Raw genomic sequence first — 42370 nt, 5'->3', positions numbered from 1 at the left:
ATCACGGATGCGGCGCATAACCGGCCCGTTCTCTACGGCATGGGCTGCGTGCTGATGGCCCTGTTCACCGGCTGGGGCGCCAGCCTGATGTTCCGCAAGGACTGAGCGGCACCCTGGACCTCGCTTCGGAGAGGAAGGCCGGTTGCGACCGGCCCGGCCTTGCCGGTCGCGTTACATCGCCGGAAGAACGGCGATGTCGCGGATGTCGCCGTCGGCGCCGGTGATGTCCGCGGTCTTCGTTGCCTTACCGCTTTCGAGATCGACAGTATGAAGCGCACCGTCTGCTACCAGCCACGTGGTATTCTCGCCATCGGCCGTGGTCTGCATGTCGAAGGCGTAGGTCGCCGGCATGCCCTCGCCACCGAGCTTGCCGAGTACCGTCAACGTGCCGTCGTTCGGCTTGGTCTGCTGGATGAGACCGCCGATGGTGGCGTCGATATTGTATATCGCCGTCTTTTCAGGCCTTCCATGGGAATTGATGTAGGCGGCGGCGACGATGTTCGGCTCGTCGCCCTTGTGCATGTCGCTCTCCTCGAATGCGAGGCTGCCGTCGACCGTCACCTCGCCGGTATCGGGATGAACGGGTGGTTGGTGGTGCCGGTCATGTAACGCAGCCGGTCGGCCATCGGATTGAAGTCGACGACGACGGGCGCATCGCCGGTGGTCAGCGGCTTGTCCATCTTGGCGACCTCGGTTGCGGCGCCAGTCTCCATGCCGATCGTGACCATGGTGCTGTCCGGCGTCACGCCGACGAGCGTGTTGTTGGACGGGCGAAGGTCGATGCCGACGATGCGGTCGACGCCGGAGACGTCCATGGTTTCAGAGACGGGCGGATTGTCAGTGTCGAACATCACCAGCGTCTTGTCGCCGACCAGACCAACCACCGGCGCGGCGGATGCAGCAACCGAAGTGGCGGCGAGAACGCTGGGGGCGATCGGAACTGTGCACAATTTCATCAATGTCTTTTCTCCCGTTGATCGAGCGTTGAGAGGCAATCGACGCTTGATACTGCCCTGCCTCACAGGGAAGACTCGCCAGCGGATGCGTTTGGATGCAGTTCAGAAAAAATAATTCTGCGGCGCATCCGGAAGACGTCACGATGTGTATTAGTGGCATGACGAAAACGTGGATGCGTGAGACGTGACTAGAGCTTGGCAGAACTGCCCACCGACGATCTGGCCGTGCTGCTTGTTGCCTGCGGCCGCGGCGAGCGCAGCGCGTTGGAGCAGATTTTCGATAAGAAGCAGGGCGGTTGATTGCCTTGGCAGAGCGGATCCTGCGTCGGCGCGATCTGGCCGAAGAAGTCGTGCAGGAAGCGTTCCTTCGCATCTGGACCAGCGCCCAGCAGTTTGACGCCAGCCGCGGATCGACGCGCGGCTGGATTTACGCGATCGTGCGCAACCGCGCGCTTAAACGTTCTAAGAGACGGGCGGCGGGAGGATACGGTGGAGGAGGATCGGCTCGAGGCGCTGCGCGAGGACGAGCAGATGAAGCATATCCTGTCCGCCTGGCAGGCGCTCGACCGCAACAGCCGACTTCACGAGCGCCTTGGCGCGCTCGACGAGAGGAAGCGCCGCGGGATCCTGCTCGCCTATGTGGGCGGCTATACGCATGGCGAGATCGCCGGACGGCTGAAGCTGCCGCTCGGCACGACGAAATCGTGGATCCGCCGCGGCCTGTCGGCACTGCGGGAGTGCATGGCATGAGGTTCGACAACGCCACCATCCCAGAGATTGCTGATGAATACGTGCTGGGCCTACTCGACCGGGCGGAGCAGCAGGCGCTGGAACAAGAGAGCGAGCGGAATCCGGCATTGCGTACAGCGATCGCCGCAAGCCAAGAGCGTTACCTGCCGCTCGACCTGACGGTGGAACTGGTCGACGTGCCGGTGGGGCTCTGGGCAAGGATTGAAGCTGGCTTATCAGATGGCGATGCCGCCGTGCCGCTTGGAGGCGCGACACTTGCACCGGAAGCTGCGCTCACCGCCGCTGCCAACGACAATCGCCGCGCCGGCTGGCGGGCAGCCGCCCTCTCGTCAATGGCCGCCTCACTGGTGCTAGCCGTCGCCTTGACCTGGAGCCTCGGGCGCCACGCGGACCCCGTCGTGATCGCCGTGCTTCTGAACGAGGCGGGCGAGGTGCAGGCGGTGGTAGAGGATTTCGGCAACGACACAGCTCAGATCCGCCTTCTCGCCGACATCCGCGTGCCGGCGGACAAGGCGGTGGAGGTTTGGACGCTACCTTCGCAGGAGACGGGGCCTGTTTCGCTCGGCCTTCTGGAGGATGGGAGGCATCACGCCTGGAAGGGCCGCCACTTCCCCTGCCGCAGGCTTCGCAGCTCTACGAGATCACGCTGTAGGATGCCAGAGGTTCGCCGACCGGTCGTCCGACCGGACCGGTTCTCGCCAAGGGATTTGCGCAACCGCCCGATAGTTCAGCCGAGAAGATTGGCGTAGCGGACGGAATAGATGCGGTCGCGGCCGAGCAGATGGGCGACGAGTGCCTGGCGGTCGAAGAGGCCGTGCATGGCCTTGTGGTTGAGGTCGAGCCCGCCGGCCAGCACGCCGAAGGCTGGCATCAGCAGCCGCAGGCCGTCGGTGGCGAAACAGGGGCGGCGAACATATTTCTCCCGGCGGCGGACCGTCGCGGACGGGTGCAGGTGACCGGCAACCTCGCCCTTGCCGAACGTGAGGCTCGGTTCGTGGCGGAAGACGAGGCCGCCATAAAGCAGCTCATCGACGGAGGTGCCCGGAAGATCGGTCGTGCCGTCCGGATCATGATTGCCGTTGATCCAAATCCAGTCGCGGCCTCGGCCCATCGCGCCAACCAGCGCCCTGAGGTCGTCCGGCAGGTGGGCTGATCCCTTGCGGTCGTGGAAATTGTCGCCGAGCGATATGACGGTTCTCGGATCATAGCGTGCGATTACTGCGGCCAGGATGTTGAGCGTCGCGATCGTGTCGTAGGGCGGCAGCATCATGCCGCGGCGTGCGAAGGCCGCGCCCTTCTCGAGGTGGAGGTCCGAAACAACCAGCGCACCGGCGTCCGGCAGGTAAAGTGCGCCCAGCGGATCGCAGACCGCTGCCACGCCGTGGACAACGGCTTCTTCCGATCCAGCCTCGCGGCCCGTCAAAGCTGCTGTACGGGCGGCAAGCCCGAGGCGGTGCATCAAGCGTCTGTCTTTCCATGGCGCGAAGGGCATCAGGAGAGCGCCTCCGCAATCAGTTCCTCGGCGGCTTCCTGCAGCACCGCGTCCTGCGCCTCTCCCGGAACCGATTCCCGGCCGATCTCCAACATGATGGGAACGGCGAGCGGCGAAACGTGGTTGAGATCGCGGTGGGTGATGTGCCCCTTGATTCGCGCCAACATATCGCCAAGCCGCCCGATATCCAAAAGACCGGTTGCCGCATCCCGCCGCGTCGCTTCCAGCAGGATATGATCCGGTTCATGGCTGCGGAGAACGTCGTAGATGAGGTCGGTCGATACCGTCACCTGGCGACCCGTCTTTTCCTTCCCCGGGTGACGCCGTTCGATCAAGCCGGAAATCACGGCGCAATTGCGGAAGGTGCGCTTCAACATGTAGCTTTCGTCGAGCCAGGCCTCAAGATCGTCGCCCAATATGTCCTCGTCGAAGAGGTCCGTGAGGCTGATGCGGCCGCCGTCGAGCATTCCGCCGATGTCATTTAGCGCCCATACGGCGAGCGAATAGTCAGTCGCGACAAACCCGAGGGGACGGGCGCCGAGACGCTCCAGCCGGCGGGTGAGCAACATTCCGAGCGTCTGGTGGGCAAGCCTGCCCTCGAAGCAGTAGGCGATCATGAAGAAGCGCTTGCCGCGCGGAAAGGTCTCGATCAGCAGTTCGTCCTTGCTCGGCAGCATCGAGCGGTCCTGCTGAATCTCCAGCCACTCGCGGACCTGGTCGGGAAGTGCCTGCCACCGCTTCGGATCAGCCAACATCCCGCGGACCTGATCCGCCAGATAGGTGGTGAGCGGAAACTTGCCTCCAGCATAGGCCGGGATCTTCGGGTCCATGGAGAAGGCATTGGAGACGAGGCACTCGTTTTCGCGGATGCCTTCAAAGCGGAGAACCTTACCGGCGAAGAGGAAGGTATCGCCCTGCACCAGCTGTTCGAGGAAATATTCCTCTACCTTTCCGAGAGAAAGCCCGCCGCGCCCGAGAGTTCCCTTGGCGTTGCGCTTCACCAGACGGACGTTGAGTTCGGTCGCTTCCACAATGGTGCCGAGGTTCAGACGGTACTGCTGCGCGACCTGTGGGTTGGAGACGCGCCAGCGGCCCTCCTGCGTCTTGCGGATCTTGGCATAGCGTTCGTAGGAGCGGAGCGCATAGCCGCCGGTCGCGACGAAATCGACGGCGCGTTCGAACATTTCCCAGGATAGTTCGGCGTAGGGCGAGGCGCTGGTAATTTCCTCATAGAGCTCCAGCGGATCGAATGGCTTGGCGCAGGCCATGCCGAGGATGTGCTGGGCGAGCACGTCGAGCGCCCCCTCCCCCACTGGCGGCGTATCCTGGGCGCCGAGATAATTGGCATCGAGCGCCGCCTGGCATTCCATGACCTCGAAGCGGTTTGCCGGCACGAGAATTGCCTTGGACGGCTCGTCCATCCGATGGTTGGAGCGGCCGATGCGCTGGGCAAGGCGCGAGGCTCCCTTCGGCGCACCGACATGGACGACAAGATCGACGTCACCCCAGTCCAGGCCGAGATCGAGGGTGGAGGTCGCCACCACAGCGCGCAGCTTGTTGGCCGCCATGGCCGCTTCCACACGCCGCCGCTGGCCCGCATCGAGCGAGCCGTGGTGGAGCGCGATCGGCAGGTTGTCCTCGTTGATCGTCCAGAGCTCCTGAAACAGGAGTTCGGCCTGGAAGCGGGTGTTGACGAAGATCAGCGTCGTCTTGTGGCGCTTGATCTCCTCGTAGACCTCCGGGATCGCATAGGTGGAGACATGGCCCGACCAGGGGATGCGCTTGTCGGTATCCAAGATCGTGATGTCGGGGGCGGCGCCGCCCTGCACATGGACAAGGCCGGCTGGGGGCGAAGTGTCCTCCCCTTGAGGCACCAGCCAGCGCTGCAGGTCCATCGGATCCGCGACGGTGGCAGACAGACCGATCGTCTGCATCTGCGGCGCATGCCGGCGGATGCGGGCAAGGCCGAGCGACAGCAGGTGTCCTCGCTTCGACGCCACCAGCGAATGCAGCTCGTCGAGGACCACGTATTTCAGGTCCTTGAAGAAGCGCTCCGCCTCCTTGTTGGCGAGCAGCAGCGCGACCTGTTCGGGCGTGGTCAACAAGATGTCGGGCGGGGTCAGCTTCTGGCGCTGTCGTTTCGCCTGTGGCGTGTCGCCGGTGCGATTCTCGATGGTCACCGGCAGGCCCATCTCCGAGACGGGCTTCATCAGGTTGCGCTCGATATCGACCGCCAGCGCCTTCAACGGCGAGATGTAGAGCGTGTGGATGCCGGTAAAGGCGGAGCCCGGAGTGATCTTGCCCCGGTTCGTGAGATCGGTAAGCGACGGCAGAAAGCCCGCGAGCGTCTTCCCAGCGCCGGTGGGCGCGATCAGCAGCATGTTCTCGCCACCCTGCGCCCTCGCCAGCAGCTCGAGCTGATGGGCACGCGGCGCCCAGCCCTTCTCGGCGAACCATTTCAGGAACGGCCGGGGCAGAGTGGCGGCGTCACGGCCGGCGGATGAGGTTTCGACGAGATCCACGGCGAAAAGATAAGCAAGCCGCGTCTGAAAGGAAGAGGTTCAGCACCGCGTCAGTTGCGAGGGAGCGCCGGACCTGCAGGCACAACGGCCGGCGACTGGGCCTTCTGCCGGTCAGCCTCTGTCTGCCACTTGATCGCCTCGCGTGCCTCAATGCGAGCCTGCTTGCGGTACCGCCCTTGCGTCCACCAGGTACCGATCGAGCCGATCAGCATGCCAAGGATGAGCGCAAGGAGCAGGAAGAGGAAGAATGGGGCAGTAAGGGAAAGAACGCTGTCTGCCGGGCGGAACGGGTTGAGTGCGAGCGTCACGCTCTGCCGATTGGCGACTGAGAGGACGATGAGCAGCACGCCGAGCGGCACCAGGATCAGCAGGGTGAGGATCTTCTTGAGCTTTGTCATCTGTCTCCGCCTCGTCTAAGCCTGGGGCTCATTCTCGCCCTCCTGAGGCAGAATAGGCGCCTTGCGGCGCCTTTCAAGAGCATCTGCCGGGATGGTGTAAACGCACGTCAATCCGCCTCGTCGCCCATGCCGGGGTTGAGGCGTTCACGCAATTCCTTTCCCGTCTTGAAGAAGGGAACCCACTTTTCTTCGACGAAGACGGACTCGCCCGTGCGCGGGTTGCGGCCCGAGCGAGACGGACGGTTCTTGACGGAAAAGGCGCCGAAACCGCGCAGTTCGACGCGGTTTCCGGAAGCCAGCGCATCGGTGATCTCGTCGAGAACCGCATTGACGATGTTCTCGACATCGCGATGGTAGAGGTGCGGATTACGTGTTGCGACGATCTGCACCAGTTCGGACTTGATCACGTTTGCCCCCTGAAAAATTTAGGTTTTCACTCTTTTCCAACCTGCCAAACCGAAACCAGACCGTCAAGGAACAACTTATCGCCGCCCCAGGGGCGCAGCGCTCCCGGTCCGAAGACTTCGCTCAGCCCCGTGAGCCGGACGAAGTTGGCCATGGCACGGGCGAACCAGAGCGAGGAGGAGTCTTCGCTGTCCTTCCACTCCACTATCGGCAGATCTTGGCTGATCCCCCGGCTCTCCAGGTAGGCGCGAATTTCGGGCTCACCGCCCAGCGTATCGATGAGGCGCGCCCTCAGAGCCTGGCGACCGGTGAAGATCGAGCCGTCGGCAAGCCGCAGTGCTTCCTCGCGCGACAGTTGGCGGCGTTCGGCAACCAGATCGACGAACCAGTCGTAGCTATCCATGATCATGGAGCGGATCATCTGCTGGGCCGCCTCGCTCGGCGGGTGGAAGGGAGACGGCTCCGCCTTGAGCGGCGCGGATTTGATCTCCTCCAGCGAGATACCGAGCTTGTCCATCATCTCGGCGATCTGCGGATACTGGAAGATGACGCCGATCGAGCCGGTGATGGAATTGTCGCCGGCGACGATCGTGTCACCGGCAGCGGCGATCATGTAGCCGGCGGAGGCGGCAAGCGTGCGGATGTCGGAAACGACCGGCTTCTTCTCGGCGACCGCGCGGATCGCCTCGAAGATGCGCTCGCCGCCATAGGTGGTGCCGCCCGGCGAGGAGATGGAGACAACCAGCGCCTTGGCGCTATCGTTTTCGGCAATCTCCTCCAGCCGCTCGAGGAGCTCGGTATCGTCCTGGATCATGCCTGTGATCTTGACCTGCGCCACATGCGGCAGCACCACGCCGCCCTCGCCGCCGCCCAAGCGGTAGAGGGCAAAGCCGAGGCCGACGATTACGAGGAGCGCCAGAACGCGCCAGAAGGTGAGCTTGCGCCGCAACCGCCGGCGGTCGAGGATTGCCAATTGGTCCATGAGATTTCCCTTTTGTCCGATGGCGGCCGGAGCGGTTGCCCCTCCTGCGCGTCGGCTATCACGTTTTTATGTTGGCCGTTATTGTTTGTTGATGCATAAAAAACCATATTGCGCCGAAATACGGAAGCCACTCCGCTCGCCCTACGAGTGGGCGATAACATAGTGCGGAGAAAGAGGAAGCACATCCGGCCGATGCTGCAGAGAATGCTAAAATCTCCCGTGCCGGCCTTTGCCGGCCCTGCGGACGGCGACGCCTACGGCGCGGCGCTGCGGCATTCCGCACGCGTGCGCAAGCTGCGGATCTGGCTGCCGATCGCAGCCGTCGTGATCTCGCTGGTCTTCATCGGCGTCTCGGTGATCCGCGCCTACCTGCCGGAAAACCTCCGGGTGGAGAGCGCGCGCATCGAAGACGGCAAGATCGTCATGGAGCGCCCTGCGATCGCCGGCCGTAACGCCGACGGCATCAGCTATTCGATGACGGCGGTGCGGGCGCTGCAGGATATCGCCAACCCGAACATGATCACGCTCGAGGATGTGAAGGCCGCAGTCCCGGTGGACGAGAACACGATCGCGCGCGTTATCGCACAGTCTGGCATTTTCGATCGTGGCACGGACCGGATGCAATTGACGGCACCGTTCGACGTCAACCTGAGCAATGGAACGACCGCAAAGTTCCAGTCGGCCGACCTCGATGTGAAGGGCGGCACGCTGGCCACGAAGGACGCGGTCGCAATAACCACGGGGGAGGCTTCCATAGTTGCGCAGTCCCTCAATATAGCGGATAACGGGCATACCATCACATTTTCAGGGCAGGTTCGGGTAAACATCGACCCCGCCGCACTTCGCAACAAAGGCAACTAGAGCCGGGCCACCATGACCTTTACCCGAACGAAATCGATTTCTGCCGCCCTGATCACCGTCGCTGCCCTTTGTATCGGCGCGGCAGCCCCTGCTACCGCGCAGAACACGACGCGGCAGATGGACGGGATGAAGTTGTCGAACGACGAGCCCATCCAGATCGAAAGCGACCAGTTGGAGATCAAGGAGCAGGAAAAGAAGGCCTATTTCACCGGCAATGTGAAGGTCGTTCAGGGCGGCACCACCATGCGCGCCGGCAAGATGACGGTGCTCTATACCGGCGAAGGCGGGTCGATGACGTCCGGCAACACCGACATCGACAAGATCTTCATGGACGACAAGGTGTTCCTCAGCTCTGGCGAGCAGCAGGCGACGGCCGACAAGGGCCAGTTCGACATGGCGAGCCAAACCTTTGTTCTGACCGGCGAGCAGGTCGTCCTTTCCGAAGGGCCGAACGTTTTCAAGGGCTGCAAGCTAACCGTGCTGATGAACACCGGCGAAGCCAAGCTCGATTCCTGCGGCGGCCGGGTGGAAATCCTGCTCGACCCGAAGTCGCGCCAGCAGCAGCAGTAACGGCTTACTCGTGAAGTTTTCCCTGTCGAACATGCTGGCCAAGAAGCCCGGCACCCGAGTGCCTTTCACCGCCAAAGACCGGGCCCGCTACGAGGGCACGCTCGTTGCGCATGGCCTGTCGAAGACCTATGACACGCGCCGCGTCGTCAATGGCGTGTCTCTGGTCGTTCGTCGCGGAGAGGCTGTCGGACTGCTCGGTCCCAACGGTGCTGGCAAGACCACCTGCTTCTACATGATCACCGGACTTGTGCCGGTTGACGAAGGCATGATTGCCATCAACGGCAATGAAGTCACCACCATGCCAATGTATCGGCGCGCGCGCCTCGGCGTCGGCTACCTGCCGCAGGAAGCCTCGATATTCCGCGGGCTGAGCGTAGAGCAGAACATCCGGGCCGTTCTGGAGGTGCACGACAACGACCGTGACCGGCGGGAGCGCAAGCTCGACGAACTGCTTGCCGAATTCCACATCGGACACCTGCGCAAATCCGCGGCTGTTGCGCTCTCGGGCGGCGAGCGGCGGCGGCTGGAAATTGCCCGCGCGCTGGCGACCGATCCGGCCTTCATGCTGCTCGACGAGCCCTTTGCCGGCGTGGACCCGATCTCGGTGTCCGACATTCAGAACCTGGTTCGGCACCTGACCGCACGCGGCATCGGCGTGCTGATCACCGACCACAATGTGCGCGAGACGCTGGGCCTCATCGACCGCGCCTATATCATCCACGCAGGGGAAGTGCTCACTCACGGCCGCGCGGACGATATCGTCAACAATCCAGACGTGCGGCGCCTCTATTTGGGCGACAAGTTCACTCTTTGAGCAATAAAGTTAGCGTCCCCCCTACGGGCGCTTGACCAAATCTTTCAAAAAAGCAATTTTTGGGCCAAGTTGAAGTTTCGTCATGCGCGAAATCGACCGCGTAGGGAGTTTGCGTCCGCCCATGTCCTTGTCCGCCGGCCTTTTGCTACGCCAGAGCCAGACGCTGGTCATGACGCCGCAACTGATGCAGTCCATCCAGTTGCTGCAGATGACGCATCTTGAGCTGAGCCGGTTCATCGAGCAAGAGATCGAGAAGAACCCGCTGCTGGAGCTCGTCTCCAGTGACAACGGAGAACACGCAGACAAGGCATCCTCTGACGATCGTTCGGTTCCACAGGCTTCGGACCCTGGGGATCACGCCGAGAGTGACGACGCGTGGAGCCAATCGCAGCCGGAGGTCGGGCGCGCAGAACTCGGCGAGATCGATGCAGGCTTCGACAACGTGTTTCAGGATGACCGGGAGCCCGCCAAGGCGGATGCGCCTGAACTTCTCGGGCAATGGAAATCCATGCCGGGCGCCGAAGCGGGGGATGATTACGATCTGGAGGATTTCGTTGCGGGCCAGGTAACGCTGCGCGACCATCTCATGCAACAGGTGCCCTTCCTGCTGCCGGGTGCAGCAGATCGGGTCGTGGCGCAGCACCTGGTGGATTGTGTCGACGAGGCGGGCTATTTCTCCGGCGAAGTGGCCGACATTGCAGAGCGGCTGGGGCGAGAGCCGCAGCAGGTGGAGGACGTCCTTCAGCGGCTGCAGACGCTTGACCCGCCGGGCGTGATGGCACGATCCCTGAAGGAATGCCTCGCCATACAGCTCCGTCAGCGCAACCGCTTCGATCCTGCCATGGAGGCACTGGTCGACCGCCTAGAGCTTCTCGCTCGCCGTGATTTTGCAGCGCTTCGCCGGTATTGCGGGGTTGGCGACGAGGACCTTCTCGACATGCTCTCGGAAATCCGCAACCTCAACCCGAAGCCCGGCGGCAGCTTCGAGCGCAGCACCTGCGAGACGATCTCCCCGGACGTGCTGGTGCGACGAGCGCCGGATGGCCGATGGGTGATCGAGCTGAACGCCGAGACGCTGCCCCGCGTGCTGGTCGACCAGGACTATTTCCGCACCGTTTCGACCTCCTGCGGCAAGCAGAAGGACGACCAGGCGTTCCTTTCAGAATGCATGCAGAGCGCCAACTGGCTGGTCCGCAGCCTGGACCAGAGGGCCAAGACGATCCTGAAGGTTGCCACCGAAATCGTGCGCCAGCAGGACGCCTTCCTGACCCACGGCGTCGATCACCTGCGGCCACTCAATCTGAAGACGGTCGCCGATGCCATCAAGATGCATGAATCGACCGTCAGCCGGGTGACGTCGAACAAGTACATGCTGACGCCGCGCGGGTTGTTCGAGCTCAAGTACTTCTTCTCCGTTTCGATCGGCTCGGCCGACGAGGGCGGTGACAGCCATTCCGCAGAAGCCGTGCGCCACCGCATCCGCGCGCTGATTGCCCAGGAGAGTGCGGAGGCCGTGCTCTCCGACGACGACATCGTCGTCAGCCTGAAGCAAGGGGGCGTCGATCTGGCACGGCGGACGGTCGCCAAGTACCGGGAAGCGATGAAGATCCCCTCCTCCGTCCAGCGCCGACGTGAAAAGCGGGCGATGGCCAAGCTTACCACCGCCTGAGCCTCAGCGGACGATGTAGCGATCGGTGCGGTGATTGATGGCGAGCGTCAGGTTGAGCGTTGCTGCCGCCAGGATCGAGAAGAAAATCACCATCGGGCTGGCTACGACAAAAGAGAGCGCGAGGACGGAAAGGTCGAGGCCAAGCTGGACTAAGCCGGCCCGCCAGCCGAAGCGGTCCTGCAGGTAGAGCGCCAGAATGCCGAAGCCGCCGAGCGATGCCCGGTGACGGAAAAGCGCCAGCATGCCCATGCCGATCAGCAGGCCACCGAACAGAGCCGCGGCGATCGGATGAAGACGCTCAAAGCCGATCAACGTCGGAAGGACCTCCGTCAGCACCGAGGTCAGTGCCACTGCGGAGAAGGTCTTGACGGTGAACGCAAGGCCCATGCGGCGATAGGACAGCCAGTAGAACGGCAGGTTGAGCGCGAAAAAGACGAGGCCGAAGCTCAATCCCGTTGAATAGCGCACGAGAAAGCCGAGGCCGGCTGTGCCGCCGATCAGCAAATCGGCGGCCGCCAGCATGGTGACGCCGAGCGCCGCGAGCATGCTGCCCGCAGCGATGGCCTGAATATCTTCCACGACCGAATGGCGATCAGACGTGGAGGCCCAGAAGCCGACAGGTGTCTTTCCGTCCGCTTCCATCAGCGCACCACGATATATCGGTCGGAGCGATGGTTGATTGCGAGGAAGATGTTGAGCACCACCGCACCCAGCACCGACCAGATCACGATCTCCAGAGAGACGACGAAGAAGGCGCAGATCATGACGCAGATGTCGAAGGCGAGCTGGACGAGCCCCGCCTGGATGGCGAAGTGCTCCTGGATATAGATCGCGAGAATGCCGACGCCGCCGAGGCTGGCGCGGTGCCTGTAAAGTGCCAGCAGACCGTAGCCCAAGAGCAGCCCGCCAAGCAGTGCCCCCCAGGCGGGGTGCAGGTACTGGATCAGCAGGAACTTCTGCTCGATCTCCGTGATCACCGAGACTAGACCAATGGCAATGAAGGTCTTGAAGGAGAAGGCCAGGCCCAGCCGGCGAAACGACAGGTAGTAGAACGGCAGATTGACGATGAAGAAGAGGAAACCAAACGAGATGCCGAAGGCGTAGTGCAGGAGGAAGGCGACGCCCGCCGTTCCGCCCGTCAACAGGCCGACCTGGTTGAGGAAGTAGAAGCCGAGTGCCGCGACCAGGGCGCCGGTGGCCAGTCCCTGGGTATCCTCAAGCAGTGTATGCTGCGCCGGATCGGCACTGTAGAACCCCAGGCTGCGCTTCTGGGCCTGCTTCTGCTGTGTCAAGCGATGCCTCGATCGTGGGCTTTTTGTATATTTGCGTTTAAAACGTTCATTTGGTGCCTTCAACGGGCGGGGGAAGGCGCCAAAGAAAAAGCAAGAATAGGCATAGTCAAGGCAGCTTCCGCGACAGAAACAGCATGCCGAAGATCGGTTCGCCGCGGTCGAGACGGATATCCGTCCGCATCATAGCAAGCGTCTCGAAGCCGAAACGGGTGAGCAGACTGCGGATGTAGTCTTCCGTGTGGGCGTAACGCAGCGACTCCCGTAGTTCGAACCCCTCGTCGCCGGTTGCTTCCTCGACCGAGAAGGCGAAGTGGCCGCCGGGCAGGAGCAGATCGATCACCAGCGGCATGACGGTTTCCAGCGAGCCGAGATACATCAGCACATCTGCGGCAGTCACCAGATCTGCGCGATGTGCCGGAAGACCCTCGCCCAGCAACCCCGCCTCCTCCGTCGACAGGCTGAGATCGGCCTGTGCGAGGTGGTCGTAGATTTCCTTCTGCTCCGCCTTGGCGAGCATGTTGGCAGAGAGATCGAAGCCTTCCAGCCGCTCCGTCACGTCCCGGATTTCAGCGCCGAGGAGGCCGGTGCCGCAGCCGAGATCGACAGCAAGGCAGAAGGGCGCCTTGGCCGAAACGATGTCGGCCAATTTTCCCGGAACGCTGTAATCAAGTTTTTCGACCAGCGCCTTATCAAAGCGTTCCGCATAATCGTCGAAAAGGCTTTCGACATAGCGGCTGGGCGGCTGATCCGGGACTTCTGCCGCCCCCAGCAGGGCAAGCTTCAGCCTGGCGCCGAAGACATCTTCCGGATCGAAGCGCAAGGCCTGCCTATAGGCATCGACTGCACCTTCGACCACTGCGTTCTGCTCGCGGTAGTCGCCCAGGCTGAACCAGCCAGCGGCCCAGTAGGGAACCAGCTCCAGTGCCTGTTCGACGAGTTCTGTTGCGGCGAGAAGGTCGCCCGCATCAGCGAGCATGCGCGCGTATTCCACGCGACGGTCGGCAAGGGCATCGCCGGAAGAAAACTGGCTGGGCGGCATGGATTGTCTCGATAGGGTGCGGGTTATTGGCTGAAGCCACAAAAAAACTCAAGTTCTATTTGAGTGGACCTGCGCCATCCTCATGCGATGTCTTGCGGGACAGCCGCGTGCCGCTTATGTCTTCCCGCGCAACGGAGAACTTTCAGAATGTCGGAACGAGTCAATCGGCTCCTCGGCGACACGCCGGGACGCACGCTCGTCAAACTGATCGTGGTGTCGCTGGTGGTCGGGTTCGTCATGGCCGTCTTCGGCCTTGACCCCTGGGACATCGTCTACAGCATCCGCAACTTCGTGCTCGACCTGTGGTACCAGGGCTTCAATGCGCTGGGGCGGGTTGGCGACTATTTGATTCTGGGTGCGACCATCGTCATTCCGGTCTTCATCCTCCTCCGGCTGATCAGCTACAGGCGCTAAGGCATGAGCGAGCGATTTTTGATGCCGTCCCGCCGGGACGTGCTGCTTCTGTCCGGGCTCGGTCTGCTCCTGGCTTCCTGCTCGACCGTCGGGGTTCTCACAGCCGTCGACGGAGCCGAGGACGAGACGGCGGCGGCGGTGCCGCTGGTCAACAAGGTGCGCGCCGAACGCGGCCTTTCGCCCTTAAAGGCCAAGTCCGCCGCGCGGAGTGCCGCACAGGAGCAGGCCGTGCGGATGGCGAAGGCGGAGCAGATGAAGCATCTCATCGGCCGCGGCGACGACTTCAAGTCGCGCATGAAGCGCCGCGACGTGCCACTGCCGGCAGCGGAAAACATCGCAAGCGGCCAGGCGAGCGTAGAAGAGGCTGTAGAGGCCTGGGTGGTCTCTCCGCGCCACCTCACCAACATGCTTGGCAGCTATGACGGCGTGGGTGTTGCGATGGCCCGTTCCTCCGCCTCCCGCACATACTGGGCCATGGTGCTCTCCGCCTGATGGACGGGCGCGCCGAGCCAGTGTCCGGCAGCCGGCCCTTCGAGGTTACCCATAGGCTGGTTCTGTCGATCGCAGTGCCGATGACGCTCGGGCTCTTGACGACGCCGCTTCTCGGCTTGACGGATACGGCTGTTGTCGGACGCCTAGGCCAGGCGGAAGCGCTTGCGGGGCTGGCGATTGGGGCGATACTCTTCGACCTGATCTATGGCAGCCTCAGCTTCTTCCGCACCTCGACGACCGGGCTTGCTGCCCAGGCCTTCGGTCGTGACGACCTGCGCGAACAGCAGGCGGTCTTCCTGCGTGCCGCACTCAGTGCGCTCGGCCTCGGCCTGCTGATGCTGCTCCTGGGACCGCTCTTGCTGAGGGTCGCGCCCGAGCTGATGACGCAGGACCGGGCGGTTGCGGAGGTGGTGCGCAGCTACTTTGCCATCCGGGTGCTGTCCAGCCCCGCCACCTTCGTCAACTATGCCGTGCTCGGCTTCGTCTTCGGGCGGGGTCAGGCGATGCTGGGGCTGATCCTACAGATCCTCCTCAACGGCACCAACATCCTTCTCTCGATCTATCTCGGGCTCGGCCTTGGCTGGGGTATTGCAGGCGTTGCCTGGGGAACGGCCGCCGCAGAGTTGCTGGCGGCGATCGTCGGAACGGTCGTGGTGATGCGGCAGTTGTCTGCTGTGAGCCGCCCGTCTTGGGCAGAATTGGTCGATCCCGCCAAACTAAAGCAGCTGTTCCAGCTCAACGCCGACATTCTGATCCGCTCGCTGGTGCTGAACGCAGCCTTTGCGCTGATGACGCGGGTGGGCTCCAGCTTCGGGGCGGTGACGCTGGCGGCGAACGCCGTGCTGATGAACGTCTTCATGCTGTCGGCCTTCTTCCTCGACGGCCTGGCCGGCGCGGCAGAGCAGCTTTCCGGGCGAGCGGTCGGCGCCAACTACCGGCCGTCCTTCGAGCGGGCGCTGAAGCTGACGGCGGGATGGTCGTTCGCCATGGCTGGCCTGCTCGGGCTCTTCTTCATCGCGCTCGGTATTCCGGTGATCGAGCTGCTGACGACCTCGTCGGAGGTGCGGGAGGCGGCGGCCACCTACCTGCCCTGGGCGGCGATTACCGGCCTGACCGGGGCGCTCGCTTTCCAGATGGACGGCGTCTTCATCGGTGCTACATGGTCGCGCGAGATGCGCAACATGATGCTTTTGTCTTTTGCCGCTTATTGCGCGACACTTGCCGCGCTGGTGCCCACCCTTGGCAACCATGGCCTTTGGATAGGGCTCAACCTTTTCCTGCTGATGCGGGGGCTGTTGCTCCTGGCGCTGGTGCCGCGCAAGTCCGCTCAGAGCTTCGTGTCGGCCCACTGATCGGCGCGGCTGTCGCGCAGGTCGCGGAGGGAGGCGACGCCTTCACGGTCGAGAAGGCGGGACAGGCCTGTGACGATTCGGCCAGGGAGAGACGGACCCTCGTAAATCATGCAGGAATAGAGCTGCACGAGATCGGCGCCCGCACGGATCTTCTCCAACGCATCCTCTGCAGTGGCGACACCTCCGACGCCAATGATCGGCAGGGCTGGGCCGACGCGCTTGCGCATCTTGGCGAGCACTGCCGTCGACAGCCGGAACAGCGGTACACCGGACAAGCCGCCAGCTTCCCCTGCCTGCGCCGTTTCGGTGAGGCCGGCGCGAGAGAGCGTCGTGTTGGAGACGATGAGGCCATTGAGATCATGCGCGAGGGCTTCGGCCGCAATGTCATCCAACCCCTCCTCCGGCAAATCCGGGGCAATCTTCAGGAAGACCGGCAGCGGCCGCCCAAGCCGGCTCACCTCTAGCGCCCGCGCCGCAAGCACCGCATCGAGCAGGGCTTTCAGGTTTTCGCGCGCCTGCAGATCGCGAAGGCCCGGCGTATTGGGCGAGGAGATGTTGACGGTGAAATAGCTTGCGAGCGCCGCAAAGCGGCGGATGCCCGCGACGTAGTCCGCGATCCGGTCGTCGCTGTCCTTGTTGGCGCCAATGTTGACGCCGACGATGCCGCCCGCGTTCTTTCGTGCTGACAGCCGCGCATGCGCCGCTTCGTGGCCTTCATTGTTGAAGCCGAGCCGGTTGATGACGCCGCGGTCGGCGGTGAGCCGGAAGATGCGCGGCTTCGGGTTGCCCGACTGCGGGCGCGGCGTCAGCGTGCCCACTTCAGTGAAGCCGAAGCCGAGCCGCAGCAGCGCATCCGGCACCTCGGCATTCTTGTCATAACCAGCAGCCATGCCGAGCGGATTGGCGAAGGAGAGGCCGGCAACCGTCTGCGCAAGCCGCGGATCCGGCTTGAGGGAGCAAGCCGGCACGAAGCCGCTCTTCAGCGCGGCGATCGACATGCCGTGGGCGGTCTCAGGGTCGAAGAGGAAGAGGCTTTGGCGGACGAGATCTGAGAAACGGCCGATCACTGCATGTCCTCCGGAAAGAGGTGGAGGCCGTCAGACCCCAGCGGCAGCAGCCGCTCCCACACGACAGCGTCGAGCGGGAGGGCGGCGTAGAGATGCGGAAAGAGATCCCCATTGCGGGAAGGTTCGAACTTCAGCGCCGCCGGGCCAAGAACCTCGCCGTCGACCGCTACCAATGTGAGATCATCTGCACCGGCAAAGTGCAGGCGAGCCGTTTCCCTTGCCTGAGCTGCGGTGGAGAAGTGGATGTAACCATCGTTCAGATCGATGGGTGCACCTCCAAAGACGCCTTTCTTTCGAGCGTCCTGCCACAGACTTGTCGGAACGATCTTGTAGACAATATTGGACATGAGGCAGCTTTCGATCGGGCACGGTACGAGGTGGAGCCGTCTGCGTTTGCCGTAAAGACCGACGCTTGTCCACCGAAAGAGACGAAGGATGACAGGATGATGAGACCGCTTCTGCTTACGCTGACGCTTCTGCCGAGTCTGGCGCTCGCCCAGGAGGCGGAGACCCAGCGCTTCCAGCTCGAAAGGACCGAAAACGGCCTCGTGCGCCTGGATCGGCAGACCGGCGCCGTCTCGCTTTGCCAGGAAGCCAACGGCACGCTTTCCTGCCGCATGGCAGCCGACGAGCGAACGGCCTACGAACAGGAGCTCGATCTCCTGGAGAAACGGGTGAGCGCCCTTGAGGAACGGCTGGCTGAGGCGCAAACGGGTGATCTTCCGGGGGAAGCGGAGATCGAGCAGAGCCTCTCGATCATGGAGCGCTTCATGCGGCGGTTCATGGAGATCATCCAGGAGTTTACCAACGAGCGCGAGCAGCAGGAGCCGGCGCCGAACCGCACCTGACCTCAATCCCCTCCGATCCAAAACCACGCGGCTATTGTTTCGGGCGGTACGGAAGCGTAGAAGTATGCATGACCACATGCGTCTATGCTCTTGGGAGGGAGCGTTAGAATGCAGGCACTCACCATCATCATAGCAGACGACCACCCCCTTTTCCGCGGTGCACTGAAGCAGGCTGTGCAGGGGCTTTCCGCTAATCTGGCGATCCTCGAGGCTGGCGATTTTGAAGCGGCCCGAGCGGCTTCCCGCGAACATCCGGACGCCGACCTGATGCTCCTTGACCTCGCCATGCCCGGTGTCAGCGGCTTTTCGGGCTTGATGTCGCTGAGGGCGGAGTTTTCAGGGCTTCCAATCGTCGTCGTCTCCGCCAGCGACGACAGCGCGACCATACGCCGATCGCTGGAACTCGGCGCCTCCGGCTTCATCTCCAAGTCTTCCGGGCTTGATGATATTCGCCACGGCGTTCAGGCGGTGCTCGATGGCGATATCTGGGCGCCGGAGGGACAGGTGCCGGTGGTGGAAGAGGATCCGGGGGTCAGCGAACTTCTGGAGCGGCTACGGACACTGACACCGCAGCAGAGCCGTGTGCTGACCATGCTGGCCGAAGGATTGCTGAACAAGCAGATCGCTTATGAACTCGGGGTCTCCGAGGCAACGATCAAGGCGCATGTGTCCGCGATTCTGCTGAAGCTGAACGTCGACAGTCGAACCCAGGCGGTGATCAAGCTCAGCAAGATTAACATGCCTCTGGTAGCCTAGGATCCAACTGAGGATTTTATTCCTCTTTTCTCTTTACCAATGGTGCGCTGTTGGCTAAGTTCGGCGCGACTGGCCGGGCTCTGCGGCCAGGCCGCAGGCGTGCGCCTTTAAGGGAGTGCCGGCGGATCGGGATCAGGTGGCGCAAGGCCGGGATCGTGGTTCCGGACGTTGAGCCGGAGACGCAACGGCAGTGTTGTCACACGAGACGATCTGGCACGCCCTTGATGCCTTGGCGGAGCGTCACAAACTGACGCCATCCGGCCTGGCGCGCCGCGCCGGGCTCGACCCGACCGCGTTCAACAAATCCAAGCGACACGGCCCTGACGGGCGGTTGCGCTGGCCTTCCACGGAATCCATCGCCAAGGTGCTGGAGGCGACGGGCGCCAGCGTGGAACAGTTCCTGAGCTACATTCCCTCCTCCCGCTCCGGCCTGCCCGAGGGGTCGTTTCCTTCACAGACCGGAACCATCCCGCTGCTCCGCTTCGCACAAGCGAGCGCGGGCGGCTTCTTCGACGAAGGCGGATTTCCCGCCGGCCAGGGCTGGGATGTAGTGGAGTTTCCTGCCTCTCCCGCCCGCAAGGCAGGGGTCTATGCGCTGGAAGTGCAGGGGGACTCGATGATGCCGCTTTATCGCGACGGCGACGTGCTGATCGTAGAGCCGGGTGCGCAGGTCCGCCGTGGCGACCGTGTGGTGGTGAAGACGCGAGATGGCGAGGTGATGACAAAGATCCTGATGCGCCAGACGGCGCGCGCGATCGAACTGCATTCGCTAAACCCCGAGCACCCGCAGCGCAACCTGGAGCTAGCGGATGTGGAGTGGGTAGCCCACATCATCTGGGCCAGCCAGTAGGAATGTAAGCTCCAGCTCAGTAAAGGCCGTAGGGGAAGTAACGCAGGTAAATGTCCTGCAAGCGGCCGTTGCGGGAGAGCGCTGCAAGCGCATGATCAAAGGCCGCGGCCAGCGTGGTGTCATCACCCTGCAGCATGACGGCGAGCCCTTCGCCCAGAAATTCTTCCGAGAGATAGGGGCCGTCGAAGAGGGCGCAGCAATCCTGCGAGGTCTCGCTCGCAATCCAAAAGGGCAGCCTCAGACCATCGGAAAAAACAGCATCAACCTTGCCCGCCTTCAGCGCATCCAGCATCTCATCCCGATTGGCGAAGGTCACCGGGACGATCCTTGGGAAGAAGGCCCTCAGCATCGCGTAATGGGCTGTCTCATTGACGACGCCGACCGGGCGCCCGGCGAGCCCGTCCGCCCCGTCGCCCACGATCTGCTTCGATTTCAGGCGCGCGAATCGGGCCGGGATCGTCAGGTAGGGCCGTGAGAATCTAAACTTCTGCCGTCGTTCAGCGTTGACCGCGATACCGGTCATCACCGCCTCGCCAGAGCCGTTCGCCAAAGCGCTCTCCAGTTCCTCGAAGGGCAGCGCCTGGATCTGACACTTCGCCTGGATCTCGAGCTCGGCGCAGATCTCGCGCGCGAGATCCACATTGAAACCGGTAAGGCGCCCTGTTTGGTCGGCGAAGTTGAAGGGTGGGAAATCGACAGTGGTGAGTATCCGCAGCCGTACAAGGTTGGACAGGTCCGGACGCGGCAGTCGCTCGCGGGCATCGAAGAGCACGGGGAATTCATGCTGATCTGCTCGGGCGCGCCCCTGAACGAAGACCAGCGCGAGAATGCACGCGACGGCAACAAATAATAGACTCCCCCGGTTTTTCAGGGATGAAAGCGGAGGATGCATCCATATGATCCAAATTGGGACGGGCTAAGGTCTACGGTGTATCAGAGACATACGTCTGGGGGAATATCCGCATGTGGTGAGCCTCTCGGACGGGGGCTATGCCCTCGACACGTCCTCCAGCGAGAGGGATGGTGTCGCCGAAGCTTTCGTCGCGCCTGACCCGGGCGACGAGGCAAAGGTTCTTCAGTCGCTCGGCTTTTCTAGGCCGCTGATCCGGCTCCTGGCTGCCAAGGCGCGCGACAACGGCACCACCGTCGAGACCGAACTTCTCCACCATTCCGGGATAGACGAAAGTGCCTGTTATGGTGCGATGGCCCGCTTGCTGCGACTGCCGTTCCTGGAACGGGTTGCCGACAACGCGTTGATCGACAGTGCCAATCTCGATACGCAACCCTGCCGCCCCCTGACGGTGCGCGTCCATCATCGCCAAGCGGCGCCCCAGGTTGCGATCATGCCGGAAGCTGGCCGGGCTGGCGCAACCTGCTGCCGCGCTGATCAGCCGGCCGTTGCTGAGGCGCGACCTGGTGAATCGCCACCCCGACCGCTATTCGCCGCGCTGTATGGCGTTGCGGTGCCGGGGGTCGGGTGCGGCAAACGAGTGGCTTGCTGTTAGGTGATCGTCATCATCATTGGGATCATCTCGCTGCTCCGCAATCTGGCGGTTTTCTAAGAGCGGCGACGGCAGAGATTCAACAGCGGCTTCTCTTGCCCGACCTGAGAGATAGGTGACGAAACGTACCGGATACATGGGTAACACTTTCCGTTTTGCGGGAGGTGTTGATGCCGTGGAAAGAGATTTCGGTTATGGAGGAACGCCTTTGTCGCCCGCTTGCTTGAGGGCGAAGGCATGAGCGAGGTGTGCCGAGCGTTTGGCATCTCCCGCAAGACTGGCTACAAGATCTTCAACCGCTACAAGGACGACGGTCTGGAAGCGCTGACCGATCGATCTCGGCGGCCGGTGCGCTATGCCAATCAGTTGCCGGACCCGGTTGAGGCCATGATTGTTCGCCTTAAACGAGAGAAGCCACACTGGGGTGCCAGGAAAATCCGGGAGCTGCTCATCAAGCGTCTTGCCGGCGATGTTCGCATCCCAGCGAAGAGCACGGTGCATGCTGTGCTCGATCGCCACGGCCTTGTGAGCCAGGCCCGCAAGAGGAACCGGGCGAACAAGGCCGAGGGCACGCAGCTGTCGCAAGCGCTCGAACCCAATGACCTGTGGTGCGTAGACTTCAAGGGCGAGTTCAAGATCAGCAATGGCCGCTACTGTTACCCTCTGACGGTCACAGATCAGGTCTCACGATATCTTCTTGGCTGCGAAGCCTTTGAGTCGACACGCGAGCAAGGTGTCTTCGACGCATTCCGAAGGATCTTTTCTGAATTCGGTTTGCCTGCCGCCATTCGTTCAGACAATGGCCTGCCTTTCGCCAGTCCCAATGGCCTCTATAATCTGTCTAAGCTGTCGGTGTGGTGGCTGCGATTGGGGATCAGCCTTGAACGCATCCGTCCTGGCCATCCGCAACAGAACGGACGCCATGAACGCATGCATCTGACGCTGAAGAAGGAGGCGACCCGGCCGCCAGCCACGAACACGCTGCAGCAGCAGGCCCGCTTTGATGCATTTGTCAGCGAATTCAATCAGGAACGGCCGCACGAGGCGTTGGACATGAAAGTGCCCGCAGATCTCTACGTCGCATCCTCACGACCCTACGAGGGACTGCCAGAGATCGACTATCCTTTCCACGACCGCGACGTGCTCGTCACCCATTGCGGACGCGTCTGCATGTGCCGCAAGAAGATCAACATCTCAACTGTGCTGGCCGGACAGAAGCTTGGGAGAAAAGAGGTCGACGACGGCATTTGGCTCGTCAGCTTCATGCACTATGATCTGGGATATAATCGATCTCGAACAGAGAACTTTGCAAACCATCGACAACCCGTTCGGCACGAGGTTGTCACCCATGTCTTAGGTATAAACCGTTACCTATGTGTCCGGGTCGGACATCTTGCAGGCTGGAGCGGGTGAAGGGAATCGAACCCTCGTCGTCAGCTTGGGAAGCTGCTGCTCTACCATTGAGCTACACCCGCAACGGCGTTGAGAGTTCTCCTAGTTCGCGGCTTCTGTCAAGCACCATGCTGCCCGCAGCGCCAGTCGTCGTCACGTGATTCGGAAGTGCTTGGAGAGCTTCAGGCCCTGGGCCTGATAGTTGGAGCCGAGGCCCACTCCGTAGAGTGCCTGCGGCCGCTCGAGCATGTGCTCGTAGACGAGGCGGCCGACGATCTGCCCGTCCTCCAGGATGAAGGGCACCTCGTGGCTGCGAACCTCCAGAACGGCACGGCTCCCCCTGCCACCTGCGTCGGCATGACCGAAACCAGGATCGAAGAAGCCGGCATAGTGGACGCGGAACTCGCCGACCAGCGGGTCGAAGGGCGTCATCTCGGCGGCATAAAGCGGCGGCACGTGCACTGCTTCGCGCGAGACGAGGATGTAGAACTCGTCCGGATCGAGGATTAGCTCGTTGCGGCCGCGGCTGTAGAGCGGTTCCCAGAAGTCGAAGACGTCGTGCTGGGCCTTCTTGTCGACATCGACAACGGCCGTGTGATGCTTGCCGCGATAGCCGATCAAGCCGTCCTTATCGCCCGTCAGATCGATGGAGAGCGCGATGCCGCCGCCGCTGATGTTGGGCTCGCGCGCCGCCACCAGCGTTTCGTCGCCATGCAGCTGCAGGAGTTCAGGCTCCTTCAAGAGCGCATTGCCGACGCGGAAGCGGATCTGCGACAGCCGCGATCCGCGCCGCACCACGATCGGGAAGGTGCGCGGGCTGATCTCCAGGTAGAGCGGACCGCAATAGCCGGCAGGGATCTTGTCAAATTCTTGGGCGTAGTCCGTGATCACGCGGGTGAAGATGTCGAGGCGGCCGGTGGAGCTCTTCGGGTTGGCGGAGGCAGACATCTCAGCCGGGAGGTCGAGCGCCTCCATTAGCGGGACGATGTAGACGCATCCCGTTTCCAGGACCGCGCCCTCGGAAAGATCGACCACGTGCAGCTTCAGCCGGTCGAGCTTATCGGACACCCGGCTGTTCGGGCCTGGCATGAAGCTTGCCCTCACCCGGAAGGCCTTGGCGCCGAGCCGCAGATCGAGGCTCGCAGGCTGGATCTGGTCAGTGTCCAGCGCCCGCTCCGACGTCAGCCGGCCGTTTTCAAACAGGGCGGAGATCGCCCGATCCGCCAGGATGCCCGTGGTCCTTGTCATCGTCCTTCGCCCTCGCTTGGCGGGACAAAACCAAATGGCGGGCATTGACGCAAGCGAAGAGCGGAGGTATGGCAGCTTTATCCCGTGGTGATTTGGCCGGTCGGCTTGCAGCCACGTTAAACAAGTGGCTAAAGAGACCGGGGTGAGACCGGTCTGCTTTTCGCACGGCCGGTTTTTTTGTGTCTGAAAGGTGCATGCGCATGTCGAAGAATTGGCGCCCCGCAACACAGCTCGTCCACGGCGGCACCCTGCGGTCGCAATACGGCGAGACCTCAGAGGCGATCTACCTGACCCAGGGGTTCGTCTACGAGACGGCCGAGGCGGCGGAAGCCCGCTTCAAGGGCGAGAGCGACGGCTTCATCTATGCGCGCTACGGCAGCCCGACCAACGACATGTTCGAGAAACGCATGTGCATGCTGGAAGGCGCCGAAGATGCGCGCGCCACGGCGTCGGGCATGGCAGCCGTCGCTGCGGCGATCCTTTGCCAGCTGAAGGCGGGCGATCATATCGTTGCCGCCCGCGCCTTGTTCGGCTCCTGCCGGTGGGTGGTGGAAACGCTGGCGCCGAAATACGGCATCGAATGCACGCTGGTCGACGGGCGCTTCCTGGAGAACTGGGAAAAGGCGATCCAGAAGAACACCAAGGTCTTCTTCCTCGAAAGCCCGACAAATCCGACGCTGGAGGTCGTGGACATCGCCGGCGTGGCGAAGCTCGCCAACCAGATCGGCGCAAAGGTCGTGGTCGACAACGTCTTTGCGACGCCGCTCTTCCAGAAGCCGCTGGAGCTCGGCGCCCATATCGTCGTCTATTCGGCCACCAAGCACATCGACGGACAGGGGCGGTGCCTGGGCGGCGTCGTGCTGTCCGACAGCGAGTGGATCAAGGAGCACCTGCAGGATTATTTTCGCCATACGGGCCCGGCTATGTCCCCGTTCAACGCGTGGACGCTGCTGAAGGGGATCGAGACGCTGCCGCTGCGCGTCAAGCAGCAGACGGAGAACGCTTCAAAGATTGCCGATTTCCTGGCCGAGCAGAAGCAGGTGGCGCGGGTGATCTATCCTGGCCGCGCCGACCACCCGCAGGCCGACATCATCGCCCGCCAGATGAGCGGCGGCTCGACCCTCGTCTGCCTCGAACTGAAGGGTGGTAAGCAGGCAGCCTTTGCGTTGCAGAACGCGCTCGAGGTGGTAAAGATCTCCAACAACCTCGGCGACGCCAAGAGCCTGATCACGCATCCGGCCACCACGACGCACAAGAACCTGTCGGACGAGGCACGCGCCGAACTCGGCATCTCGGCCGGAACCCTGCGGCTTTCGGCGGGGATAGAGGACACGCAGGATCTGCTCGAAGACTTTGCGCGGGCGCTACAGCAGGTGCCGGCATAAGGGATGCGGCCGCAGACGTTATTAACGTTTCCGGTTATCCCTAATCAGCGAAACCGCCCGGTAACCGACCGATCGACGCCCGGCTGCGGCGTCGGTTTCCTTGACGCGCGTCAAAACCTGTACGATACCCAAGCCAGATCACAGAGAAGTGCCGCGTCATGTATCGGGCCCGCACCAGAGACATAGAAGTCATCGTGGAACCCTATTATCTGGAGGAACAGTCTTCTCCGGAAGACAACCGCTATGTCTGGGGCTACCACATCGTTATTGAGAACCACTCGCCGCTGGCCGTACGGCTGACCTATCGCTACTGGCACATCACGGATCAGAGCGGCCTCGTCGACGAGGTAGAAGGACCTGGAGTGGTCGGCGAGCAGCCACGGCTTCAACCGGGCGATACCTATGAGTACTCTTCGGGATGTCCTCTCGACACGCCCTCCGGCGTCATGTTCGGACGCTACCGGATGGAAACCGACGAGGGCGAGGTCTTCGACGTCAAGATCCCCGCCTTCTCGCTCGATTCACCGGGTCTGCTGCGCGTGCTGAACTGAAGGAGCGGAAGCCGCTCCCCGTTCTGATCAAGCCGTAGCGAACTCGTTCGCGTCGTACTTGTAGGTCGTCGAGCAAAACTCGCAGGTCACCGAGATCACGCCGTCTTCCACGCTTGCCTCGATTTCTTCGGCGCTGAACCCGCCTAGCACGCTCTTGATCCTATCGCGCGAGCAGCTGCAACGGTCGGCGACCGATTGCGGCTGGTAGACGCGTACGCCCCGCTCATGGAAGAGGCGGAACAGCAGCCGCTCGATCGGCACCTGCGGATCGGTCAGTTCGTCGGTGTCGATCGTCTCGACCATGATCCGCGCTTCCGCCCAGGCATCGTCTTCGCTCCGGTCGTGATCGCGCTCGTCGCCGTCGCCGCCATGTAGGTCCGGCTGGCGCATCCGCTCCGGCGCATCGGGCAGGAACTGCGCGACGAGACCGCCGGCACGCCAGTTGTGGCGCCGCTTGCCCTCAGCGTCGCGATCGAGCAGTTCGGCCACGCCGAGGCGCACCTTGGTCGGGATCTGCTCCGACTGGCGGAAATAGACGCCAGCGATCTCTTCCAGCGATGACCCGTCCAGCGGTACGATGCCCTGGTAGGGCTGCATGTTGCGGCCATGGTCGATGGTGAAGGCTAGAACGCCGCTTCCCAAGAGTTCGGGGGGTGACGTCCGACCCTCACGCACCGCTTCCGCAAGAGCGTCCTCGTCATAGCGGGCATAGGCGCGCAGGCTGTTGGGGGTCGAGAAGTCGGCCACCAGCAGGTCGACCGGCCCGTCGCCCTTGGTCTGGACGGTGAATTTGCCTTCGAACTTCAAGGAGGTCCCGAGCAGGGCCGTCAGCACGATTGCTTCCGCCAGCAGCCGAGCGACCGGCGCCGGATAATCATGGCGACCGAGGATGGAGTTCAGGAGCGGCCCGAGCTGAACCGCACGACCGCGCACATCCAGCCCTTCGACCTGGAACGGGACAACACGATCGTCGCCTGCAAAGTCGAGATCATTGAGTTCAACGGTAGCTTCCGCCATGGCTTGCTCCTTCGCGCCGACCAGTCCAGCTTCTATACATGCGCGGGCCCGTGCGGAACCGCTGCGGCGCAAAAAGACGTCGGCGATGTGTGTGAGGCGCCGCCGGCTGCGGCAGCGCTAACGAAAGGCGACAGATGGGATCGGCTTTTGCCGAAATCAAGCCTTGCGCTTCAGAGCGCGCCGAAGCACCAGGCGAGGATCGACTTCTGCGCATGCAGGCGATTTTCGGCCTCGTCGAACACCACCGACTGCGGTCCGTCGATCACCTCGTCGGTCACCTCTTCGCCGCGGTGGGCGGGCAGGCAGTGCATGAAGAGCGCGTGCTTGTCCGCCTGCTTCATCAGCTGAGCATTGACCTGGTAAGGCTGGAAGATGTTGTGGCCGCGCGCCTTGTGCTCCTGGTTCATCGACACCCAGGTGTCAGTGACGACACAATCGACGCCCGATACGGCGCGCTCAGCGTCATGGCAAAGCATGATCTGCCCGCCATTATTGCGCGCCCAGTTAAGGAACTTGTCATCCGGCTCCGAACCCATGGGAACGGCCATGTTCATCCGGTAGCCGAAGCGAGCCGATCCCTCCACGAGCGAATGCAGGACATTGTTGCCGTCGCCGGTCCAGGCGATCGTCTTGCCCTCGACCGGCCCGCGATGCTCCTCAAAGGTCATGATGTCGGCCATGATCTGGCAGGGGTGGGTGTCATCCGTCAGGGCGTTGATGACTGGTACGGTGGCATGCTCTGCCATCTCCAGCATGCGGGCATGGTCCGTGGTGCGGATCATGATGGCGTCCACGTAGCGCGACAGCACGCGGGCGGTGTCACCGATCGTTTCCGCGCGTCCCAGCTGCATTTCCGTGCCGGAAAGGAACAGGGTCTCGCCGCCGAGCTGACGCATACCCACATCGAAGGAGACGCGGGTGCGGGTCGACGGCTTCTCGAAGATCATCGCGAGCATCTTGCCGGCAAGCGGCTTTTCGGCAGTGCCAGCTTTAGTCGCCTGCTTGCGGGTCTTCGCGTCCTCCAGGATTGCGCGCAGATCTGCGGCAGAGACGGCTGAGATATCGAGAAAATGCTTCGGTGACGCCATGACTTACGACGAGGGCTAAAGCGCCCTCCACTCCTTACGCCGTTTTTCTTAAGGTCGACTTGCTGAGGCTTCCGGCCGCACGCTCGATGCGGGCAAGCCCTTCACGGGCTTCCTCGGCCGTGACGGTCAGCGGCGGCAACAACCGGATGACGTTGTCGCCGGCCGGCACGCCGAGCAGGTGCTCCTCACGCATCGCCATCAGCAGCTCCGTGTTCGCCACCTTTGCCTTAATGCCGAGCATCAGGCCATCGCCGCGGATTTCTTCGATCACGTCCGGGAAACGGTCCTTCAGACCCTCCAAGCCCTGCCGGAAGACCAGCGCCACGTCCTGGACATGCTCCAGGAAGCCGTCAGCAAGCACTACGTCCAGTACCGCGTTGCCGACCGACATCGCCAGCGGATTGCCGCCGTAGGTGGTTCCATGCGTGCCGGGCTTCATGCCGCTTGCGGCCTCTTCCGTTGCCAGGCAGGCGCCGAGCGGGAAGCCGCCGCCGATCCCCTTGGCAACAGCCATGATGTCCGGCGTGATGCCTGCCCATTCGTGGGCGAAGAACTTGCAGGTACGGCCGACGCCGCACTGGACTTCATCCAGGATCAGCAGAAGGCCGTGCTCGTCGCAGAGCTGGCGCAGCGCGTGCAGGAATTCCTTCGATGCGAGGCGAAGGCCGCCTTCCCCCTGGATCGGCTCGATCAGGATTGCCGCCGTGGCTTCTGTTATCGCTGCTTTGACCGCATCCAGATCGCCAAACGGCACCTGGTCGAAGCCCTGCACCTTGGGACCAAAACCTTCCAGGTACTTGGGCTGGCCGCCTGCGGCAATCGCCGCAAGCGTGCGACCGTGGAAGGCGCCCTCGAAGGTGATGATATGGAAGCGTTCGGGATGGCCCTTGGCATACTGGTAGCGCCGCGCTGTCTTGATGGACGCCTCCAGCGCCTCAGCGCCAGAATTGGTGAAGAAGACTCTGTCGGCGAACGTGGCTTCCGTCAGGCGCCGCGCGAGCTTCTCCTGGCCGGGTACGTCATAGAGATTGGACAGATGCCAGAGCTTGTCTGCCTGATCCTTCAGCGCCGCAACCAGATGCGGATGGGCGTGGCCCAGCGAGTTCACGGCAATCCCGGCCGCGAAGTCCATATAGCGTTCGCCGCTTTCCGTCGTCAGCCAGACGCCCTCCCCGCGCTCGAAACGGAGCGGAGCGCGGTTGTAGGTCTCGAACAACGCGGGTTCAGCCATGATGACGGACTCCTTCGGCGAAGCGGCTCTTCAGGCCGGCGACCAAATCAAAATGCCGCCCTGTGGGCGGCGCGGGCACTATTCCCGTTTCCCCCCGGCATGTCAACAAATGCGGCACTTCTGGCCGCCGCTGCGGCTGTGACAAAAATGACTCGCCCGAAAAGCAAGTTGGGGAAAACCGAGAAATCGATTCGAGACGATTCCGGCGACTCTTGCCACGGAGTCTGCCGACCAGTAGTTTAGTAATCAACAACTAGACTGCATGCGGCGGAACTAGTCACCCAAAGCCTAGATATAGTGGCTGGCACGAAATGATGTTCGTGGCAGGCGGTGAGGGATTCTGCATGCCGAATTACGTTCAAAAGGCGGAGAGCGGGCATGAACTGGACAGATGAGCGCGTCGAGAAACTGAAGAGACTTTGGGCCGAGGGCCTGAGTGCCAGCCAGATCGCAGCACAGCTGGGCGGCGTTAGCCGCAACGCCGTGATCGGCAAGGTGCACCGTCTGAACCTTCCGGGCCGCGCCAAGGCGGGCGGCACTCCGGCCGCTGCTCGCGGAACTAAGCGTGTCGCAGCACCTGCCCGTCCGGCGAACTATCCTGCCCGTGTCGCCACCCGTACCGTGCCGCGAACGATCGGCGCAACGGCACTCAAGGAAGAGATTGATCTCGATACCGTGCAGGAGATGCAATATGTCCCCGCAACCAACGTGGTCGTGCCGATCTCCCGCAAGCTCTCGCTGACCGATCTGACCGAACGCACCTGCAAGTGGCCGGTTGGCGACCCGCTCAAGGACGACTTCCACTTCTGCGGCGTGGACGCCGCCGACGCCTCCCCCTATTGCAGCTATCATGCCAAACTCGCATACCAGCCGGTGGCAGAGCGCCGGAAGGCCGCGGCAGCCCGCGCCTGAAGCCGGACAATATCCTCAGACGAAAAAAGCGGGCTCCGGCCCGCTTCTTTGTTCCTTGTCCCGCGCAGAGGCGCTGATTAGGTCTCCATAGAATAACCCGCGCCGCGAACGGTGCGGATGACATCTTGCATGTTGGAGGAGTTGAGCGCCTTGCGCAGGCGCCCGACATGGACGTCGACCGTCCGTTCGTCGACATAGATGTCGTGGCCCCAGACGCCGTCCAGAAGCTGCGAGCGGGAGAAGACGCGGCCGGGCGACGACATCAGGAATTCCAGAAGACGGAACTCGGTCGGGCCAAGACGAACTTCGCGGCTCTTGCGGTGAACCCGATGCGTCTCGCGATCCAGCTCTATATCGCCGCAGCGCAGAACCGCCGACAGAACTTCCGGCCGTGCGCGGCGCAGCATGGCTTTGACCCGCGCCATCAGTTCCGGCGTGGAAAACGGCTTTACCACATAGTCATCGGCCCCGGTGGAGAGGCCGCGAATGCGTTCACTCTCTTCGCCACGGGCCGTCAGCATGATGATCGGCAGACGCTCCGTTTCGCGGCGCATGCGCAAGCGCCGGCAAAGCTCGATGCCGGACACGCCGGGCAGCATCCAGTCGAGGATCAAGAGATCCGGAATGCGCTCCTGAAGCCGCACCTCGGCTTCATCGCCCTTCAGGATCGTTTCGACTTCGTATCCTTCCGCTTCCAGGTTGTAACGAAGAAGAACGCTCAGCGCCTCTTCGTCTTCCACAACGGTAATCTTAGGCTGCATGCGAATGCTCCGTCGGTCTTACTCGTCGCTCAGAATGGTGCTGAGCGTGTTGGACCGGTCATCCTTCGGCCGCTCGCCGTCCGGCTGGAAGCCGGTGGCCATGTAATAGATCGTCTCGGCGATGTTGGTGGCATGATCGCCGATGCGCTCGATGTTCTTGGCGCAAAACAGAAGATGCGTGCAGCTGGTGATGTTGCGCGGATCTTCCATCATGTAGGTGAGCAGCTCGCGGAACAGCGAGGTATAGATCGCGTCGATCTCCTCGTCGCGCTGACGAATGGCCTCGGCCTTCTCGGCAGACCGCGTCGCATAGACGTCGAGCACATCCTTCAGCTGTACGAGTGCGAGCTCCGACAGGTGCTCCAGACCACGGGCGAGGTTGCGGGGAATCCCCGTTTCCTGCACAGCAATGACGCGCTTTGCGGTGTTCTTTCCGAGATCACCCACCCGCTCGAGGTCGGCGGCGATACGGAGAGAGCCGATAATCTCGCGGAGGTCCGACGCCATCGGCTGCCGCTTGGCGATCGTCACAATCGCCTTCTCGCCGATCTCGCGTTCCGCCGTGTCGAGGATCACGTCGTCGGAGATCACCTTCTGCGCCAGAGCGGTATCGGAGTTGACGAGCGCCCGCACGGCATCGGCGCACATCTGCTCGGCAAGGCCGCCCATCTCCGAAATGCGGCGCTTCAGGTATTTAAGCTCTTCATCATAAGCCGACATGATGTGGGTCGATGGCATGACTTTGCTCCTCGAATGTTTGCGCCTGACAGCCGGAGCCGGATCAGCCGAAGCGGCCCATAATGTAATCCTGGGTGCGCTGATCGTTGGGATTGGTGAACATCTTGTCCGTGTCGTCTTCCTCCACAAGATGCCCGAGGTGGAACATCGCCGTGCGCTGGGAGACGCGGGCTGCCTGCTGCATGGAATGGGTGACGATGACGATCGAATAGTTCGTCCGCAGCTCGTGGATCAGTTCCTCGACCTTGGCCGTGGCGATCGGGTCGAGCGCCGAGCAGGGCTCGTCCATCAGGATCACTTCCGGCGAGACGGCGACCGCGCGGGCGATGCACAGACGCTGCTGCTGGCCGCCGGACAGGCCAGTGCCGGCCTCATGCAGGCGGTCCTTGACTTCCGCCCAGAGGCCCGCCTTCTGCAAGCTGCTTTCGACGATCTGGTCGAGGTCCGATTTGCCGCGTGCCAGGCCGTGGATGCGCGGGCCGTAGGCGACGTTTTCGTAGATCGACTTCGGGAAGGGGTTCGGCTTCTGGAACACCATGCCGACGCGGGCGCGAAGCTCCACGACGTCAATATCCGGATCGTGGATGTCTTGCCCATCCAGCGTGATCTTGCCGGTCACCTTGGCATTGGCGATCGTGTCGTTCATCCGGTTGAGGCAGCGCAGAAAGGTGGACTTACCGCAGCCGGAGGGGCCGATGAGCGCAGTAACCGTGTTGTTACGGACGCCGAGATTGACGTCGAACAGGGCCCGCTTGTCGCCGTAATAAACGGACACGTCCTTGCCGACCATCTTGTAGTTGATTTCGCTCATTTTCCGTTCCAGCGCTTTTTCGGTCGCAGCTTCAGTCAGCATGTTCATAACGCTCCTCCCTTACCAGCGCCGCTCGAAGCGACGGCGAAGAATGATGGCAATCAGGTTCATGAGCAGCAGGAAGACCAGTAGCACGATGATGGCTCCTGAGGCACGCTCCACAAAGGCCGGGTCGCCGCGCTGGGTCCAGTTGTAGACCTGCACCGGCAGAGCGGACGCGGGATCGAAGAAGCCTTCCGGCGGCGCTGCGGGGTAGTCACGCACAAAGGCGACCATGCCGATGAGGAGCAGCGGAGCGGTTTCCCCGAGTGCCTGGGCCAGACCGATGATGGTTCCCGTGAGGATGCCCGGCATGGCGAGCGGAACGACGTGGTGGAAGATCGCCTGCATCTTGGATGCGCCGACCCCAAGGGCAGCGCTGCGGATCGACGGCGGAACAGCTTTTAGCGCAGCACGGGTGGCGATGATGATGGTCGGAAGCGTCATCAGCGCCAGGACGAGGCCGCCGACAATCGGTGCCGACTGCGGCAGACCGGCGAAGTTGATGAATGCCGCCAGACCGAGGATGCCGAACACGATGGAGGGTACGGCAGCAAGGTTGGCGATATTGACCTCGATGAGGTCGGTAAACCAGTTCTGCGGCGCGAACTCCTCGAGATAAATGGAGGCTGCAACACCGATCGGCAGGGAAAGCGCCAGGACGATCAGCATCATATAAGCCGAGCCGAGGATAGCGACGCCGACGCCGGCCGCTTCAGGCCGGGTGTCGGAGGCATCGGGTGCGGTCAGAAAGTCCCAGTTGAAGCGCGTGGTGAGGATGCCGGCTTCCTTCAGCTCGTCGGCCAGCTGCAACTGCTCCGGCGAAATGTTGCGGTCGAGTTCAGCACTCGCCATCGTGACACGGCCTTTGTAGTAGCCGTCGATGCGTCCGGAGGCGAGGAGGTTGAATTCCACCGTCTCGCCGATCTGATCGGGGTTGTTGAGCACGTAGCGGCGCAGGATCGCCGGAGCTTCCGCGGAGACCAGTTCGGCGGCGGGACCCGCTTCCAACTGGCTGTTGAAGCCCTTGTCGTTCATGGCCTTCGCCAGCGAGTTCTTGATCAGCGGCGCGTAGCCGAAGGTGGTGACCTTGGCGAGATCCTCTGGATTGCGGTTGCCCGCCTTATCGAGAATGCCCGGATCGAGGTAAATATCCATGGTCACATAGGTCTGGCGGAAGGACGACAGGCCACTCGACAGGATGGAGAACAGCAAGCCCACAAGGGCGAGCACGCCGAGGGCGACCGCCAAGAGGCCCATCATTCGGAAGCGGCGCTCGGCCGCGTGACGGCGGCGCGTGCGGGCGTCACCGGACAGAGCTGCCTTGCCCTGTGTTGCAGCGATCGCGTCGGTCATTCGTACTGCTCCCGATATTTGCGCACGATGTAGAGGGCGAGCACGTTCAGCGCCAGCGTGAAGACAAAGAGCGTAAGACCCAGCGCAAAGGCAACGAGCGTCTCGGGGCTTGCGAATTCGGTATCGCCGGTCAACTGGCTGACGATCTTGACCGTGATGGTGGTCATTGCCTCGAAGGGGTTGAGGTCGAGGCGGGCGGCGGCGCCGGCCCCCAGCACCACGATCATGGTTTCGCCGATGGCACGGCTGGCGGCCAGCAGGATGGCGCCGACGATGCCAGGAAGCGCTGCCGGCAAGATGACCTTCTTGATGGTTTCCGACTGCGTCGCGCCGAGCGCAAAGGAGCCGTCGCGCATCGCCTGCGGCACCGCATTGATGATGTCGTCCGACAGAGAACTGACGAAGGGGATGATCATCACGCCCATCACGAGGCCGGCGGTGAGCACCGATGACGAGGAGTTACCCAGGCCCATCGGTTGCGCGATCCAGTCTCGCAGGAAGGGGCCCACGGTGATCAGTGCGAAGAGACCGTAGACGATGGTCGGGATGCCGGCGAGGATCTCGATGGCTGGCTTGGCGAAGCTACGCAGCCTGGAACCGGCATAGTCGGCAAGATAGATGGCGATCATCAGACCGATCGGCACGGCGACGAGCAATGCCACGAAGGACACGTAAAGCGTACCCCACAGAAGCGGGATGATACCGAGGTCAGAGCCGCCCCGGAACTGAGGGTTCCACACGGTCGAGAAGAAGAACTCTGAGGCCGGATACATACGGAAGAAGTTCGCGGTCTCGAACACCAGCGAAAAGATGATCCCGACCGTGGTCAGGATGGCGATGGTCGATGACGCGATCAGGAGGGCCTGGATGAAGTTCTCGCTGACATTGCGTGCACGCAACTTCGGCTTGATGCGCATCAAGGACCACGCGCCCAATGCAAGCGCAATCGCGAGTACGACGACCGTCATGCCGATGCTGCCGTATTTGGCGCTCTGGCGGTAGGTGACAGCTGCATCGAAGACTTCGCGCGGCACGTCGCTGCCAAGAGCCACACCGACGTCGGCGAGGCGCACACGGACATTGGAGAAGTCCAGGTTGCCGTTGACCAGAGCGTCCTCATTGAGAGCGTCACGACGCAGGACTGCGTCGAGGCCGCCGGCAATGTTGCGCACGTCCGCCATCACGAGGCTGCGGGCGCCGCCTTCAGGGATGACGCTGTCGGGGATCATGCCGCGAACCCGGTTTTCGATCAGGATCGGCTGAGCGAACAGCCAGGCTGCGAGCACCAGCAGAGCCGGCACTGCCACGAAAAGAGCGACGGTTTGGCCGTAATAGCCGGGGAGGGAGTGAAGCCGCGTTCCGGTGGCGGCGGAGGTCGAAAGGGCGCGGCGCCTTCCGAGAACATAGCCGACGACGGCGAGCACTAGGACGACAAGAACGATGCTGCCAACGCTCATCTGGCTGATATCCTCTGGGTGAAAGGAAACTGGCGGCGCATTGCTTGCGCCGCCAGAGAGACGTGCCGGATTAGTTCAGCGGCCCCATCGGGGTGCGGTTCTTGACGGCTTCCTGGGTCTTGGCAAGTTCCGGATCGGAAACCAGACCGTAGGCAGCGAGCGGGCCGTTCGGGCCGGCCATGTCGTCAGAAACGAAGAACTCGACGTATTCCTGCAGGCCCGGGATAACGTCCAGGTGCGCGTTCTTCACGTAGAAGTACAGCGGACGGGAAACCGGGTACTCGCCGGAAGCAATCGTCTCAACCGAAGGCTCTACACCGCCCATGGTGGCGACGCGAAGCTTGTCGGTGTTGTTTTGGTAGAAGGACAGGCCGAAGACGCCGATGCCGTTCTTGTTGGCGTCGATACGCGACAGGGTTTCGGTGTAGTCACCGTCGATGTCGACAGAAACGCCGTCCGTACGAAGGTCCATGCAGGCATCTTCAGCCGCATCTTCGTCGCCGTTGTTAGCAGCCTTCAAGGCTTCCATCGTGCCGTTCTCTTCGCAACCGGTCAAGATGACCTTCTCGTCGAAAACTTCACGCGTGCCGTGCTTGGTGCCCGGGATGAAGGCGAGGATCGGCTGATCCGGCAGGTCAGAGCGAATGTCGCTCCAGTTCTTGTTCGGGTTGTCGACCAGCTGGCCATCCTTGACGACCTTGGAAGCCAGTGCAGCGTGCCAGTCGGCCGGCGTGAATTTGTATTCAGGGCCATTGATGTCCGAAGCGAAGACGATACCGTCGTAGCCGATGCGAACTTCCTGGATCTCGTTAACGCCGTTAGCCTTGCAGGTGTCGATGTCCGACTGACTGATGCGCGAAGAGGAGTTCGCGATGTCGATGGTGTTTTCGCCCACGCCTTCGCAGAGCTTCTTACGGCCGGCGCCCGAACCGCCCGACTCAACGACCGGGGTCGGATGGTCGAAGTTTTCGCCGAAAGCTTCAGCGACGATGGAGGCGTAAGGCAGAACGGTGGAGGAACCAGCGATCTGGATCTGGTCACGGGCAGCAGCGGCGCCAGCGAAAGCCACGGAGGCTACCAGTGCTGCAGCAGAAAGTTTCAGAATGTTCATGAGGATCTCCCATCATGCGCTTGTGTGAATTTGGCCGCGTCAACTTGCTTTCGCCAGCGCCCGGCAGGCCACTCATAGCGGCCTCACGACCTCGCTTTTATGTCATTCCGATGAAACATTTATGACAGCATAAGTGATTATAAGAATAGCGCATTTTCGGATAAATGCGTTTCTCGCCCAGCTAATATGTCAAAAACGGACGGTAAAGCGGCTCCCTTTGCCGACTTCCGAACTGACGATCAGACGAGCCCGGTGGCGGGTAAGGATGTGCTTAACGATCGCCAGGCCAAGCCCGGTCCCCTTCTTAGATCGACTGTCGGCAACGCTGACGCGATAGAAGCGCTCCGTCAGGCGCGGCACATGCTCTGAAGGAATGCCGGGACCATGGTCCTCCACCGTGACCTCGACCGGTCCTGAATCCTCGGCCTTGAGAAGGACGTCGACGCGCTCGCCATCCTGGCCGTATTTGCAGGCGTTCTCGACGAGGTTCTCGAAAACCTGAACCAGTTCATCACGGTCGCCCGTGACCTCTACCGGCGCAGACGGAAGATGGAGGTTGATCTTAACTCCCAGATCCTCCGAGAGGGGCACCAACGAGTCCCGTACATGCGAGAGCAACGGCACGAGGTCGACCTTGCCCTCCGGTGCGACGTTCGCCTTCAGTTCCAGACGTGAGAGCGAGAGGAGATCATCCACCAAGCGGCTCATGCGGGTGGACTGGTCCAGCATGATCGACAGGAAACGCTCCTGCGCCTTCGGGTCCGATTTTGCTGGCCCCTGCAGGGTTTCGATAAAGCCGCGCAAGGAGGCGAGCGGCGTGCGCAGTTCATGGCTTGCATTGGCGACGAAATCGCTGCGCATCCGGTCCAGGCGGCGGAGTTCAGAGATGTCGCGGAAGCAGAGAAGATAGAGCTGACCCTTTTCCTCATGCCGGCGAAGGTCGATCGGCGCGATGCGGACAATGTAGACCTGCTGCGATGGCAGCCGCTCGGCATGTTCTATCTGGTTCGGCTTGCCAGTGGCGAGCGTTTCGCGGACCATGTCCAGAACGGCGGGGGAGCGGAGCCGCGCGGAAACGTGCGCACCGACAGGGAGAGCTCCGAGAAGCCGATCGGACGCGCGGTTCTGGAACACCAGGTTGGCTTCGGAGTCGAGCAGCAGCGCTGCCGTCTCCATTGCATCAAGAGTGGCGGAAATGTCCTCGACAGGATCGTGCGCCTTGGGCTCCTCGAGCGCCTGCATCATTGACGGCATGGACTGCATCGGCGTGCGGTCGGCCACCAGCGTCAGCCCGGCAAGGACGAACCAGCCCAGCGCCGCCTGCCAGAGGGGAACGCCTGCAAAGACACTGAGTGCGCCCGCCAGAGAAAGCGCCACAAGCAGCGGCCAAGCACCGCCGAACCGCTTGCTCAACCAGGTCCCCCATTCAGACACCATGAATGAATCACCTCCCGCTCCCGAATTCCCAGCTCTTAGCCCGCTTCCATGACAGATATACATCGACGGCCGGTGGAAGAACGATAATTTAAACCTCCGGCCTATCTCGCGCGTTACGGCCCGGGCTTAGCAGAAGGAGTGGCAACCAATGAGCAGCAGTAGACAGGATCGGACGGTCGAACTGAAGATCGGCGGACACCGGCGCGCCTTTGATATTGACGATCCGAAGCTGCCGGACTGGGTTCATGACGGAGCCCTTGCCTCCGAGGGCTACCCTTATGACAACAAGATGAACAAGGATAAGTACGAGAACGCGCTCGAGGCCTTGCAGATCGAGCTGGTCAAGCTTCAGTTCTGGCTGAACGCCAGCGGCAAACGCCTGATGGCGCTGTTCGAAGGCCGCGATGCGGCCGGCAAGGGGGGGACGATCTTCTCCATCCGTGCCTACCTCAATCCGCGGACGGCGCGGGTCGTGGCCCTGCCGAAGCCAACCGAAACAGAGGCCGGCCAGTGGTACTTCCAGCGCTACGTCACACGTTTCCCAACGTCAGGCGAGACGGTGCTCTTCGACCGCTCCTGGTATAACCGCGGCGTGGTGGAGCCGGTAATGGGTTTTTGCACCGAAGAGCAGTGCAAGACCTTCCTTCACGAAGCACCTCGCTTCGAGGAGATGATCGTCGATGACGGCATCTATTTCTTCAAGTTCTGGCTGAACATCGGCCAGGAAATGCAGCTGAAACGCTTCCATGACCGGCGGCACGATCCCTTGAAGATCTGGAAGCTCTCCCCCATGGACATTGCCGCGCTGACCAAATGGGATGATTTCACCAAGGCCCGTGACCGGATGCTGGAGAAAACCCATACCGAGCACGCTCCGTGGACCGTGGTGAAGCTGAACGACAAGCGGCGGGGACGCATCAATGTGATCCGTCACCTGCTCTTGTCGATCGACTACGAGGGGCGCGATCGCGAGGCGATCGGCGACATCGGCCACAATATTCTCGGCGACGGCCCGGACTTCCTTCGCTGACAGACCCGTTTACTGACCGGGCAAGATTCGAACCGCGTAGAGCAGGACGGGGTTGCTTTCTCCCGCAATGCTGGTGCTGAGCACAAGCCTGCCGGCGGCATTACCCGTGACCGTGTCTGCGAAGGTAACGCGAAAGAGCGCGTCGGCCTTTTCCTGATGGGCGGTGAAGCGATGCCGGGCGCAGGTGCCGAGACCGCCGAAGTCGCAGAGGACGGAGAATTCCGCGCCGGTATCGGCGCCTGATTGGACCGTGAGCGCAATGGTAGACGTGCGGCCGGCGAGCTGCTGCAGGAGTTCGGCAGGAACCTCGATGGCGATATCGGCCGTTGCAGCACCTGCTGCCGAGGCGAGGCGAAGGGCGGGGCCGCTCGCCGTTTCGATGGGCTCCAGCGTTGCCGGCGGCGAGGCCTGAACGACCGCCGCATTCGTGCCGTTGAAAACCCGGATCCACTCCTCCGAGAAGCCGACCTGTGGACCGAGACCCGTCTGACCGGACGCCGGAGCAGAAGACGCCTGCTCGGCCGCCTCCATGGCGCTCTGCAGCGACTGTTGAATGAAGCCGGACGAGTAGGCCCACCACGTCGCCAGACCGAGCAACCCAAACAAGACCAGCCAGGCAACGAGAACAGAAAGGAAGCCGCGCCGCCGCCGCGGCTTTGCCGAGCGCTCCGGCGGCGCGTCGAGGATGGCGGCATCGCGCCCGCGGCGCCGGCGCTTGCCCTTTGCCTTGGTGGGTTCTTCAGCCGGAGGTGGCGTCTGGCCCGGGCGCTCATCGCGCTCTGCCCGAAGTGAATCAAGGTTCGAAAGATCGCTCGTCTGCGCAGGCTGCATGTCCACGGCCTCGCCGCGTAGAGCCCCGCCCAGGAGAAAGGCATCTGCGGCCGCGGGTTCCGGCTGCGGAGCCGGCTTCGCCGCTTGAGGTTGTGCCGCCTCGCGAGTCGGCGGCGGGTTCACTGGGTGAGCGTGGCTGCGTTCCTCGCCCTCGATCTCGCGGATTTTCAGTTCGAGCCGCTGGCGCTGCAGCGCAATCACCTGGCCATCGGTTACGCCTTGCTTCGACAGGCCGGACTCAAGCGCCTGCCGCGCCGACTGATAGATCCGCGCACGGATCTCCGGATTGGTGCGGTCGGACTTCTCCAACGCGTTCCTGATCGCTGTCTCCAAACCGCTCAATGCCAGTCCCTGCCTGTTTCGCTCCGGATTCTTACGTTTCGGTAATCCCTCCGGTCATGAACTGCAAGCACAAGCAATCAGGCAAATCTGGGGCTACCAGCACCAAGCCACCCTCAACAAGCACTTCAGCTCTTTTCCGGTGTCCCCGGCTCTGCTAGAGAATTGACGTGCGCGTAAACGTCACTTGAGGAGGACAAAAGATGCTGCCACCGATCCTGAAGGAGAAACTGCGCCTACCGGTGGTCGCCTCACCGCTCTTCATCATCTCGCATCCAGCGCTGACACTGGCACAATGCAACGCCGGCGTGGTCGGTGCCTTCCCTGCCCTCAATGCGCGCCCGGAAAGCCAGCTCGACGAGTGGCTGGCGATGATCACGGAAGAACTGGCGGCACATGACGCCACCCATCCTGACCAACCCGCCGCTCCCTTTGCCGTCAACCAGATCGTGCACACCTCCAACAAGCGGCTGGAGCATGATCTGATGATGTGCGTGAAGTACAAGGTGCCGATCGTGATCTCTTCGCTTGGTGCGGTGCCGGAGGTGAACGCGGCCGTCCACTCCTATGGCGGCATCGTGCTGCATGACGTGATCAACAACCGCCACGCCAACTCAGCCATCCGCAAGGGCGCCGATGGCCTGATTGCGGTGGCGGCGGGTGCTGGCGGTCATGCCGGCACGCTTTCCCCGTTTGCGCTGGTGCAGGAGATCCGCGAATGGTTCGACGGCCCCCTGCTGCTCGCCGGCGCGATCGGCACCGGAGGCGGCATCCTCGCAGCGCAAGCCATGGGCGCTGACATGGCCTATATCGGCACGCCTTTCATCGCCACGGAGGAAGCCCGCGCAGTCGACGCCTACAAGGAGATGATTGCGCAGTCTCAGGCGGCCGACATCGTCTACTCCAATTACTTCACCGGCATTCATGGCAACTACTTGAAGGGGTCGATCCTTGCCTCGGGCATGGATCCCGACAACCTGCCGCCCGCAGATCCCTCCAAGATGGACTTCGACAAGGCGGCCACGGGCGCCAAGGCATGGAAAGACATCTGGGGCGCCGGCCAGGGCGTCGGATCGGTGAAGGCGGTCGTTCCCGTTGCGGAACTGGTTGATCGGCTGGAACGGGAGTACCAAGAGGCCCGTGCCCGCATCTGCGCCTGAGGAGACCCTCACGGCAGAGCAGCGGAAAATGACATCTGAGCCGAAATCGCGGCTTGAAATCACCGACCTTTGCCTGTATCAGCCGCATCACATCGCAGCCGGCCCGGAGCCGCTGCATGGGCCGCTTTAGCTCAGTCGGTAGAGCACATCATTCGTAATGATGGGGTCACGTGTTCGAGTCACGTAAGCGGCACCATTCTCCCCTCTTCCGAACAATCTGGCGCTTTGATCGTTTTCCCTGAATATAACGGGAGAACGACATGACCGATCGACCTGACAAAGGACAGCAAAGCAAGCAAACGCCGGACGATGCGGCTATATCGGCCAATGCACCAGTGCAACCCGTTGAGAACTTCGATCCGGCCAAGCCCAATAAAGATCGGCGGATCTTCCAGAACGGCGACACGGATAGGATCACAGAGCAGGATTGAGACGAGGTGGATGGCATCTGCTGATTGTCTTGGCCGCAGCGACAGCCTGGTGGCCGCGGGGTACATCCGACGCTGACGCGTGCCTTGATCTCGGCGGCCGGATCCGCACCGACCGGGGCGGGATTTGCGACTTCTAAGGGAGAAGCCGGAAACCTGCTTTTCCTTCCTTGACGCGTTCGATGTGGCAACAGACTATCCCGCGCCGTGAAGGGTTTGTCCTTCCGCCGCGCGAGGAGATTTCATGCCGCTTGATCCGAAGATCGTCGAGACGTTGAAGAACGTTTCCACCGCCACCCTGACCACCGTCCTGCTGAAGAAGGGGCTGCGCAATGTCTGGATGCGCGGCACGAAGCCGCTGAAGCCGGGACAGGCGCGGGTCGTAGGCCCTGCGTTCACACTGCGCTTCGTTCCTGCCCGCGAGGACCTGGCGACCCCGGAAAGCTGGGCCTCCCCCATCTCGACCCGCGCCGCGATCGAAGCCATGCCGGAAGGTTGTGTCGCCGTTGCGGATGCCATGGGCGTGCTGGACGCCGGCATCTTCGGTGACATTCTCTGCTCGCGCATGGTCAAGCGTGGCGTTGCCGCACTTGTGACCGACGGCGTAGTGCGCGACGCGGAGGGCGTGTTCGGAACCGGCATGGACGTCTGGTGCGAGGGTGTTGCTGCGCCGCCTTCGGTCGCGGGCCTCACCTTCGTCGGCTGGCAGGAACCGATCGCCTGTGGCGGCGTCGCCGTCTTCCCGGATGACATCGTCGTCGCAGATCAGGATGGGGCCGTGCTGATCCCCGCCAAGCTGGTCGACGCCGTGCTGGCCGAGGCGCCGGAACAGGAGCAAATGGAAGCATGGATCATGACGGAGGTGGATCGTGGCGTTCCGCTACCTGGGCTTTATCCCATGAATGCCGAAACGAAGGCCCGCTACCAGGCGTGGAAGGACGCACGATGACCTTCTCTACCCAATCAAAAGGCGTCTACGCCATCGCCACGACGCCATTCCTGCCGGATGGCTCGCTC

General features: G+C 62.4%; 43 protein-coding genes, 2 tRNA genes, 3 pseudogenes and 1 riboswitch. Of the genes and pseudogenes, 23 read left to right on the top strand and 25 right to left on the bottom strand.

Annotated elements, in window-relative coordinates:
- Window positions 1–105, top strand: a 105-nt coding sequence (locus MUU54_RS23350) for a TIGR02186 family protein (protein WP_247246344.1), incomplete at its 5' end; no start/stop codon positions are given.
- A gap of 66 nt (window positions 106–171) precedes the next feature.
- Here the strand turns inward: MUU54_RS23350 and MUU54_RS23345 are convergent.
- Window positions 172–956: pseudogene (locus MUU54_RS23345) on the bottom strand (DUF4394 domain-containing protein).
- A 195-nt stretch (window positions 957–1151) separates the two neighbouring features.
- On the opposite strand from MUU54_RS23345, the pseudogene MUU54_RS23340 reads away from it, so the two are divergent.
- A pseudogene (locus MUU54_RS23340) lies at window positions 1152–1706 on the top strand (sigma-70 family RNA polymerase sigma factor).
- Entirely contained in the window at window positions 1703–2455 is a 753-nt protein-coding gene (locus tag MUU54_RS23335; protein WP_312038863.1) for an anti-sigma factor, read from the top strand. The pseudogene MUU54_RS23340 and the gene MUU54_RS23335 overlap by 4 nt, the downstream one beginning before the upstream one ends.
- Here the strand turns inward: MUU54_RS23335 and pdeM are convergent.
- The 5 genes from pdeM to sppA all read right to left on the bottom strand — a co-directional run bounded on the left by pdeM (window position 2434) and on the right by sppA (window position 7505).
- Window positions 2434–3165 carry a ligase-associated DNA damage response endonuclease PdeM gene (gene pdeM, locus MUU54_RS23330; protein ID WP_247246343.1) on the bottom strand — a complete coding sequence of 244 codons (732 nt, stop codon included), beginning with the start codon at window positions 3163–3165 and terminating at the stop codon, window positions 2434–2436. The genes MUU54_RS23335 and pdeM overlap by 22 nt on opposite strands.
- Before the next feature lie 32 nt (window positions 3166–3197).
- Window positions 3198–5720 (bottom strand): ligase-associated DNA damage response DEXH box helicase, encoded by a 2523-nt coding sequence (locus MUU54_RS23325; protein ID WP_376742260.1) that lies wholly within the window; start codon window positions 5718–5720, stop codon window positions 3198–3200.
- Between the two features lie 50 nt (window positions 5721–5770).
- Window positions 5771–6118, bottom strand: coding sequence for a DUF1049 domain-containing protein (locus MUU54_RS23320; protein ID WP_247246339.1), 348 nt, complete (start codon window positions 6116–6118; stop codon window positions 5771–5773).
- 107 nt (window positions 6119–6225) lie between these two features.
- Complete coding sequence (locus MUU54_RS23315; protein ID WP_240000316.1) at window positions 6226–6525, bottom strand: integration host factor subunit beta; 300 nt, start codon at window positions 6523–6525, stop codon at window positions 6226–6228.
- Window positions 6526–6551: 26 nt separating this feature from the next.
- The gene (gene sppA / locus MUU54_RS23310; protein ID WP_247246338.1) at window positions 6552–7505 is read right to left on the bottom strand and encodes a signal peptide peptidase SppA; all 954 of its coding nucleotides are present in this window, start codon (window positions 7503–7505) and stop codon (window positions 6552–6554) included.
- 192 nt (window positions 7506–7697) lie between these two features.
- Here sppA and lptC point away from each other — a divergent pair, with 192 nt between their 5' ends.
- From lptC to rpoN, 4 genes are all read left to right on the top strand, one after another.
- Window positions 7698–8366 carry an LPS export ABC transporter periplasmic protein LptC gene (gene lptC / locus MUU54_RS23305; protein WP_247246337.1) on the top strand — a complete coding sequence of 223 codons (669 nt, stop codon included), beginning with the start codon at window positions 7698–7700 and terminating at the stop codon, window positions 8364–8366.
- A gap of 12 nt (window positions 8367–8378) precedes the next feature.
- Complete coding sequence (locus MUU54_RS23300; RefSeq protein ID WP_247246336.1) at window positions 8379–8936, top strand: LptA/OstA family protein; 558 nt, start codon at window positions 8379–8381, stop codon at window positions 8934–8936.
- 31 nt (window positions 8937–8967) lie between these two features.
- Window positions 8968–9750, top strand: coding sequence for an LPS export ABC transporter ATP-binding protein (gene lptB, locus MUU54_RS23295; RefSeq protein ID WP_247246341.1), 783 nt, complete (start codon window positions 8968–8970; stop codon window positions 9748–9750).
- A 121-nt stretch (window positions 9751–9871) separates the two neighbouring features.
- Window positions 9872–11419, top strand: a complete 1548-nt coding sequence (gene rpoN / locus MUU54_RS23290) for an RNA polymerase factor sigma-54 (protein ID WP_247246335.1) — start codon at window positions 9872–9874, stop codon at window positions 11417–11419.
- A gap of 3 nt (window positions 11420–11422) precedes the next feature.
- On the opposite strand, the gene MUU54_RS23285 is transcribed toward rpoN, so the two are convergent.
- The 3 genes from MUU54_RS23285 to MUU54_RS23275 form a co-directional block, all read right to left on the bottom strand.
- A complete protein-coding gene (locus tag MUU54_RS23285) occupies window positions 11423–12061 on the bottom strand; it encodes a YitT family protein (protein WP_247246334.1) in 639 nt (212 codons plus the stop codon).
- Window positions 12061–12711: a YitT family protein gene (locus MUU54_RS23280; protein WP_247246333.1), complete on the bottom strand. Its 651-nt coding sequence runs from the start codon at window positions 12709–12711 to the stop codon at window positions 12061–12063. Before MUU54_RS23280 ends, MUU54_RS23285 begins: the two co-directional genes overlap by 1 nt.
- Window positions 12712–12817: 106 nt before the next feature.
- Entirely contained in the window at window positions 12818–13750 is a 933-nt protein-coding gene (locus MUU54_RS23275) for a class I SAM-dependent methyltransferase (protein WP_247246332.1), read from the bottom strand.
- Between the two features lie 147 nt (window positions 13751–13897).
- Between MUU54_RS23275 and MUU54_RS23270 the strand changes: the two genes are divergently transcribed.
- Genes MUU54_RS23270 through MUU54_RS23260 form a run of 3 tightly spaced genes read left to right on the top strand, consistent with a single transcriptional unit; the run spans window position 13898 to window position 16008 of the window.
- Window positions 13898–14164, top strand: coding sequence for a DUF6460 domain-containing protein (locus tag MUU54_RS23270; RefSeq protein WP_247246331.1), 267 nt, complete (start codon window positions 13898–13900; stop codon window positions 14162–14164).
- A 3-nt stretch (window positions 14165–14167) separates the two neighbouring features.
- Window positions 14168–14656: a CAP domain-containing protein gene (locus MUU54_RS23265; protein ID WP_247246330.1), complete on the top strand. Its 489-nt coding sequence runs from the start codon at window positions 14168–14170 to the stop codon at window positions 14654–14656.
- Window positions 14656–16008 carry an MATE family efflux transporter gene (locus tag MUU54_RS23260; protein WP_247246329.1) on the top strand — a complete coding sequence of 451 codons (1353 nt, stop codon included), beginning with the start codon at window positions 14656–14658 and terminating at the stop codon, window positions 16006–16008. Before MUU54_RS23265 ends, MUU54_RS23260 begins: the two co-directional genes overlap by 1 nt.
- Here MUU54_RS23260 and MUU54_RS23255 read toward each other — a convergent pair.
- On the bottom strand, window positions 15984–17075 hold the full coding sequence (locus tag MUU54_RS23255; protein WP_247246328.1) for a quinone-dependent dihydroorotate dehydrogenase: 1092 nt from the start codon (window positions 17073–17075) through the stop codon (window positions 15984–15986). The genes MUU54_RS23260 and MUU54_RS23255 overlap by 25 nt on opposite strands.
- The gene (locus tag MUU54_RS23250) at window positions 17072–17422 is read right to left on the bottom strand and encodes a DUF952 domain-containing protein (RefSeq protein WP_247246327.1); all 351 of its coding nucleotides are present in this window, start codon (window positions 17420–17422) and stop codon (window positions 17072–17074) included. Before MUU54_RS23250 ends, MUU54_RS23255 begins: the two co-directional genes overlap by 4 nt.
- A 96-nt stretch (window positions 17423–17518) precedes the next feature.
- Between MUU54_RS23250 and MUU54_RS23245 the strand changes: the two genes are divergently transcribed.
- The 3 genes from MUU54_RS23245 to MUU54_RS23235 all read left to right on the top strand — a co-directional run bounded on the left by MUU54_RS23245 (window position 17519) and on the right by MUU54_RS23235 (window position 19529).
- Window positions 17519–17923, top strand: a complete 405-nt coding sequence (locus tag MUU54_RS23245; protein WP_312038862.1) for a hypothetical protein — start codon at window positions 17519–17521, stop codon at window positions 17921–17923.
- A 108-nt stretch (window positions 17924–18031) separates the two neighbouring features.
- Window positions 18032–18679 carry a response regulator gene (locus MUU54_RS23240; RefSeq protein WP_247246326.1) on the top strand — a complete coding sequence of 216 codons (648 nt, stop codon included), beginning with the start codon at window positions 18032–18034 and terminating at the stop codon, window positions 18677–18679.
- Between the two features lie 190 nt (window positions 18680–18869).
- Entirely contained in the window at window positions 18870–19529 is a 660-nt protein-coding gene (locus MUU54_RS23235) for a S24 family peptidase (RefSeq protein ID WP_247246325.1), read from the top strand.
- Window positions 19530–19545: 16 nt separating this feature from the next.
- Here MUU54_RS23235 and MUU54_RS23230 read toward each other — a convergent pair whose 3' ends face one another.
- The gene (locus MUU54_RS23230; protein WP_247246324.1) at window positions 19546–20421 is read right to left on the bottom strand and encodes a transporter substrate-binding domain-containing protein; all 876 of its coding nucleotides are present in this window, start codon (window positions 20419–20421) and stop codon (window positions 19546–19548) included.
- A gap of 73 nt (window positions 20422–20494) precedes the next feature.
- On the opposite strand from MUU54_RS23230, the gene MUU54_RS23225 reads away from it, so the two are divergent.
- Together MUU54_RS23225 and MUU54_RS23220 are read left to right on the top strand one after the other, a co-directional pair.
- A complete protein-coding gene (locus MUU54_RS23225; RefSeq protein ID WP_247246323.1) occupies window positions 20495–21034 on the top strand; it encodes a hypothetical protein in 540 nt (179 codons plus the stop codon).
- Window positions 21035–21201: 167 nt separating this feature from the next.
- Window positions 21202–22388 (top strand): annotated as a pseudogene (locus tag MUU54_RS23220) (IS481 family transposase).
- Window positions 22389–22432: 44 nt separating this feature from the next.
- Here the strand turns inward: MUU54_RS23220 and MUU54_RS23215 are convergent.
- Both MUU54_RS23215 and MUU54_RS23210 read right to left on the bottom strand, forming a co-directional pair.
- Window positions 22433–22506, bottom strand: a tRNA-Gly gene (locus MUU54_RS23215).
- A 70-nt stretch (window positions 22507–22576) separates the two neighbouring features.
- Entirely contained in the window at window positions 22577–23671 is a 1095-nt protein-coding gene (locus MUU54_RS23210) for a 2'-deoxycytidine 5'-triphosphate deaminase (protein ID WP_247246322.1), read from the bottom strand.
- Window positions 23672–23745: 74 nt separating this feature from the next.
- Window positions 23746–23824: riboswitch (SAM riboswitch) on the top strand.
- A 47-nt stretch (window positions 23825–23871) separates the two neighbouring features.
- On the opposite strand from MUU54_RS23210, the gene MUU54_RS23205 reads away from it, so the two are divergent.
- Window positions 23872–25056 carry an O-succinylhomoserine sulfhydrylase gene (locus MUU54_RS23205; RefSeq protein ID WP_247246321.1) on the top strand — a complete coding sequence of 395 codons (1185 nt, stop codon included), beginning with the start codon at window positions 23872–23874 and terminating at the stop codon, window positions 25054–25056.
- A gap of 158 nt (window positions 25057–25214) precedes the next feature.
- Complete coding sequence (gene apaG / locus MUU54_RS23200; RefSeq protein ID WP_247246320.1) at window positions 25215–25607, top strand: Co2+/Mg2+ efflux facilitator ApaG/CorD; 393 nt, start codon at window positions 25215–25217, stop codon at window positions 25605–25607.
- A gap of 27 nt (window positions 25608–25634) precedes the next feature.
- Here apaG and MUU54_RS23195 read toward each other — a convergent pair whose 3' ends face one another.
- The 3 genes from MUU54_RS23195 to MUU54_RS23185 all read right to left on the bottom strand — a co-directional run bounded on the left by MUU54_RS23195 (window position 25635) and on the right by MUU54_RS23185 (window position 28943).
- Window positions 25635–26624: an Hsp33 family molecular chaperone gene (locus MUU54_RS23195; protein WP_247246319.1), complete on the bottom strand. Its 990-nt coding sequence runs from the start codon at window positions 26622–26624 to the stop codon at window positions 25635–25637.
- Between the two features lie 170 nt (window positions 26625–26794).
- On the bottom strand, window positions 26795–27712 hold the full coding sequence (gene argF, locus MUU54_RS23190; RefSeq protein WP_247246318.1) for an ornithine carbamoyltransferase: 918 nt from the start codon (window positions 27710–27712) through the stop codon (window positions 26795–26797).
- A 34-nt stretch (window positions 27713–27746) separates the two neighbouring features.
- A complete protein-coding gene (locus MUU54_RS23185) occupies window positions 27747–28943 on the bottom strand; it encodes an aspartate aminotransferase family protein (RefSeq protein ID WP_247246317.1) in 1197 nt (398 codons plus the stop codon).
- A 378-nt stretch (window positions 28944–29321) separates the two neighbouring features.
- On the opposite strand from MUU54_RS23185, the gene MUU54_RS23180 reads away from it, so the two are divergent.
- Window positions 29322–29855 (top strand): GcrA family cell cycle regulator, encoded by a 534-nt coding sequence (locus tag MUU54_RS23180; protein ID WP_247246316.1) that lies wholly within the window; start codon window positions 29322–29324, stop codon window positions 29853–29855.
- Between the two features lie 77 nt (window positions 29856–29932).
- Here MUU54_RS23180 and phoB read toward each other — a convergent pair whose 3' ends face one another.
- The 7 genes from phoB to phoR form a co-directional block, all read right to left on the bottom strand.
- The gene (gene phoB / locus MUU54_RS23175; RefSeq protein ID WP_247246315.1) at window positions 29933–30616 is read right to left on the bottom strand and encodes a phosphate regulon transcriptional regulator PhoB; all 684 of its coding nucleotides are present in this window, start codon (window positions 30614–30616) and stop codon (window positions 29933–29935) included.
- An 18-nt stretch (window positions 30617–30634) separates the two neighbouring features.
- Entirely contained in the window at window positions 30635–31354 is a 720-nt protein-coding gene (phoU, locus tag MUU54_RS23170) for a phosphate signaling complex protein PhoU (protein WP_247246314.1), read from the bottom strand.
- Window positions 31355–31397: 43 nt separating this feature from the next.
- Entirely contained in the window at window positions 31398–32213 is an 816-nt protein-coding gene (pstB, locus tag MUU54_RS23165; RefSeq protein ID WP_247246313.1) for a phosphate ABC transporter ATP-binding protein PstB, read from the bottom strand.
- A 12-nt stretch (window positions 32214–32225) separates the two neighbouring features.
- The gene (pstA, locus tag MUU54_RS23160; RefSeq protein WP_247246312.1) at window positions 32226–33560 is read right to left on the bottom strand and encodes a phosphate ABC transporter permease PstA; all 1335 of its coding nucleotides are present in this window, start codon (window positions 33558–33560) and stop codon (window positions 32226–32228) included.
- Window positions 33557–35017, bottom strand: a complete 1461-nt coding sequence (gene pstC / locus MUU54_RS23155; RefSeq protein ID WP_247246311.1) for a phosphate ABC transporter permease subunit PstC — start codon at window positions 35015–35017, stop codon at window positions 33557–33559. The genes pstA and pstC overlap by 4 nt, the downstream gene beginning before the upstream one ends.
- A 70-nt stretch (window positions 35018–35087) precedes the next feature.
- A complete protein-coding gene (locus MUU54_RS23150) occupies window positions 35088–36128 on the bottom strand; it encodes a PstS family phosphate ABC transporter substrate-binding protein (protein WP_247246310.1) in 1041 nt (346 codons plus the stop codon).
- Between the two features lie 189 nt (window positions 36129–36317).
- Window positions 36318–37565: a phosphate regulon sensor histidine kinase PhoR gene (gene phoR / locus MUU54_RS23145; protein ID WP_247246309.1), complete on the bottom strand. Its 1248-nt coding sequence runs from the start codon at window positions 37563–37565 to the stop codon at window positions 36318–36320.
- 148 nt (window positions 37566–37713) lie between these two features.
- Here phoR and ppk2 point away from each other — a divergent pair, with 148 nt between their 5' ends.
- Window positions 37714–38595 carry a polyphosphate kinase 2 gene (gene ppk2 / locus MUU54_RS23140; RefSeq protein WP_247246308.1) on the top strand — a complete coding sequence of 294 codons (882 nt, stop codon included), beginning with the start codon at window positions 37714–37716 and terminating at the stop codon, window positions 38593–38595.
- A 9-nt stretch (window positions 38596–38604) separates the two neighbouring features.
- Here the strand turns inward: ppk2 and MUU54_RS23135 are convergent, their stop codons facing one another.
- Window positions 38605–39735 carry a type IV pilus modification PilV family protein gene (locus MUU54_RS23135; RefSeq protein ID WP_247246307.1) on the bottom strand — a complete coding sequence of 377 codons (1131 nt, stop codon included), beginning with the start codon at window positions 39733–39735 and terminating at the stop codon, window positions 38605–38607.
- Window positions 39736–39968: 233 nt separating this feature from the next.
- Between MUU54_RS23135 and MUU54_RS23130 the strand changes: the two genes are divergently transcribed.
- The 4 genes from MUU54_RS23130 (at window position 39969) to MUU54_RS23115 (ending at window position 42302) form a co-directional block, all read left to right on the top strand.
- Window positions 39969–40925, top strand: a complete 957-nt coding sequence (locus MUU54_RS23130) for an NAD(P)H-dependent flavin oxidoreductase (RefSeq protein WP_247246306.1) — start codon at window positions 39969–39971, stop codon at window positions 40923–40925.
- A gap of 120 nt (window positions 40926–41045) precedes the next feature.
- Window positions 41046–41121: transfer RNA gene (locus MUU54_RS23125), tRNA-Thr, on the top strand.
- Window positions 41122–41185: 64 nt separating this feature from the next.
- Complete coding sequence (locus tag MUU54_RS23120) at window positions 41186–41356, top strand: hypothetical protein (RefSeq protein WP_247246305.1); 171 nt, start codon at window positions 41186–41188, stop codon at window positions 41354–41356.
- 241 nt (window positions 41357–41597) lie between these two features.
- Window positions 41598–42302, top strand: a complete 705-nt coding sequence (locus MUU54_RS23115) for a ribonuclease activity regulator RraA (protein ID WP_247246304.1) — start codon at window positions 41598–41600, stop codon at window positions 42300–42302.
- Window positions 42303–42370 lie beyond the last annotated feature (68 nt).

It is taken from the genome of Pseudorhizobium tarimense (assembly GCF_022968135.1).
GTDB classification, from domain to species: Bacteria; Pseudomonadota; Alphaproteobacteria; order Rhizobiales; family Rhizobiaceae; genus Neorhizobium; species Neorhizobium tarimense.
The sequence above is the reverse complement of the archived record's forward strand: the minus strand, read 5'-3'. Positions and strand labels throughout refer to the sequence as shown.

Excerpts from the sequence above, each read along its gene's own strand:
- MUU54_RS23335 (WP_312038863.1), top strand. The coding sequence starts at position 1,703 with ATGAGGTTCGACAACGCCACCATCCCAGAGATTGCTGATGAATACGTG.
- pdeM (WP_247246343.1), bottom strand. The coding sequence starts at position 3,165 with ATGCACCGCCTCGGGCTTGCCGCCCGTACAGCAGCTTTGACGGGCCGC.
- MUU54_RS23320 (WP_247246339.1), bottom strand. The coding sequence starts at position 6,118 with ATGACAAAGCTCAAGAAGATCCTCACCCTGCTGATCCTGGTGCCGCTC.
- sppA (WP_247246338.1), bottom strand. The coding sequence starts at position 7,505 with ATGGACCAATTGGCAATCCTCGACCGCCGGCGGTTGCGGCGCAAGCTC.
- lptC (WP_247246337.1), top strand. The coding sequence starts at position 7,698 with ATGCTGCAGAGAATGCTAAAATCTCCCGTGCCGGCCTTTGCCGGCCCT.
- MUU54_RS23300 (WP_247246336.1), top strand. The coding sequence starts at position 8,379 with ATGACCTTTACCCGAACGAAATCGATTTCTGCCGCCCTGATCACCGTC.
- lptB (WP_247246341.1), top strand. The coding sequence starts at position 8,968 with ATGCTGGCCAAGAAGCCCGGCACCCGAGTGCCTTTCACCGCCAAAGAC.
- rpoN (WP_247246335.1), top strand. The coding sequence starts at position 9,872 with ATGTCCTTGTCCGCCGGCCTTTTGCTACGCCAGAGCCAGACGCTGGTC.
- MUU54_RS23285 (WP_247246334.1), bottom strand. The coding sequence starts at position 12,061 with ATGGAAGCGGACGGAAAGACACCTGTCGGCTTCTGGGCCTCCACGTCT.
- MUU54_RS23275 (WP_247246332.1), bottom strand. The coding sequence starts at position 13,750 with ATGCCGCCCAGCCAGTTTTCTTCCGGCGATGCCCTTGCCGACCGTCGC.
- MUU54_RS23270 (WP_247246331.1), top strand. The coding sequence starts at position 13,898 with ATGTCGGAACGAGTCAATCGGCTCCTCGGCGACACGCCGGGACGCACG.
- MUU54_RS23265 (WP_247246330.1), top strand. The coding sequence starts at position 14,168 with ATGAGCGAGCGATTTTTGATGCCGTCCCGCCGGGACGTGCTGCTTCTG.
- MUU54_RS23260 (WP_247246329.1), top strand. The coding sequence starts at position 14,656 with ATGGACGGGCGCGCCGAGCCAGTGTCCGGCAGCCGGCCCTTCGAGGTT.
- MUU54_RS23250 (WP_247246327.1), bottom strand. The coding sequence starts at position 17,422 with ATGTCCAATATTGTCTACAAGATCGTTCCGACAAGTCTGTGGCAGGAC.
- MUU54_RS23245 (WP_312038862.1), top strand. The coding sequence starts at position 17,519 with ATGATGAGACCGCTTCTGCTTACGCTGACGCTTCTGCCGAGTCTGGCG.
- MUU54_RS23240 (WP_247246326.1), top strand. The coding sequence starts at position 18,032 with ATGCAGGCACTCACCATCATCATAGCAGACGACCACCCCCTTTTCCGC.
- MUU54_RS23230 (WP_247246324.1), bottom strand. The coding sequence starts at position 20,421 with ATGCATCCTCCGCTTTCATCCCTGAAAAACCGGGGGAGTCTATTATTT.
- MUU54_RS23210 (WP_247246322.1), bottom strand. The coding sequence starts at position 23,671 with ATGACAAGGACCACGGGCATCCTGGCGGATCGGGCGATCTCCGCCCTG.
- MUU54_RS23205 (WP_247246321.1), top strand. The coding sequence starts at position 23,872 with ATGTCGAAGAATTGGCGCCCCGCAACACAGCTCGTCCACGGCGGCACC.
- apaG (WP_247246320.1), top strand. The coding sequence starts at position 25,215 with ATGTATCGGGCCCGCACCAGAGACATAGAAGTCATCGTGGAACCCTAT.
- MUU54_RS23195 (WP_247246319.1), bottom strand. The coding sequence starts at position 26,624 with ATGGCGGAAGCTACCGTTGAACTCAATGATCTCGACTTTGCAGGCGAC.
- argF (WP_247246318.1), bottom strand. The coding sequence starts at position 27,712 with ATGGCGTCACCGAAGCATTTTCTCGATATCTCAGCCGTCTCTGCCGCA.
- MUU54_RS23185 (WP_247246317.1), bottom strand. The coding sequence starts at position 28,943 with ATGGCTGAACCCGCGTTGTTCGAGACCTACAACCGCGCTCCGCTCCGT.
- MUU54_RS23180 (WP_247246316.1), top strand. The coding sequence starts at position 29,322 with ATGAACTGGACAGATGAGCGCGTCGAGAAACTGAAGAGACTTTGGGCC.
- phoB (WP_247246315.1), bottom strand. The coding sequence starts at position 30,616 with ATGCAGCCTAAGATTACCGTTGTGGAAGACGAAGAGGCGCTGAGCGTT.
- phoU (WP_247246314.1), bottom strand. The coding sequence starts at position 31,354 with ATGCCATCGACCCACATCATGTCGGCTTATGATGAAGAGCTTAAATAC.
- pstB (WP_247246313.1), bottom strand. The coding sequence starts at position 32,213 with ATGAACATGCTGACTGAAGCTGCGACCGAAAAAGCGCTGGAACGGAAA.
- pstA (WP_247246312.1), bottom strand. The coding sequence starts at position 33,560 with ATGACCGACGCGATCGCTGCAACACAGGGCAAGGCAGCTCTGTCCGGT.
- pstC (WP_247246311.1), bottom strand. The coding sequence starts at position 35,017 with ATGAGCGTTGGCAGCATCGTTCTTGTCGTCCTAGTGCTCGCCGTCGTC.
- MUU54_RS23150 (WP_247246310.1), bottom strand. The coding sequence starts at position 36,128 with ATGAACATTCTGAAACTTTCTGCTGCAGCACTGGTAGCCTCCGTGGCT.
- phoR (WP_247246309.1), bottom strand. The coding sequence starts at position 37,565 with ATGGTGTCTGAATGGGGGACCTGGTTGAGCAAGCGGTTCGGCGGTGCT.
- ppk2 (WP_247246308.1), top strand. The coding sequence starts at position 37,714 with ATGAGCAGCAGTAGACAGGATCGGACGGTCGAACTGAAGATCGGCGGA.
- MUU54_RS23130 (WP_247246306.1), top strand. The coding sequence starts at position 39,969 with ATGCTGCCACCGATCCTGAAGGAGAAACTGCGCCTACCGGTGGTCGCC.
- MUU54_RS23120 (WP_247246305.1), top strand. The coding sequence starts at position 41,186 with ATGACCGATCGACCTGACAAAGGACAGCAAAGCAAGCAAACGCCGGAC.
- MUU54_RS23115 (WP_247246304.1), top strand. The coding sequence starts at position 41,598 with ATGCCGCTTGATCCGAAGATCGTCGAGACGTTGAAGAACGTTTCCACC.